The sequence below is a fragment of the Streptomyces sp. NPDC048566 genome (assembly GCF_043199735.1).
Classification (GTDB): Bacteria; Actinomycetota; Actinomycetes; order Streptomycetales; family Streptomycetaceae; genus Streptomyces.
Genome location: NZ_JBICWL010000001.1, coordinates 654,738 through 707,083, shown reverse-complemented (window position 1 = coordinate 707,083; position 52,346 = coordinate 654,738). Strand labels below are relative to the sequence as shown.

At 71.6% G+C, this 52,346-nt stretch carries 72 protein-coding genes, 1 tRNA gene and 1 pseudogene (1 of these 74 only partly in view); 12 read left to right on the top strand and 62 right to left on the bottom strand.

The window, feature by feature from the left end; all coding sequences use genetic code 11:
- Window positions 1-663, top strand: the 3' portion of a protein-coding gene (locus tag ACGFS9_RS03210; protein ID WP_393250238.1) for a helix-turn-helix transcriptional regulator. It extends 312 nt beyond the left edge of the window; 663 of the gene's 975 nt are visible here — the last part of the coding sequence; the start codon falls outside the window, past its left edge; its stop codon occupies window positions 661-663.
- A gap of 96 nt (window positions 664-759) precedes the next feature.
- Here the strand turns inward: ACGFS9_RS03210 and ACGFS9_RS03205 are convergent, their stop codons facing one another.
- From ACGFS9_RS03205 to ACGFS9_RS03195, 3 genes are all read right to left on the bottom strand, one after another.
- Window positions 760-1,497, bottom strand: a complete 738-nt coding sequence (locus tag ACGFS9_RS03205; RefSeq protein ID WP_393250519.1) for a TetR/AcrR family transcriptional regulator — start codon at window positions 1,495-1,497, stop codon at window positions 760-762.
- A 702-nt stretch (window positions 1,498-2,199) separates the two neighbouring features.
- Window positions 2,200-3,198 (bottom strand): RNA polymerase sigma factor RpoD/SigA, encoded by a 999-nt coding sequence (locus ACGFS9_RS03200; RefSeq protein WP_393250236.1) that lies wholly within the window; start codon window positions 3,196-3,198, stop codon window positions 2,200-2,202.
- 775 nt (window positions 3,199-3,973) lie between these two features.
- Window positions 3,974-4,798 (bottom strand): dioxygenase, encoded by an 825-nt coding sequence (locus tag ACGFS9_RS03195; RefSeq protein WP_393250234.1) that lies wholly within the window; start codon window positions 4,796-4,798, stop codon window positions 3,974-3,976.
- A gap of 141 nt (window positions 4,799-4,939) precedes the next feature.
- Between ACGFS9_RS03195 and ACGFS9_RS03190 the strand changes: the two genes are divergently transcribed.
- Window positions 4,940-5,449 (top strand): MarR family winged helix-turn-helix transcriptional regulator, encoded by a 510-nt coding sequence (locus ACGFS9_RS03190; protein WP_393250232.1) that lies wholly within the window; start codon window positions 4,940-4,942, stop codon window positions 5,447-5,449.
- Window positions 5,450-5,848: 399 nt separating this feature from the next.
- Here ACGFS9_RS03190 and ACGFS9_RS03185 read toward each other — a convergent pair whose 3' ends face one another.
- Window positions 5,849-7,390 carry an MFS transporter gene (locus ACGFS9_RS03185; protein ID WP_393250230.1) on the bottom strand — a complete coding sequence of 514 codons (1,542 nt, stop codon included), beginning with the start codon at window positions 7,388-7,390 and terminating at the stop codon, window positions 5,849-5,851.
- 292 nt (window positions 7,391-7,682) lie between these two features.
- A complete protein-coding gene (locus ACGFS9_RS03180; protein ID WP_393250228.1) occupies window positions 7,683-8,330 on the bottom strand; it encodes a TetR/AcrR family transcriptional regulator in 648 nt (215 codons plus the stop codon).
- Between the two features lie 387 nt (window positions 8,331-8,717).
- On the opposite strand from ACGFS9_RS03180, the gene ACGFS9_RS03175 reads away from it, so the two are divergent.
- From ACGFS9_RS03175 to ACGFS9_RS03160, 4 genes are all read left to right on the top strand, one after another.
- Window positions 8,718-9,992: a M6 family metalloprotease domain-containing protein gene (locus ACGFS9_RS03175; RefSeq protein WP_393250226.1), complete on the top strand. Its 1,275-nt coding sequence runs from the start codon at window positions 8,718-8,720 to the stop codon at window positions 9,990-9,992.
- A gap of 1,022 nt (window positions 9,993-11,014) precedes the next feature.
- Window positions 11,015-12,034 carry a TetR family transcriptional regulator gene (locus ACGFS9_RS03170; protein ID WP_393250224.1) on the top strand — a complete coding sequence of 340 codons (1,020 nt, stop codon included), beginning with the start codon at window positions 11,015-11,017 and terminating at the stop codon, window positions 12,032-12,034.
- 124 nt (window positions 12,035-12,158) lie between these two features.
- Window positions 12,159-12,231 (top strand) — tRNA-Arg (locus tag ACGFS9_RS03165).
- A 547-nt stretch (window positions 12,232-12,778) separates the two neighbouring features.
- Entirely contained in the window at window positions 12,779-13,021 is a 243-nt protein-coding gene (locus tag ACGFS9_RS03160) for a helix-turn-helix domain-containing protein (protein WP_393250222.1), read from the top strand.
- 4 nt (window positions 13,022-13,025) lie between these two features.
- Here the strand turns inward: ACGFS9_RS03160 and ACGFS9_RS03155 are convergent, their stop codons facing one another.
- Window positions 13,026-13,331 carry a DUF6415 family natural product biosynthesis protein gene (locus tag ACGFS9_RS03155; protein WP_393250517.1) on the bottom strand — a complete coding sequence of 102 codons (306 nt, stop codon included), beginning with the start codon at window positions 13,329-13,331 and terminating at the stop codon, window positions 13,026-13,028.
- A 243-nt stretch (window positions 13,332-13,574) separates the two neighbouring features.
- Here ACGFS9_RS03155 and ACGFS9_RS03150 point away from each other — a divergent pair, with 243 nt between their 5' ends.
- Both ACGFS9_RS03150 and ACGFS9_RS03145 read left to right on the top strand, forming a co-directional pair.
- Entirely contained in the window at window positions 13,575-14,327 is a 753-nt protein-coding gene (locus ACGFS9_RS03150; RefSeq protein WP_393250220.1) for a DUF5919 domain-containing protein, read from the top strand.
- Window positions 14,314-14,781, top strand: a complete 468-nt coding sequence (locus tag ACGFS9_RS03145; RefSeq protein WP_393250515.1) for an NUDIX hydrolase — start codon at window positions 14,314-14,316, stop codon at window positions 14,779-14,781. The genes ACGFS9_RS03150 and ACGFS9_RS03145 overlap by 14 nt, the downstream gene beginning before the upstream one ends.
- 54 nt (window positions 14,782-14,835) lie before the next feature.
- On the opposite strand, the gene ACGFS9_RS03140 is transcribed toward ACGFS9_RS03145, so the two are convergent.
- From ACGFS9_RS03140 to ACGFS9_RS02875, 54 genes are all read right to left on the bottom strand, one after another.
- Window positions 14,836-15,090 carry a hypothetical protein gene (locus ACGFS9_RS03140; protein WP_393250218.1) on the bottom strand — a complete coding sequence of 85 codons (255 nt, stop codon included), beginning with the start codon at window positions 15,088-15,090 and terminating at the stop codon, window positions 14,836-14,838.
- A complete protein-coding gene (locus tag ACGFS9_RS03135) occupies window positions 15,087-15,377 on the bottom strand; it encodes a hypothetical protein (protein ID WP_393250216.1) in 291 nt (96 codons plus the stop codon). Before ACGFS9_RS03135 ends, ACGFS9_RS03140 begins: the two co-directional genes overlap by 4 nt.
- A gap of 5 nt (window positions 15,378-15,382) precedes the next feature.
- Window positions 15,383-16,327 (bottom strand): N-acetylmuramoyl-L-alanine amidase, encoded by a 945-nt coding sequence (locus ACGFS9_RS03130; RefSeq protein WP_393250214.1) that lies wholly within the window; start codon window positions 16,325-16,327, stop codon window positions 15,383-15,385.
- Window positions 16,328-16,392: 65 nt separating this feature from the next.
- Window positions 16,393-16,881, bottom strand: coding sequence for a hypothetical protein (locus tag ACGFS9_RS03125; RefSeq protein WP_393250212.1), 489 nt, complete (start codon window positions 16,879-16,881; stop codon window positions 16,393-16,395).
- Window positions 16,882-16,893: 12 nt separating this feature from the next.
- Window positions 16,894-20,157, bottom strand: a complete 3,264-nt coding sequence (locus tag ACGFS9_RS03120; protein WP_393250210.1) for a hypothetical protein — start codon at window positions 20,155-20,157, stop codon at window positions 16,894-16,896.
- Entirely contained in the window at window positions 20,158-22,053 is a 1,896-nt protein-coding gene (locus ACGFS9_RS03115; RefSeq protein WP_393250208.1) for a hypothetical protein, read from the bottom strand.
- 1 nt (window position 22,054) lies between these two features.
- Window positions 22,055-22,492 (bottom strand): hypothetical protein, encoded by a 438-nt coding sequence (locus ACGFS9_RS03110; RefSeq protein WP_393250206.1) that lies wholly within the window; start codon window positions 22,490-22,492, stop codon window positions 22,055-22,057.
- Window positions 22,408-22,815, bottom strand: coding sequence for a hypothetical protein (locus tag ACGFS9_RS03105; RefSeq protein WP_393250204.1), 408 nt, complete (start codon window positions 22,813-22,815; stop codon window positions 22,408-22,410). The genes ACGFS9_RS03110 and ACGFS9_RS03105 overlap by 85 nt, the downstream gene beginning before the upstream one ends.
- A 26-nt stretch (window positions 22,816-22,841) precedes the next feature.
- A complete protein-coding gene (locus ACGFS9_RS03100; protein ID WP_393250202.1) occupies window positions 22,842-23,273 on the bottom strand; it encodes a phage tail tube protein in 432 nt (143 codons plus the stop codon).
- 32 nt (window positions 23,274-23,305) lie between these two features.
- Complete coding sequence (locus ACGFS9_RS03095) at window positions 23,306-23,725, bottom strand: DUF3168 domain-containing protein (protein WP_393250513.1); 420 nt, start codon at window positions 23,723-23,725, stop codon at window positions 23,306-23,308.
- A gap of 2 nt (window positions 23,726-23,727) precedes the next feature.
- The gene (locus tag ACGFS9_RS03090; RefSeq protein ID WP_393250200.1) at window positions 23,728-24,102 is read right to left on the bottom strand and encodes an HK97 gp10 family phage protein; all 375 of its coding nucleotides are present in this window, start codon (window positions 24,100-24,102) and stop codon (window positions 23,728-23,730) included.
- 4 nt (window positions 24,103-24,106) lie between these two features.
- A complete protein-coding gene (locus ACGFS9_RS03085) occupies window positions 24,107-24,274 on the bottom strand; it encodes a hypothetical protein (RefSeq protein WP_393250198.1) in 168 nt (55 codons plus the stop codon).
- Window positions 24,271-24,609, bottom strand: coding sequence for a hypothetical protein (locus tag ACGFS9_RS03080; protein ID WP_393250196.1), 339 nt, complete (start codon window positions 24,607-24,609; stop codon window positions 24,271-24,273). Before ACGFS9_RS03080 ends, ACGFS9_RS03085 begins: the two co-directional genes overlap by 4 nt.
- Entirely contained in the window at window positions 24,602-24,967 is a 366-nt protein-coding gene (locus ACGFS9_RS03075) for a head-tail adaptor protein (protein ID WP_393250194.1), read from the bottom strand. The genes ACGFS9_RS03080 and ACGFS9_RS03075 overlap by 8 nt, the downstream gene beginning before the upstream one ends.
- The gene (locus ACGFS9_RS03070; RefSeq protein ID WP_393250192.1) at window positions 24,964-25,557 is read right to left on the bottom strand and encodes a hypothetical protein; all 594 of its coding nucleotides are present in this window, start codon (window positions 25,555-25,557) and stop codon (window positions 24,964-24,966) included. Before ACGFS9_RS03070 ends, ACGFS9_RS03075 begins: the two co-directional genes overlap by 4 nt.
- Before the next feature lie 19 nt (window positions 25,558-25,576).
- Window positions 25,577-26,038 carry a hypothetical protein gene (locus tag ACGFS9_RS03065; protein ID WP_393250190.1) on the bottom strand — a complete coding sequence of 154 codons (462 nt, stop codon included), beginning with the start codon at window positions 26,036-26,038 and terminating at the stop codon, window positions 25,577-25,579.
- On the bottom strand, window positions 26,038-26,409 hold the full coding sequence (locus ACGFS9_RS03060) for a hypothetical protein (protein WP_393250188.1): 372 nt from the start codon (window positions 26,407-26,409) through the stop codon (window positions 26,038-26,040). The genes ACGFS9_RS03065 and ACGFS9_RS03060 overlap by 1 nt, the downstream gene beginning before the upstream one ends.
- Before the next feature lie 15 nt (window positions 26,410-26,424).
- Entirely contained in the window at window positions 26,425-27,288 is an 864-nt protein-coding gene (locus tag ACGFS9_RS03055) for a P22 coat protein - protein 5 domain protein (RefSeq protein WP_393250186.1), read from the bottom strand.
- A gap of 15 nt (window positions 27,289-27,303) precedes the next feature.
- Window positions 27,304-28,053 (bottom strand): hypothetical protein, encoded by a 750-nt coding sequence (locus ACGFS9_RS03050; protein ID WP_393250184.1) that lies wholly within the window; start codon window positions 28,051-28,053, stop codon window positions 27,304-27,306.
- A gap of 43 nt (window positions 28,054-28,096) precedes the next feature.
- Complete coding sequence (locus ACGFS9_RS03045) at window positions 28,097-29,080, bottom strand: hypothetical protein (protein WP_393250182.1); 984 nt, start codon at window positions 29,078-29,080, stop codon at window positions 28,097-28,099.
- A complete protein-coding gene (locus tag ACGFS9_RS03040) occupies window positions 29,077-30,573 on the bottom strand; it encodes a phage portal protein (protein WP_393250180.1) in 1,497 nt (498 codons plus the stop codon). Before ACGFS9_RS03040 ends, ACGFS9_RS03045 begins: the two co-directional genes overlap by 4 nt.
- A 10-nt stretch (window positions 30,574-30,583) precedes the next feature.
- Window positions 30,584-32,218, bottom strand: coding sequence for a hypothetical protein (locus ACGFS9_RS03035; RefSeq protein WP_393250178.1), 1,635 nt, complete (start codon window positions 32,216-32,218; stop codon window positions 30,584-30,586).
- On the bottom strand, window positions 32,202-32,678 hold the full coding sequence (locus ACGFS9_RS03030) for a hypothetical protein (RefSeq protein WP_393250176.1): 477 nt from the start codon (window positions 32,676-32,678) through the stop codon (window positions 32,202-32,204). The genes ACGFS9_RS03035 and ACGFS9_RS03030 overlap by 17 nt, the downstream gene beginning before the upstream one ends.
- Window positions 32,679-32,837: 159 nt before the next feature.
- Window positions 32,838-33,191: an HNH endonuclease signature motif containing protein gene (locus ACGFS9_RS03025; protein ID WP_393250174.1), complete on the bottom strand. Its 354-nt coding sequence runs from the start codon at window positions 33,189-33,191 to the stop codon at window positions 32,838-32,840.
- Between the two features lie 85 nt (window positions 33,192-33,276).
- Window positions 33,277-33,711, bottom strand: coding sequence for a hypothetical protein (locus ACGFS9_RS03020; protein ID WP_393250172.1), 435 nt, complete (start codon window positions 33,709-33,711; stop codon window positions 33,277-33,279).
- A gap of 197 nt (window positions 33,712-33,908) precedes the next feature.
- Entirely contained in the window at window positions 33,909-34,109 is a 201-nt protein-coding gene (locus ACGFS9_RS03015; RefSeq protein WP_393250170.1) for a hypothetical protein, read from the bottom strand.
- A gap of 188 nt (window positions 34,110-34,297) precedes the next feature.
- Window positions 34,298-36,388, bottom strand: a complete 2,091-nt coding sequence (locus ACGFS9_RS03010; protein WP_393250168.1) for a cell division protein FtsK — start codon at window positions 36,386-36,388, stop codon at window positions 34,298-34,300.
- 85 nt (window positions 36,389-36,473) lie between these two features.
- Window positions 36,474-36,659 carry a hypothetical protein gene (locus ACGFS9_RS03005; RefSeq protein WP_393250166.1) on the bottom strand — a complete coding sequence of 62 codons (186 nt, stop codon included), beginning with the start codon at window positions 36,657-36,659 and terminating at the stop codon, window positions 36,474-36,476.
- A gap of 1 nt (window position 36,660) precedes the next feature.
- Window positions 36,661-36,963, bottom strand: coding sequence for a hypothetical protein (locus tag ACGFS9_RS03000; RefSeq protein ID WP_393250164.1), 303 nt, complete (start codon window positions 36,961-36,963; stop codon window positions 36,661-36,663).
- A complete protein-coding gene (locus tag ACGFS9_RS02995) occupies window positions 36,960-37,124 on the bottom strand; it encodes a hypothetical protein (protein ID WP_393250162.1) in 165 nt (54 codons plus the stop codon). The genes ACGFS9_RS03000 and ACGFS9_RS02995 overlap by 4 nt, the downstream gene beginning before the upstream one ends.
- The gene (locus ACGFS9_RS02990; RefSeq protein ID WP_393250160.1) at window positions 37,121-38,242 is read right to left on the bottom strand and encodes a conjugal transfer protein; all 1,122 of its coding nucleotides are present in this window, start codon (window positions 38,240-38,242) and stop codon (window positions 37,121-37,123) included. Before ACGFS9_RS02990 ends, ACGFS9_RS02995 begins: the two co-directional genes overlap by 4 nt.
- Window positions 38,239-38,385: a hypothetical protein gene (locus ACGFS9_RS02985; protein ID WP_393250158.1), complete on the bottom strand. Its 147-nt coding sequence runs from the start codon at window positions 38,383-38,385 to the stop codon at window positions 38,239-38,241. The genes ACGFS9_RS02990 and ACGFS9_RS02985 overlap by 4 nt, the downstream gene beginning before the upstream one ends.
- Complete coding sequence (locus ACGFS9_RS02980; protein WP_393250156.1) at window positions 38,382-38,849, bottom strand: hypothetical protein; 468 nt, start codon at window positions 38,847-38,849, stop codon at window positions 38,382-38,384. Before ACGFS9_RS02980 ends, ACGFS9_RS02985 begins: the two co-directional genes overlap by 4 nt.
- A gap of 104 nt (window positions 38,850-38,953) precedes the next feature.
- A complete protein-coding gene (locus ACGFS9_RS02975; protein ID WP_393250154.1) occupies window positions 38,954-39,190 on the bottom strand; it encodes a hypothetical protein in 237 nt (78 codons plus the stop codon).
- A 41-nt stretch (window positions 39,191-39,231) separates the two neighbouring features.
- A complete protein-coding gene (locus tag ACGFS9_RS02970; RefSeq protein WP_393250152.1) occupies window positions 39,232-39,855 on the bottom strand; it encodes a hypothetical protein in 624 nt (207 codons plus the stop codon).
- Entirely contained in the window at window positions 39,852-40,133 is a 282-nt protein-coding gene (locus ACGFS9_RS02965) for a DUF6011 domain-containing protein (protein WP_393250150.1), read from the bottom strand. Before ACGFS9_RS02965 ends, ACGFS9_RS02970 begins: the two co-directional genes overlap by 4 nt.
- Window positions 40,134-40,147: 14 nt before the next feature.
- Window positions 40,148-40,357 carry a hypothetical protein gene (locus tag ACGFS9_RS02960; protein ID WP_393250148.1) on the bottom strand — a complete coding sequence of 70 codons (210 nt, stop codon included), beginning with the start codon at window positions 40,355-40,357 and terminating at the stop codon, window positions 40,148-40,150.
- Entirely contained in the window at window positions 40,354-40,665 is a 312-nt protein-coding gene (locus ACGFS9_RS02955; RefSeq protein WP_393250146.1) for a hypothetical protein, read from the bottom strand. Before ACGFS9_RS02955 ends, ACGFS9_RS02960 begins: the two co-directional genes overlap by 4 nt.
- A gap of 108 nt (window positions 40,666-40,773) precedes the next feature.
- Window positions 40,774-41,148 (bottom strand): hypothetical protein, encoded by a 375-nt coding sequence (locus tag ACGFS9_RS02950; protein WP_393250144.1) that lies wholly within the window; start codon window positions 41,146-41,148, stop codon window positions 40,774-40,776.
- Window positions 41,149-41,236: 88 nt separating this feature from the next.
- Window positions 41,237-41,443, bottom strand: a complete 207-nt coding sequence (locus ACGFS9_RS02945) for a hypothetical protein (RefSeq protein WP_393250142.1) — start codon at window positions 41,441-41,443, stop codon at window positions 41,237-41,239.
- Complete coding sequence (locus ACGFS9_RS02940; RefSeq protein WP_393250140.1) at window positions 41,440-41,853, bottom strand: hypothetical protein; 414 nt, start codon at window positions 41,851-41,853, stop codon at window positions 41,440-41,442. Before ACGFS9_RS02940 ends, ACGFS9_RS02945 begins: the two co-directional genes overlap by 4 nt.
- 84 nt (window positions 41,854-41,937) lie before the next feature.
- Window positions 41,938-42,258 carry a hypothetical protein gene (locus ACGFS9_RS02935; protein ID WP_393250138.1) on the bottom strand — a complete coding sequence of 107 codons (321 nt, stop codon included), beginning with the start codon at window positions 42,256-42,258 and terminating at the stop codon, window positions 41,938-41,940.
- Window positions 42,255-43,145 carry a helix-turn-helix domain-containing protein gene (locus ACGFS9_RS02930; RefSeq protein WP_393250136.1) on the bottom strand — a complete coding sequence of 297 codons (891 nt, stop codon included), beginning with the start codon at window positions 43,143-43,145 and terminating at the stop codon, window positions 42,255-42,257. Before ACGFS9_RS02930 ends, ACGFS9_RS02935 begins: the two co-directional genes overlap by 4 nt.
- 20 nt (window positions 43,146-43,165) lie before the next feature.
- Window positions 43,166-43,654 (bottom strand): hypothetical protein, encoded by a 489-nt coding sequence (locus tag ACGFS9_RS02925; protein ID WP_393250134.1) that lies wholly within the window; start codon window positions 43,652-43,654, stop codon window positions 43,166-43,168.
- A complete protein-coding gene (locus tag ACGFS9_RS02920; protein WP_393250132.1) occupies window positions 43,651-43,926 on the bottom strand; it encodes a hypothetical protein in 276 nt (91 codons plus the stop codon). The genes ACGFS9_RS02925 and ACGFS9_RS02920 overlap by 4 nt, the downstream gene beginning before the upstream one ends.
- Window positions 43,923-44,294: a hypothetical protein gene (locus tag ACGFS9_RS02915; RefSeq protein WP_393250130.1), complete on the bottom strand. Its 372-nt coding sequence runs from the start codon at window positions 44,292-44,294 to the stop codon at window positions 43,923-43,925. The genes ACGFS9_RS02920 and ACGFS9_RS02915 overlap by 4 nt, the downstream gene beginning before the upstream one ends.
- Complete coding sequence (locus tag ACGFS9_RS02910; RefSeq protein WP_393250128.1) at window positions 44,291-44,878, bottom strand: hypothetical protein; 588 nt, start codon at window positions 44,876-44,878, stop codon at window positions 44,291-44,293. The genes ACGFS9_RS02915 and ACGFS9_RS02910 overlap by 4 nt, the downstream gene beginning before the upstream one ends.
- Window positions 44,875-45,564 (bottom strand): exonuclease domain-containing protein, encoded by a 690-nt coding sequence (locus ACGFS9_RS02905; RefSeq protein ID WP_393250126.1) that lies wholly within the window; start codon window positions 45,562-45,564, stop codon window positions 44,875-44,877. Before ACGFS9_RS02905 ends, ACGFS9_RS02910 begins: the two co-directional genes overlap by 4 nt.
- A gap of 114 nt (window positions 45,565-45,678) precedes the next feature.
- The gene (locus ACGFS9_RS02900; protein ID WP_393250124.1) at window positions 45,679-45,840 is read right to left on the bottom strand and encodes a hypothetical protein; all 162 of its coding nucleotides are present in this window, start codon (window positions 45,838-45,840) and stop codon (window positions 45,679-45,681) included.
- The gene (locus ACGFS9_RS02895) at window positions 45,837-46,037 is read right to left on the bottom strand and encodes a hypothetical protein (RefSeq protein ID WP_393250122.1); all 201 of its coding nucleotides are present in this window, start codon (window positions 46,035-46,037) and stop codon (window positions 45,837-45,839) included. The genes ACGFS9_RS02900 and ACGFS9_RS02895 overlap by 4 nt, the downstream gene beginning before the upstream one ends.
- 5 nt (window positions 46,038-46,042) lie before the next feature.
- Window positions 46,043-46,519 (bottom strand): hypothetical protein, encoded by a 477-nt coding sequence (locus ACGFS9_RS02890; RefSeq protein ID WP_393250120.1) that lies wholly within the window; start codon window positions 46,517-46,519, stop codon window positions 46,043-46,045.
- The gene (locus ACGFS9_RS02885) at window positions 46,516-46,878 is read right to left on the bottom strand and encodes a hypothetical protein (RefSeq protein ID WP_393250118.1); all 363 of its coding nucleotides are present in this window, start codon (window positions 46,876-46,878) and stop codon (window positions 46,516-46,518) included. Before ACGFS9_RS02885 ends, ACGFS9_RS02890 begins: the two co-directional genes overlap by 4 nt.
- 85 nt (window positions 46,879-46,963) lie before the next feature.
- Window positions 46,964-47,224, bottom strand: coding sequence for a hypothetical protein (locus ACGFS9_RS02880; RefSeq protein WP_393250116.1), 261 nt, complete (start codon window positions 47,222-47,224; stop codon window positions 46,964-46,966).
- Window positions 47,221-47,433 carry a helix-turn-helix domain-containing protein gene (locus tag ACGFS9_RS02875; protein ID WP_393250114.1) on the bottom strand — a complete coding sequence of 71 codons (213 nt, stop codon included), beginning with the start codon at window positions 47,431-47,433 and terminating at the stop codon, window positions 47,221-47,223. The genes ACGFS9_RS02880 and ACGFS9_RS02875 overlap by 4 nt, the downstream gene beginning before the upstream one ends.
- A gap of 214 nt (window positions 47,434-47,647) precedes the next feature.
- Between ACGFS9_RS02875 and ACGFS9_RS02870 the strand changes: the two genes are divergently transcribed.
- The 3 genes from ACGFS9_RS02870 to ACGFS9_RS02860 all read left to right on the top strand — a co-directional run bounded on the left by ACGFS9_RS02870 (window position 47,648) and on the right by ACGFS9_RS02860 (window position 50,008).
- Complete coding sequence (locus ACGFS9_RS02870) at window positions 47,648-48,154, top strand: helix-turn-helix transcriptional regulator (RefSeq protein WP_393250112.1); 507 nt, start codon at window positions 47,648-47,650, stop codon at window positions 48,152-48,154.
- Between the two features lie 98 nt (window positions 48,155-48,252).
- Window positions 48,253-48,666 carry a hypothetical protein gene (locus ACGFS9_RS02865; protein ID WP_393250110.1) on the top strand — a complete coding sequence of 138 codons (414 nt, stop codon included), beginning with the start codon at window positions 48,253-48,255 and terminating at the stop codon, window positions 48,664-48,666.
- A gap of 28 nt (window positions 48,667-48,694) precedes the next feature.
- Complete coding sequence (locus tag ACGFS9_RS02860) at window positions 48,695-50,008, top strand: hypothetical protein (RefSeq protein ID WP_393250108.1); 1,314 nt, start codon at window positions 48,695-48,697, stop codon at window positions 50,006-50,008.
- Between the two features lie 177 nt (window positions 50,009-50,185).
- Here the strand turns inward: ACGFS9_RS02860 and ACGFS9_RS02855 are convergent, their stop codons facing one another.
- Entirely contained in the window at window positions 50,186-51,154 is a 969-nt protein-coding gene (locus ACGFS9_RS02855; RefSeq protein WP_393250106.1) for a tyrosine-type recombinase/integrase, read from the bottom strand.
- Here ACGFS9_RS02855 and ACGFS9_RS02850 point away from each other — a divergent pair.
- Window positions 51,141-51,387: pseudogene (locus ACGFS9_RS02850) on the top strand (hypothetical protein); the annotation flags it as partial. The gene ACGFS9_RS02855 and the pseudogene ACGFS9_RS02850 overlap by 14 nt on opposite strands.
- 2 nt (window positions 51,388-51,389) lie before the next feature.
- Here ACGFS9_RS02850 and ACGFS9_RS02845 read toward each other — a convergent pair.
- The gene (locus ACGFS9_RS02845; RefSeq protein ID WP_393250104.1) at window positions 51,390-51,788 is read right to left on the bottom strand and encodes a hypothetical protein; all 399 of its coding nucleotides are present in this window, start codon (window positions 51,786-51,788) and stop codon (window positions 51,390-51,392) included.
- Window positions 51,789-52,346: the final 558 nt, after the last annotated feature.

Genomic DNA, 52,346 nt, shown 5'->3' with positions numbered 1-52,346 from the left:
GCGCTCGCCAAGCTGGAGCAGGTGCTGCCGGCCCGGCTGCGCCACCGCGTGTCCACCCTCCAGGCCGCCACCACTCCGCTGACCAGCGGGGACGGCGCGAGCATCGCACCCGAGACGCTGACCGTGATGGCGTCGAGCGTGGCGGGGCGGGAACGGCTGCGCTTCGCCTACCGCTCCGGCGACGGGACCCCGTCGCGGCGGCTGACCGAGCCCTACCGCCTGGTGTCCACGGGCCGCCGCTGGTACCTCGTCGCGTACGACCTCGGCCGCGAGGACTGGCGGACGTTCCGCGTCGACCGGGTCTCCGAGCCCGTGGCGACCGGCGCCCGGTTCGCCCCGCGCCCGCTGCCGACCGGCAGCGCGGCGGAGTACCTGCGGCAGTCGGTGTACCGGCGCCAGGAGACGTACGCCGTCGACGTCGCCTTCGCCGCCCCGGCCGCGTTCGTGACGGCCCGCCTGCCCGGCTGGCTCGGCGTTCCCGAGCCGGTCGACGACGGCAGCTGCCGGCTCCGCGCCACCTCCGGCGACTCCGTGGAGTGGCTGGCGGTGCGGATCGCGATGGTCGGCTGCGAGTTCACGGTCCACGAGCCCACCGAACTGGCCCGCTACGTGAGCGAGCTGGGCGCCCGCCTGAGCCGCGCGGCGGGCGGCACCGGGGACTGACCCGGCACGCCGTGCCGGCTCCACCACCCGCGGTTCCGACCCGTGGCGTGGTCCGGCGGGGCGATCGCGGTGCCCTGCTCGCCCCGCGTCACCGCCTCACGGCGTTCCGGCGGGCCAGGGGAAGCCGTCCAGGGCCCCGAGGTTGCGCAGGGCGAGGGCGCAGGGGCCGCCCGGGCCGTCGGCGGCGGCGTCGCCGGCCGCCCAGGACTCCACGGCCACGCGGACGGCCGCAGTGGCGACGGCGGCGGTGAACCGGAGCCGGGGGTCGAGACCGGCGACGCCGGCAGGGTCCGTGTCCCGGGGGTCCGCGGAAGCCGCCGGGGCGTCGGGCTCCTCCCCGGGACCGGGGCGCGTCACCGCCCCCGGTCCGCCGACGGCATCGGTCCCGTCCGCCCCGGCCTCCGGCGGCGCCGCGTCGGCCGCACCCGCCGCCTCGGCCGCGCGGTCCGCCAGGACCACCGCGAGCGTGCGTTCCGCCGTCTGGCACGCCTCTCCCCACACCCGCAGCAGGGCCGGGTTCGCCTCGGCCAGCCGCAGCAGGGCGCGGACCCAGTCGAGGGATTCGTAGCGGACGCCCGCGCCCGGGGTGAGGGTGGCGACGAGCGCCTGCCGCAGCGCCTCCGGCACCGAGAGGTGGGCCGGTGCGGACCGGACCGCTTCGGCCCAGCGCTGCGCACCGGCGGCGAAGAGGGGCCCCAGTGCCTCCTCCTTGCCGGCGAAGTACCGGTAGAAGGTGCGGGGTGCGACGCCGGCCGCGCGGGCGATGTCCTCGGCACGGGTGGCCCGCAGGCCGTCACGCAGGAAGAGTCCCGCGGCGGCCCGGGCGATCTCCATCCGGGTGGCCGCCTTGCGGCGCTCGACGAGCGAGGGACCTTCGCCGACCGTCCGCGCGCCGCGGACAGGGGTCGCTCCGGGGTTCGCCCGGCCGGCCGAGGTGTCCAGGTCGTGTTCACTACCGCTCACGGTCGGCAGGCTATGCCGCTGTGGCACAATCTGCCATCCGGGTCACCCCGGGGTTCAGGTCCGGGGTGCTCCGGCCCCCTTCCCGCCCCGGCCTCCGGCCGGCAGCCCGCCCGGTCCGCCGCACGGTGCCCGCCCGTTCCGCACGGCCCGCGGCGCCCCACGCCACTTGTGCCCCGCCGCACGGCGGCACGGCACAAAGGGAGCCGGGCCCCGGCGCCAGGGGGGGGAAGGCGCCGGAGCCCGGCTCTGGAAGAGTCCCGGCGCGGGGGGGTGTGCGTCGGGACTCGGCTCTCGGGGGCGTCTCACGCGCGCCCGGACGGGGGCCGAACGCCGAGCCCTGAGGTCTTGTTCCCTGAGCCCGACGAGTTGAAGCGACCTTACATGGCCATGTCTGGTCGACTTGTGGCCAACGTGGCACGGGGATCCGTGCGAGGACGCGGCGAACGGGGCCTCGCGGCCCGCCGGCGCGTGGACCCGTTCGGCCCACCCGCCTCGGCCGCCCTGCCCGTCGCGCCGGTCCCGTCCGTCGCGGTCGCCGCGGCCGTCACGCGGCCGGCCGCGGTCCCGCTCCGGTCACGCCGCCGCGTCGAACCCGGTGTCCCGTGCCAGCTTCTTCAGTTCGAGCAGGGCGTGCTTCTCGATCTGCCGGATGCGCTCACGGGTCAGCCCGTGCTCTTTGCCGACCTCCGTCAGCGTGCGCTCCCGGCCGTCCTCTATGCCGTAGCGCATCTTGATGATGGAGGCCGTGCGCTGGTCGAGCCGGCCGATCAGGTCGTCCAGCTCCTCGCTGCGCAGCAGGGTGAGCACGGACTGCTCGGGGGACACCGCCGAGGTGTCCTCCAGGAGGTCGCCGAACTGGGTCTCGCCCTCGTCGTCCACCGACATGTTCAGCGAGACCGGGTCACGCGCCCAGTCCAGCACGTCCCCGACGCGCTCCGGCGTCGAGCCGAGCTCGGCGGCGATCTCCGCGTGCTCCGGCTCCCGGCCGTTCTCCCGGTTGAACTCGCGCTGGACGCGGCGGATGCGGCCCAGCTCCTCGACCAGGTGGACGGGGAGGCGGATCGTGCGCGACTGGTCGGCGATGGACCGGGTGATGGCCTGGCGGATCCACCAGGTGGCGTACGTGGAGAACTTGAAGCCCTTGCGGTAGTCGAACTTCTCGACCGCGCGCACCAGGCCGGCGTTCCCCTCCTGGATGAGGTCGAGCAGCGGCAGGCCGCTGCGCGGGTAGCGCCGCGCGACGGCCACGACCAGCCGCAGGTTCGAGCGGATGAACACGTCCTTCGCGCGCTCGCTGTCGGCGACCAGCGCCTCCAGCTCCTCGCGGGAGGCGTCCGCCTTCGCCTCGGTCTCACCGTCGAGGATCTGCTGCGCGAACACACCCGCTTCGATGACCTGGGACAGCTCGACTTCCTTGGCGGCGTCGAGCAGCGGCGTACGCGCGATCTCGTCGAGGTACATGCCGACCAGGTCGCGGTCGGCGATCTCGCCGCCTACGGCGCGAACACTGCGTGCCGCGTCGGCGGTCTCGCCGGTGGCGGACTGACGACGGGCGACGGCACGGGTTGCCATGCGTGCTCCCTTGCGATGGTGGGCTAGCGGGTGGTCCAGGACGTCCGTTCACCCTCCCGGGTGCCCGGCATCCGATGGAAACAACGACTGGAATCAGGACAGAATTCCCAGCGGGCCCCTCGATTTTTCTGATCATGCAGTACCCTGTCGCACCACACGGGCGGACGCATGCCGCCGCGGCGCACGGATGCGCAGGTCAGGTACGCAGTCGCCGTCGGCCCGGCCGCCCTGACGACACTCGACGACCCCAGCACGGGGGAGACGCCCGTCACCTTCGATACGGCCGTTTTCCCGCGGGGCGAACGCCGGCCCCGACCGCTCTCCCACCCTGAAGACGGACGGCACCGCCCGATGGTTGCCACCGGCGCTGACTCACAGGCGATTCCCAGGTACGCAGCATCGGGCCCGCTCCCCCCGGAGGCCGCCCCCGGGACCTCCTCGGGGCGATCGGCCGGGCGCCCCGGACAGCGGGAACGGGGCGGCCCGGTCTCCGCGGCCCCCTCCCCCGCAGCGCGCCCCTTCACGACACCGGGCGCCCGGGGAGGCGCCCCGGCCACCCGCGGGCGGGGATCGTGCCGCCCCGCGCCGCGTCGGCGCGAAGCACGGACCCCTCGGCTCCCGCCCCGCCCGCGTCCACGTCCGTCGCGAGGCGGGCCGCGCGCCCGGTCGCCACCGGGCCGTCACCCGGCACGAGGAGGCCCTCACCCCGCGAGGGCGCGACCCACACGGCACCGGGCGCACTTCACGCCCGGAAGACGCTGCCCCGGGTCGGACCTCACTCCGTGGCCGCGGGACCGCCGAACTGGACCGACCGCTTCGCCATACCCATCCAGAACCCGTCGATCACGGACCGCTGCCCGTCCAGCTCGCCCGTGGCGTCCGCGGCGCCCATGGCCACGAAGAGGGGGGCGAAGTGCTCGGTGCGCGGGTGGGCGAGCCGGCCCGCCGGGGACTTGCGCTCGAAGTCGAGCAGCGCGTCGACGTCGCCGGCCTCCAGCGCCCGGTGCCCCCAGTCGTCGAACTCGCTCGACCAGGCCGGCACGCCCGCACCGGTGTGCCTGAGGGCCGCGAGATTGTGGGTGAAGAATCCGGACCCGACGATCAGGACACCCTCGTCGCGGAGCGGCGCCAGCCTGCGGCCGATCTCCAGGAGCCGGACCGGGTCGAGCGTCGGCAGGGAGACCTGGAGGACCGGGATGTCGGCCCCGGGGTACATCTCCACCAGCGGGACGTACGCGCCGTGGTCGAGCCCGCGATCGGGCATGTCCTGCACGGGTGTGCCGGGCGCGCGCAGCAGTTTGCGGACGGACTCGGCCAGGCGCGGGGCGCCGGGGGCCGCGTAGGAGACCCGGTAGTAGTGCTCGGGAAAGCCCCAGAAGTCGTAGACGAGCGGGACCGTCTCGGTCGCGCCGAGGGCGAGCGGGGCCTCCTCCCAGTGGGCGGAGACCATGAGGATCGCCCGGGGCCGGGGCAGGTCGGCGGACCAGGCGGCGAGCTGGCCGGGCCAGACGGGGTCGTCGGCGAGGGGCGGGGCGCCGTGGCTCAGATAGAGGGCGGGCATGCGCTCCGGGGCGGGGCGCTCCTCGGTGTCGGCGGTCATGGCGGCTCCCTCCGGCGGACGCGCGGTCGGCTCGACGGCGCGGCGAACGATTCCCGAGCAGTTGCTTAAACTCTCAAGTTCTTGCATCGACGCTACGCCCGGTTTGTTTAATTTTCAAGGATGGGCTCGTACAGTGGAGCCATGAACACGGCACCCCCTCCCGCTGACGAGCCGCGCTGGCTCACCGACGAGGAACAGCGCATCTGGCGCGCGTACATGCACGCCACGACCCTCCTCGAGGACCATCTCGACCGCCAGCTCCAGCGCGACGCGGGCATGCCGCACATCTACTACGGCCTGCTCGTCCAGCTCGCCGAGGCCCCGCGCCGCCGGCTGCGGATGACCGAGCTGGCCAGGCACGCGAAGATCACCCGCTCCCGGCTCTCGCACGCGATCGCGCGCCTGGAGAAGAGCGGCTGGGTGCGCCGCGAGGACTGCCCGTCCGACAAGCGGGGGCAGTTCGCGGTCCTCACCGACGAGGGTTTCGAGGTACTGCGGCGGACCGCGCCGGGCCATGTGGCCGCCGTACGCCAGGCCCTGTTCGACCGGCTCGGGCCGGAGCGGCAGAAGGCCTTCGGCGAGGCCATGCGGATCATCGCGGAGGGCCTCCAGCCGCAGGAGGCCGGCGCCGACCTCCCCTGGCTGCGCTGACCCGAGCGACCGGTTGCGCCGACGAGCGAGGGGCGGGCGGGTCGGCGGAACGAGGCCGGGCGACGGCCAGGGCCGGACCGTCGACGGTAGACCGGGCGACGACCGGAGCCGGAGTGACGGCGGGAGACCGGAGACAGTGGGGGGATCGGGCGACGGCGGCACCGCCGCGGCTCCCCGCCCGGGGAGCAGGCAGGACATGACACCGCCCCGGCTCCCCGGGAAGGGAGCCGGGGCGGTGCCCGGAAGCGTGCGGACGAGGCGTCCCCACCCCGCGTCCGTACGCGAAGCGTGCGAGGGGGGCCGGGCACCCGGGCACCTGACGTACCCGGACGCCCGCCCGACCCGGAGGGCCCGGAGTGAGCCCGGCGCGTGGCGTCGCCCTCGGCGGGCGACGGCACGTCAGTGGGCGATGACCGGCACCTTCAGCTCGTCCTCGGCCTCCTCGTCCGCGCCGGCGACGACGCCCGCGTCGGGGCGGCCGGTGTTGACGAGGGTGAGGGCGATGGCCGCGGACAGCGTGAGGATGCCGACCGCGAGCCAGATCGCGACGCTGTAGCCGTGCACCATGCCCTGCGCCTGCACGAGCCGCTGCTGGGCGGCGGAGCCGGCGCCGGCGATGTGGTCCGTGATGTACGCGGTCGTCGCCGAGGCGGCGATCGTGTTCAGCAGGGCCGTGCCGATCGCGCCGCCGACCTGCTGCGAGGTGTTGACCATCGCGGAGGCGACACCGGCGTCACGCGGCTCGATGCCGTACGTGGCCAGCGACATGGCGGGCATGAACGCCGTACCCATGCCGAGGCCGAGCAGGAGCAGACCCGGCAGCACCACGGTGGAGTACGAGGAACCGATCTCCAGCTGGGTGAGCAGCAGCATGCCGACGGCGGCGACCAGGAAGCCGGGGCCCATCAGCAGCCGCGGCGCGACCCGCGTCATCAGCCGGGCGCCGATCTGCGTCGAGCCCGTGATCATGCCCGCGACCATCGGCAGGAAGGCGAAGCCGGTGGAGATGGGCGAGAAGCCCTTCACGATCTGCAGGTAGTAGGTCAGGAAGAGGAACGTGCCGAACATCGCGATGATCGCGAGACCGAGCGAGAGGTAGACGCCGCCGCGGTTGCGGTCGGTGACCACGCGCAGGGGCAGCAGCGGGGCCTTGACCTTGGACTCGGTGTAGACGAACGCGGCCAGCAGCACGGCGGAGGCCACGAACAGGGCGAGGGTCACGGAGTCGGTCCAGCCGTCGGACTCGGCGCGGGTGAACCCGTAGACCAGGGAGACCAGTCCGAGGGTGGACAGGACGACGCCCGGGATGTCGAGCGGCGAACGGTTGCGGCCGCCCTCCGGCTCGCGGATGACGAAGTACGCGCCCGCGGCCGCGATGATCGCGAAGGGGATGTTGACGAAGAAGGTCCAGCGCCAGTTCATGTACTCGGTGAGGACACCGCCGAGGATGAAGCCGACGGCGCCGCCGCCGCCGGCGATCGCGCCGTAGATGCCGAACGCCTTGGCGCGCTCCTTGGCGTCGGTGAACATGACGGCGAGCAGCGAGAGCGCGGCGGGCGCGAGCAGCGCGCCGAACACGCCCTGGAGGGCGCGGGCGCCGAACATCATGGCGCCGCTCTGGGCCGCGCCGCCGAGGGCGGAGGCCAGGGCGAAGCCCACGAGACCGACGACGAAGGCGCGCTTGCGGCCCCACAGGTCGGCGATCCGGCCGCCGAAGAGCAGCAGACCGCCGAAGGCGAGGGCGTAGGCCGTCACGACCCACTGCCGGTTGCCGTCGCTGATGCCCAGGTCCTGCTGGGCGGAGGGCAGCGCGATGTTCACGATCGTCGCGTCGAGGACGACCATCAGCTGGGCGAGCGCGATGAAGACGAGCGCTTTCCAGCGGTTGTTGTGCGCGTCGGACGCGGCGTCCGGTACGGCGCTGGTTGCTGATGCAGACATGGGGATACCCACTCCGGGACTTCGTAGCGAAAAAAATCGAGGCGGACCGGCGCGAACCGGCGAAGGGACGGCTCGTCGTCGGTGACGGCCGGACGTGCGACCGGCGCGGCTCTCGGGCATGCCGAGGGCGGCCGGTTGCCGAGCGACCCGCGCGTCGGGCGCGGGACGACGCGCCGGTGCGGGCGTCGCGGTCGGTCGGCTGGGCGAGGTCGTTGGACGGTGTCGGGTTCAGGTTCGGGTCACGAGGGCCGAGGACGGAGGCGGTCGCGGATCGCGCGCCGCCCCCCGGCGGTCAGCAGCCTCGTCGCAGTTCCTCCACGGTGGCGGCCACCCCGGGCAGTTCGGAGCGGGCCGGAGCCCGCATACCGTCCAGGAACAGCTGCAGATGACGGTGCACGAAGCGGTCGATGCCCTGGCACGCGGTGCCCGGCAGCGGCCTGGTGAGCTGGCTGACGGCGATCATGAGATCGCCCAGCTCGACATCGGGGCGGAGCTGCCCGGCCTCACGGGCGCGGGCCATCAGCCGCTCGATCAGATCGGTGATCCGGTCGCGCGCGGCGACCAGATCGGGGTGGTCCTGGTCGAAGCCCTCGGAGAGCATCGGGCACAGGGCGCCGATCCGCTCGTCGGCGGCGAAGTGCACGAAGCCGCTCAGCGACGCGAAGGCGTCACCGCCCCGGGCCAGGGCCTCCTCCACCCACTCCGAGGTGCGGTCCATCACCGAGCAGACGACCTCTCGGGCGAGGGAGTCGCGATCGGGGAAGTTCCGGTACACCGTGGCGTTGCCGACGCCGGCCCGGCGGGCGATCTCGTCGAAGGGCACCTCGGCCCCGAACTCGACGAACATCTCGCTGGCGGCGGCGACGATCCGCTCCCGGTTGCGCAGGGCGTCGGCGCGGGGCCGGGTCGCTTTGCGCTGCACGGGGGTTGCGGTCTGCACGGCGTCCTCCTCGGACGGGTCGGTGTCGGCGGTTCCGACGGTGAAGCGCGATCCGGGGATTCGTTCCCCGTTTCGCTCGGACACCTGGCTAAACGGGGAAACGATCCCCGGTTATTTCCCGGCCCGCCGAAAAGATGATGTGACCTGGCTCACACATGCGCGCGGGTGATCGCGGCCCGCGCACCGGGCGCCCCGCGTCCACCCCCCGAACCCCCTCGGACCTGGCACGAGACCACTCGGCCGGCCCCTTCCCGCCCCGCCCCCGGAGCCGGTCCGACAGAAGAACCCGATCGGACTCATCCAGCGCGCGCCCGGCGCGTCGGCGACACAGGGTGATCGCAAGGGTGCAGTCGGAGACGGGCGGCTGCCGTGGAGCGAGGGGCCCGCATGCAGCCGTCCAGCCGCCGGATACGCCCGCGCCGCGTGGCCGCACTCGCCACGGTGAGCGTCCTGACGCTCGCCGTCAGCACCGCGGCCGGCAGCGGGCACCTGACGGCGGGCTCGGCGACGGCCGGCTCGGCCCCCCTGGCCCGCACCACGGCCCTGGGCTCCTGCGCGATCAGCGGTCCGGCGGGCGTCCAGATGGGCGAAGGCATCCCCACCGTCCCCGGCTACGCCCGCTCCACCGGCACGATCCGGGCGCTGACCCTGATGGTCGACTTCTCCGACGCCCCCGGCAAGGGCAGCGCGCTCGACCGGTACGCCGAGTTCTTCCCGCAGACGCAGGAATGGTTCCGCACGGGCTCCTACGGGCGCCTCGACTACCGCCCCGACGCCCCGATCCGGCACTGGCTGCGCATGCCCAAGTCGTTCAAGCAGTACGGCATCGAACGCGGCGCGCCCTTCGACCCCGGCTACCGCGAACTGGTGCAGGACATCGTGGCGGCGGCCGACCCCGAGGTCGACTTCCGCTCCTACGACATCCTCAACGTGCTGGTCACCCCCAACGCCGGGCCCTCGGCGCTGGACACCGTGCTGTCGGTGACGTTCGCCGGCAACGCCGAGGCGCCGGTCGCGGACGGCGTCCCCGTCTCCAACGCGTCGTTCGTCTACAGCCGCCAGGACGACGGCTCCGGCTCGTACGCCGACACCGGCTACCGCGTCCTTCCCCACGAGAACGGCCACACCTTCGGCCTGCCCGACCTGTACACCCAGGAGGGCGGCGGCGCCGTCGGCCACTGGGACATCATGAGCGAGGACTGGGGGGCCGACAACGACCTCCTCGGCTGGCACAAGTGGAAGCTCGGCTGGCTCGACGACTCCCAGGTCCACTGCGCGGCGACGTCCGGGACCACCGAGTACACGCTGACCCCGCTGGAGAGCTGGGGCGGCGCCAAGCTCGTCGTCATCCCGCTCGGCCCGAAGAGCACCTACGTCCTCGAACTGCGCACCAACGGGGGCAACGACTCCGCCGTCTGCAGCCCCGGCATCCTCGTCTACAAGGTCGACACGGACGTGGACACCGGGAACGGCCCGGTCAAGGTGTACGACGCGCACCGCGACAGCGGCGGCTGCACCCGCTCCCCGAACGTCCACGCCGAACTCTCCGACGCCCCCTTCTCCCCCGGCGAGACGTTCAAGGACCCGAGGGCGGGCATCACCGTCCAGATCGCGGACGGAGACCCGGAGGGGACGTACCGGGTGTACGTCACCCGCCGCTGACCCCGAACCGGCCGGCCGGGGCCCATCGCGGGGACAGCCCGCGGCCGTCCGGCGTCGGCCGCGTCATTCCGGCCGATTTTCCGGAGGGAAAGACTCCGCTGCCACGGGAACGACCCGGCCGACCCGGTGCACCACCAGGGCGCGGACGACGGAGCCCTGGCATGGACCGGCAGTCGGGAACGTCACCGCCCCCGAACGGCGAACGCGAGCTGATCGAGGCCGAGTTACGGCTGCACCCGGCGGGGTCGCCGTTGCGGCACGGGGGGTTGGACGGGGCGAGGTGAGGTGAGGTGAGGTGAGGTGGTTCGGGACGAGTCCGGGCGGGGCTGGGCGGGGCGAGGTGGGCTGGGGGGGTGCTGCGGGGCAAGGGCCGGGGGGCGGGGAGGGAGAGAGCCGCGGGCACGGCGAACGTCTCCCTGCGCACCGCGTAGCGCACCGTGCACCGCGTGGCGTGCGGCGTGCGGCGTGCGGCGTGCGGCGTGCGGCGTGCGGCGTGCGGCGTGCGGCGTGCGGCGTGCGGCGTGCGGCGTGCGGCGTGCGGCGCACCGTGCACCGCGTGGAGCACGCACGTCCGCGTTCCCCCAACCCGCCGTCCAGAGCCCAACTGCGTTGACAGCGGCCCGCGTCAGGAAGTCCCGCGCACGGCGGATCGCGGCCACTCGACACCGGCCCCCACCAGGTGACGGAAACCGCTCCGGCCCCCCATCCGTATCCGTGGCGAGAAGATGATCTGTGGCCCTCGTCTGCTTTGACAGACCCGAAACGCCCTTCTTAGCGTCGCCCACGGACAGGACAAAACCGTCTGAACGACAAGGAGCCCGGGTGATCGCGGCAGGTGGGGCCGAGGTCGTGGCACAACAAGAGCCGCTTCCGGGCTCGTTGAACAGAGAAGGGTCGCGCGGCAGACGTCGCTCGGAGGGAGCGGCGAGGCGGGCGGCGGAGCGGGGCGCGAGGCAGGGCAGGGAGCAGGGCGCGCGCCACGCCGCGGCAGGGATCACCGCGAGTGTGTCGGAGCAGAGGACGTGGTGAGGCAGGAGCGGTCCGAACGCACCCGGCACACCCTCGTCATGGCGGCGTCGGCGGTGTTCGACCAGTACGGCTACGAGCGGGCCACCCTGTCGGCGATCAGCGAGCGCGCGAAGGTCACCAAGGGCGCGCTGTCCTTCCACTTCGCGGCCAAGGCCGACCTCGCGCGGGCGGTTCAGGGGGGAGCGTGCGCGGTGTCGGGGTCGACGCTCGCGAACGTCGCGCGGCGCGACGCCCCGGGGTTCGACGTCGCCGCCTCGATGGCCCACGCCCTCGTGCGGCTCATCGAGACCGACGCCCTCGTACGCGCCGGCGCCCGCCTCACGCAGGAGATACGCACCCCGGACGACCCCGCGCTGCACGTCCACCTGAACTGGCTGAGCGCGCTGCACGGGGCGCTGCGGCGAGCGAAGGAGGACGGTTCCCTGCGCCCCGACGTGGACGTACCGGTGGCGGCGTCGCTCCTGCTGTCCCTGGTGACCGGCACGACGACCCTCCCGTACGAGGTTCCGCGCCCGACGGCACCCTCGTCCCGCATCACGGGCGCGACAACGATGCCGTACCCGGACACGGACGCGACGTCGATGCCGGTGCCGCCTCAGACCACGGGTGGGAACCGGTCGGCGCGTCAGGGCGAGGGGAGGGCGTCGGGCGCGGATCGACCCGCGGACGGGACCGCGCACGCGCGTGGGAGTGCTGAGGGGTGGCACACGCTTCGGGCCGCGGACGCGGACGCGCAGGCACGAGGGGGCACGGGCGGGACCTCGCACGCGTATCGGGACGCGGACGGGACCTCGCACGCACGGCGTAACGCGGACGGGACCTCGCACGCGCATGGGCACGCGGGCGCGGCACCCGTGCCACGCCGTGCGACCGGCGCTCGGGATCTTCCACGCCCCTCCGGCGACGTCCGCCCGCGGCCCGGCTACGGCACCTCCCCCGCCGCCCACGCATCGGCAGCCGAAAGACTGACCAGCGCCCTCCACCTGATCCGCCCGGCCCTCCGCACTCCCTGACCGGCCCCCGCACTCCCCCTGACGACGGCCCGCACACTCCCCGGCCCACCTGCGGAAACGAGAACCCTCCCAGCCCCCAGCCCACATCCGCTAGGCTAGCCACCGGATCACTCACGATCCGCACGCCTTCGTAGCTCAGGGGATAGAGCACCGCTCTCCTAAAGCGGGTGTCGCAGGTTCGAATCCTGCCGGGGGCACAGCGTTGATCAGGGCATAGGCCCCGGTCCTCCCAGGTCAGGGAGGGTCCGGGGCCTTTGTCTTGCCCGGTCTCCCCGTTTACCTACGGTCTGCCTACGCCCTCGGTACAGGGTCACTACGGTGCGCGGTCTCCTAAATATCGCCTAAACGATCTAGCAGAAAGCGCAGGTCACTGCCCCAACGCGCAACCCCCGCACTCCGGGTGAGAGTGCGGGGGTGCGTGTGCCGGGCGCCACGGGAGGGGCCACCTCGTATGACGCCCGGCACGCATGGGGGGTGTGTGGTCTGTGCACTCACCCGCCCCACATGTCTATCAGGGCAGGTCAGAATACGTAATCACCCGTTCGTGTGAACATGTATTCGATTCCTGGACACTACATGGAGCCCTGCGGCATATGCCATAGCTGCAGGGCTGCGGGGCGCCTCCGGGGGGCGGTGGGCCCGTGGGGAGTTCCGTGGGTATGCCCTCGCCGAACCGATCTCACGCCCTCATGATCAGGGAATTTGCCCGGCCGGGCAAAGACAGAACGCCATGATCGTTAAAGCGTGGGACGGGTGCCGCTCGACCCGATGCCCGACTGGGTACCCGCCCGCCGCCGGGAGATCGGCGCACGCATCCGCACCGCGCGACTGCACGCGAACCTGACGCAGGTTCAACTCGGCGAGCGCATCGGCAGGGACCACCGGACGGTGCATCGCTGGGAGTACGCGGAGCGCATCCCGACCCTCGAGGATCTCCTGCTTCTCGCCCACGTTCTCGGGGTCGACTTGGCCGACCTCGTGCGCTGACGCGTCACTTCCCGCCCAGGCCCTCATGGTGGTCGCACAGCGCGTTCAGCACGCGAGCGAGTCGGCGCGCGTGGGCGAGCTGGCTGGAAATCTCGGGGCGCGCCTCGATCGTGGCTTTGCGGCGAGCCTCGCCGAGGCAGGCGAGGGCGCAATACCGGGGGATGTCTTCCTCGGGCATCTCGTCCGCCAGGGCCTGGATCTCCGGGATCATCAGGTCGATGTGCCCGCGCAGCAGCGAGAGAGAGTTGTCCAACCAGGCGGGGTCCGGCGGAGCACTCACGGCGAGGACGTCGCGCGCCGTGGTCCGCATGGTGCGGAGGTCCACGGGGGGCGTGCTTGGCCCTGCCGCGACGGCGGTAGGGGCGGTACGGTGCGCCATGTCGACTCCAACCAGTCGGCCACAACCCCGGGACCGGTCGCACGGTCGCCGGGGTCCTTACGTGACGTCACGTTCTCTCCCCGCGCGGGCCGTTGCTACCGCGTTCCGGGACCGTTAGGTACGTAGCGGCGCTACCGTTTGAAGCGTGCCGAACGTCCCAGGGGGTACTCACCCGTGAACGAAGCACTGCGCCGGGCCATGGTCGCGGCGAACCTGACCGACAGAGAACTGGCCGAGCGCTGCGACGTCGACACCAAGACGGTCGGCCGCTGGATCACCCAGCCTGGTCGGGTCCCCCATGCCAGGCACCGCTGGGCGGTGGCCGAGGCGGTGAGGGAGGACGAGGGCGTGTTGTGGCCAGCAGCAGCGAAGACGGCCATCAAAGTGGGTCCCGACCGCGAGGTCGTCGAGGTCTTCCCGTACCGCTCGGCGGTGCCGGCCGCCCTGTGGCGGACGCTCATCACCCGGGCCGAGCGTGAGCTGACCTTCGCCGGATACACCAACTACTTCCTGTGGCTCGAACAAGCCCGGTTCGGCACGGCACTGCGGCGCAAGGCGTCCGCCGGCTGCCGGGTCCGATTCCTCGTCGGCGACCCGGACAGTGCGATGACCCGGGCGCGTGAGCAGGACGAGGGCGTTCCGCTCACGCTGTCGACCCGGATCCGCGTCACACTCGCCGAGCTGGCGAAGCTCGACGGCGTGGTCGACGCCCGATACTCCGACGGGCACGCCTACCTGTCGGTGTTCCGGTTCGACGACGACATGATCGTCACCCCCCTGCTGCCCCACAGCGTCGGGCACGATGCACCCACGCTGCACCTGCGGCGCCACCAGAACGACGGCATGTTCGACCGCTTCGCCTCACACGTCGAGGAATTGTGGACCCGTGGCCGACCGGTACGAGAGGGCTCCGATGGGCAGGCGTGACTACGAGGACGACCCGGACGCACCGGCCGCGAACAGCTTGGTCCCTGCGGCCTCGGTGGTCGTAGTCGGTAATGATGGGCGCGTGCTGCTCCAGCGCCGTGCGGACAACGGCCGGTGGGCCCTGCCCGGCGGGCGTATGGAGATCGGCGAGACCCTGCCCGGGTGCGCTGTCCGGGAGACGCGCGAAGAGACTGGGCTCGACGTCGAGGTAGTCGGCCTGGTCGGCACATACACGGACCCAGGACACGTCTTTGCCTACGACGACGGTGAGGTCCGCCAAGAGTTCTCGATCTGCTTCCTGGCCCGCCCGACGGGCGGTGAGCTGGCGGTGTCGGACGAGTCGACGGACGTCCGGTGGTTCACCCCGGATGAGACGGACGACCTCCCCATGGTGGCCAGCATCCGTAAGCGCCTGACTGACTGGCGGTCGGGTGCCGCTCCGGTATTCCGCTGAGCCCGGACGCACGAAGGCGGCCCCGCCCTCCCGGAGGAGAGCGGGGCCGCGTGTTCAGCGCATGAGGTACTGGGCGAGGACTCCGGCGCCGGCGCCGAGGACGGCCGCGCCACCGGCCGCCCGCCACACGGTCTGTTCGAGGGTCCGGATGCGGGACTCGTGGTCGGTGACGTCGTCGGTGATCGTCTTCACCGTGCCGTTGAACCCGTCGATCTTCGTCTCTACCCGGGTGAGCGCGTCGTGCAGGGATCTCATCTCCTGGTACATCTGCGAGGAGCTGATGTAGACGCCCGGGTCCTGCGGCGTCACTGGCGGCTCGCACGGATCAGGGCGCCCACGTCGTCGGTGGGCTCGTAGCGGGGCGGGCGGGCGTAGCCGAGGAGCAGGCCGGCGAGGGTGGCCAGCCACGGCACGCTGATCTTCTCGCCGATCCGCTCCAAGATGCGGAAGGCGAGGTAGTAGGCGGCGGCCACGGCGATGGTGACACCGCCGGCGACCGCGGTGGAGTCGGCGTGCAGGCCGAGCCCGGTCAGCACGGTCAGCGCCCACCCGGCCAGCAGGGGCACGACGGTGCGCAGGATGGAAGGCAGCAGCATGGGGGTTACTCCTTGACGTCGAAGCCGTGGCCCGCGCCGAGGCGGCGGAGGCTGGCGATTCCGGGGATGCCGTCGGCGGCCGGACCGCTGTAGCCGAGGCGGCGCTGCCACGCGGCGTAGGCGGTGACGGTCTTGGTGCCGAAGCTGCCGTCGACCCAGCGGGTGGCGAGGAGACCTTCGGACTTGAGGGCCTTCTCGACGAGCAGGACTTCGGCCTTGTGCGTGGTGTGGCCCTGCGCGGCGGCCGGGTCGTGGCGGGCCGCGTAGACCACGTGCGCGAGGGACACCGTCGGGCGCGCGGGGACCGGGGCCGGGGCCGGGGTGGCGGTCGTGGGGTGGCCGAGGCGGCCGGCGATCCGCTCACGCATCCCGGTCATCGACCAGCCGCGCGGGTCGGACTTCCAGTCGGACCACTCCAGGTGGCCGATCACACTGCGGGCCGTCCAGCCATGGTGCCGGCAGATCGCGGCCGACACCCTCTCGATGGCCTCGGTCTGGGCATCGGGCCACGGGTCCTTGCCGTCACCGAGGTTGACGCACTCGAAGCCGTAGAAGTGCGGGTTGCCGTCCACGGCGCCCGCGCTGCCCTGGTGCTCGTGGGTGGCCGGCGGGCGGTCGCCGTAGTCCTCGGCGACGACGGCGGCCAGGACGTGGCTGTCGCCGCCCCCGGCGTGGTTGGCGCGGCCGTAGCCGACGAGGTGGACGACTCCCTGCTTGTCGATGACGCCGTGGCACAGCGGGCCGGGCAGGGCGCTGTCGCCGTCGCGGCAGTACGCGACGGTGTTGCCGGTGCCCTCGCTGACGGTGTGGTGGATCATCACGCCGTTGACCGGTCCCCAGGAGCCCTTGTGGTTGCGGTTGTGGTCTGCCCAGTTGCCGACCTCGACGACGGTCACGCCCTCGGCGCGCAGGGCCGCGGCGAACTGGGCAGCGGTCATGGGTGTGGCCATGAGCCCTCCAGACATGGGAAACGCCCCGGCCAGATGGCTCGGGGCGGACGGTGTGGGGGGGTGGATCAGGCGGCGGCCTCGTACTGGAGGATGCCGCGGATGGCGTCACCGGACGCCCAGGTCTCGGGCGACTGGGCGTCCGCCAGACCGTTGTTCGTGACGGCGGTGCCGTCGGGCCGGCCGGAGGACAGCTCCAGCTCGAAGGCAGCCGTGGACGTCAGCCGGCATCGCGCGACGCCGCGGACGCTGGTCGAGAAGTTCAGCTCCATGAACCCGATGGCCTGAGTGGTCGCGGCGGCGACAACGGGCAAGCCGAAGCGCCAGTTGTCCGAGGTGGTACCGCTGTTGAAGTTGGTACCTGCTCCGAAGAGGATCTCGAAGTTCGCGACGACGAGATCCCCGCACCGCGCGTACCGGCAGTTGACGGTGGCGTCGCCGAGCGAGGGGGTGTGGGCGCCGGTGCTCGTCGTCCACGTGGGGGTCCAGTCGACGAAGGCCGGTGTGATCGCGTTGAGGCGGTCGTCGGTGATCCGCATGCCTGGCTGCCACAGCATCGGGGGGTCTCCTCACAGTGAGGTGTAGGCGGGCTCCGCGAGTGCGACGGGCGTGTCCGCGGTCTGGTCCTTGACGATCCGGTTGACGGAGCGGATCACGGTGAACGTCTGCGGGGATGACGTGCCGCTGATGCCGGTGACGGTCATGACTTCCCCGCCCACCCGGATGCCGAAGGGGAACTCGGCCGGGTGGCTGGTGCTGGTGATCCACGGCTCGCCGGTGGTGATGGCCACGGACAGGCTCGTCGCGGTCGCGGTGGCGTCCGCGGCGAGCTGGCTGCCGCTGCTGTCCACGTAGCACGGGGCCTGCCCGGTGAACGACAGGTCGTCGATGTGAGCGGCGTCCTCGCCCGAGCTGGCCGAGTTGTCCTTGGTGTAGCGGAAGATCACCGCGGCGGCGCCGGTCACATCGACGATGGCCTGCGTCCAGCCGGTGGTGCCCTGCGCACGGAGGACCTGGACGTCGTCGACCAGAACGAGCAGCCGGTCACCCTCGTATCCGGGGCCGGATGCCTCGCTCGATGTCCAGTACCAGAACCGCATCTCGGTCGAGCCGGCCGGGATCGCCACGGTCCAGTCGGAGGTCTGGTTGTTGGTGATCGCCCCGGAGCGCAGCGACCACGCCCCGGTGTTGTAGTGCAGCTGGCTGCGCGCCCAGGGCAGGGTGCCTCCGTCGGTCGCGGTGACCGCGTAGGCGGTGTCCTCGAAGTCCTCCACAGTCGCGACCTCGGCGACCTGGAAGGGCCGGTAGGGGGTGCAGTTGAAGGTGATGTCGAAGACGCCCTCGGCGTGGACCTCCTTGCTGCCGCGGACCAGCAGGTCGAAGCCGTCCGGCCCGTACCGCTTGGGGGTGTTGACGACCTGGATGCGGGAGCCTTCCTTGAGGCTCAGCACGGTGTCGATCAGGTCCCGCATGCGCGGGTTGGCCATCTTCAGGGTGAGGCTGGCCACCCGCATCTCGTCCCAGGTCGCCAGGTGCAGCCGCCATGCAGCTTGCCCGGGCAGCTGCGCGTCCTGGTAGACGATGGTGTCGGCGGTGCTCTCGTTGACGCCGATGCCGTCGGGAGGCGGCTGCGTCGACAGCGAGCCCTCGCTCAGCTCGGCGGTGGCCTCCGACCCGCCGCGGCGCCGGGCGGTGATGCGGTTGGTGAGGCCCTTGTCGTCGTCCTTGGGCTGGAAGGGGTCGAAGACCTGCCCGCTGCTGTAGTCCAGGACGAGGTCCACGGGCGCGTTGTACAGACGCGCGCGGCTGACGTACTTCAGCGCCACCCGGTCGCGCTGCTCGACGAGCAGGCCCATATCGGTCTCTGCCGCGTAGCCGACCAGCGAGACGTAGGAGTCCTCCGAGTAGGGGCCCAGAGCAGTCTCGGCGGGGCCGTAGATGTCCAGGGCGGCGGCCTGGTCACAGGACAGCACCGACAGCCAGTCCCGGGCGGGCATGCCCGGAGCGCCGAGTTCGTAGGCGTAGCGCAGGGTGTCACTGAGCACGCTGGTGTAGGCGCTGACGAACGCGGAGCCCCACACGCTGAGGTGGCCGATTCCCATGCCCTTCACGCCCGATCCGAACGTGGTGCGAATCGAGCGAGGGTGGTCGGCGTCCAGCGCGGCGGCGGCCAGATTGGCCGTCAGCCCGCGCAGGTCCGGATCGAGCAGGGCCAGCGTGAACGTCGTGTTCGCACCGGACTGCTGCGCGTACACCTTGACCTGCTGCCAGCGATCGAGGAGGCCGAGCCGTCCCGCGGCGAGGAGGTTCTCGTGGCTGATGGATGCCGACCCCAGGCTCGTTCCGTCGGCGTCGGTGCCGGTCAGAACGATGGTGTGGGAGCCGCCGGACAGCTGGGCGAGGACGCGCAGGGTGGCGGTCGCGGTGGAGAAGGTGAGGATCTCGTGCTGGGCGCCGTCGGTGGGGAAGCCGTCCGAGGTGAACTTGGCCATGAAGTAGAGCGACCAGTAGCCGGTGTTGTCGCCGGGGATGTCCGTCATCCGCAGCGTTCCGCCGGCCTGGACCAGCGGCAGGGCCGAGCTGCCCACCAGGGTGCTGTCGCGGGCGAAGTCCAGGCCGGTGACGGCGAGCGGCCCCACTGTGGACTGCTCGCCGTACTCGGCGACGTAGGCGTCTCCCTGCGCGCCCTCCTCGAACGTCCAGTAAGCGAGGGGGCCGTAGATGCTGATGTGGCGGCGCAGCGCGGACCGGACGGGCTTCTGAGGGCCGTCGTAGCGGCGCAGGACTCCGGCGACGTCGAGGTCCACATACGCGTCGCGGCCGGACTCGTCCTGGTAGGGCGTGATGCCGGCGGTCTCCCCGGTCATCCGGACGGTGTCGGCCGCCTCGGCCAGGGGCCGGATCTCCAGGTCGGCGAACGAGGCGGTGACGGGAGTGGGGGTGTCGATGGCGCGGACGATGGCGCGGAACCCGAACTCGCCGGAGGCGTAGGTGTCGTCGTATGCCTGGAAGTGCCAGTGGTCGGGCTCGGTGGTGCCCTCGCTCCACACCCGCATCCGCATGTCGCCGCCCTCGCAGCGGACCCGGACCCGCAGCGGTGCGTCGGTGGCGTACACCAGGTTGGGGATCTGCCGGAACGGGGCGAGGATCGCGTAGTCGGTGCCGGTGTAGAAGCGCAGGCCCACGATGGAGACGCGCAGGCCGGCGCTGTCGGGCAGTCCGGTGTTGGTCAGCAGGTTGATGTCGATGGTGTAGAACTCGGTGGCCGCCGCGTTGGCGCGCACCACCGCGGTGAAGGTCAGGCCCGACTCGGCGTTGGGCGACTGCGGCAGGGTGTCGGTGGCGATGGTGAACGTGGCCTCGTAGTCGTCCAGGTCGAGGCCGTCGGTGACGATGTAGCGCGAGGAGCCCACGGCCAGGGTCATGGTGCCCGCGCCGGCGGCCACCGCGTAGTCCGATGCGGGCGGCGATGTCCCAGCCGGGTCGTAGATGACCCAGTCGGTGCCGGAGGTGGAGGTTCCCCAGCCGTTGGACGTCGTCCGGTCGAAGGCGTCGGTCATGACCGGGTCGGGGGTTTCGGGCACGTCGCCGACACGGAACCGGAAGGACGTGTTGCGGCCGATCTTCCCGTACAGACGGCTCTCGGGGTTGCGCGGGCTGTACAGGGCGTCGGGGTCGTTGACTCGCACGGACATGCTGCCCGGGCGGGCCTTGACCGCTTCGGAGCTGATGCCGCGGGAGATGGTGACGCGGGTCGACTCGCGCAGCGGGACGGGCACCCATGTGCCGTCGATGAGCATTTCCCCGATCCGCTTCAGCGGCCACCGGGCCATCTATGCCTCCCCTGCGAGTTGGGTGACGGAGCCGCCGCCCTTGGTGCGGGTGATCTCCTGGAGGAAGGTGACGAAGGCGTCGTCGGCGCCCTCGAAGGCGAGGGTCACGCGGGTCTCGACCGGCTGGACGCTGCCCGTCATGCGCGAGGTGGTGTTCAGCATCTGGTCCAGTCGTGACAGTGGCAGGACCACCTCGTCCTCCCGGCCCTCGCCGATCATCGCCAGGGTCGGGCCGGTGGTGATGCCGCCGTCGGCGAGGTAGGGGATGTCGGGGGTGTTGAGGGTGACCGAGGGGATGCTCACGCCCATGATCGAGCCGCCGCCGATGGTGAAGTGCAGGCGGTTCCACCAGCCGATCACGGAGTTGATCGCGCCGCGGAAGGCCCGGGGGATGCCGTCGAACATGCCGCCCACCGCCCGGCCCACCCGGCCGGGCAGCCCGGCCAGCCACAGCACCAGTTCCAGGGCCTTGCGCACGGCCCACTCCTTGGCGTCGCCGAACCATCCGGCGACCCTGCCGGGGATGGCCGCGAGCCAGCCCACGGCGGCCAGAACGCCCTTGACGGCGGATTCCACCCCGCCGCGCACCGCAGCCCAGACGGCCATCACCACGGCGCGGAAGGTCTCGTTCTTCCGCCACAGCAGCACGATGATCGCGATGACGGCGAGGATCGCGGCGATGATCCACGTGCCGGGCCAGGCCAGCCACGCGGCGTTCATCGCCCACTGGGCGGCGGCGGCGATGGCCAGGCCGACGGCCAGGGCGAGCACGATCGGGATGGCGATCTGCATCAGCCCGGAGTGCTCCTTGAACAGGTCCGACACCAGGGTCAGGACGGGCAGCAGCATCTGCCCGAGGGTGATCGACAGCCCGTTCATGACCTGGTCCCACTGCTGGGCGGGGCTGTTCTGCATGTTCTCGGTGATCTTCTGCGCGGCCCCGGCGGCATCGTCCATGCCCGCACCCGCGGCGCCGCCCGCCTGGGCGACGGCCTGCAGTGTGTTGCCGAGGTCCTCGCCCGGCCCGCCGAACAGGGCGCCCTGCAGGGCGGTGCGCTTGGTCTGGTCCTCGACCTTGAGCAGCGCCTCGTTGACCTCGTCGAACGCCTTGGTGCCCTTGCCGGTGTTGATCAGCTTCTGGATGTGGGCGACGTCCAGGCCGAGATCCTTCAGCGGGCCCTCGACGGCACTGGTGTTCGCCATCTGCAGGGTGAACTCCTTGACGGCGTCGGCCAGCTTGTCGATCTCGAACAGCGGGTTCTTCGCGGCCTCGGTGAGCAGGCCGAACATCTGCGGCCCGGTGAACCCGAGCTGGTCGAAGAAGTCCGCGTACTCGGTGGTTAGGACGGGCAGTTCCTCGCGCATCGCCTTGGGCAGCTTCTGCGCGGACGCGGCCAGCAGGTCCATCGCCTCGCTGCCGTCCTTGGCCAGGCCCGACTTGATCAGCGCGCCCGCCGCGTTCGTCGACTCGGCGACGTCGAACTCGAACGTCTTCGCCAGCGCCAGGGCGTCCTTGGTGAGCTGCTCCATCTCGCCGTCGGAGATGGAGCCGAACTTGTGCATCGAGGACGCGACCCCGTCCAGGGCCTCGCCGACCTCGTCGAGGGAGCCGCCGAATCCGGCGGAGAACACGTCACCGGCGACGGTGCCGGCGCGGGCGGCCTCGTCGTCGGTGAGGTTGAGCTGGTTCTGCAGCTGGTTGGTGACCTCGGAGATGTCCATGGCGGACTCCAGGCCCATCACGAACGCTGCGCCCAGGCCCGCGGCGGCCAGACCGCCGGCCTTGCTCAGCCCGCCCAGCCGGTCGGTGATGCCCGCCGAGCCGCGGTCGACCTCGTCCTCGGCCTCGGACATGTCGACGCCCAGGCGCACCAGCAGCTCGTCCAGGACCGCCATCTCACACCTCCGGGTTCTCGCGCTTGGCCCCTCGGGAGCGCCGCTTGTCGTCGACCTCGAAGTGCCGTTGCAGGTCCCGGACGATGCCGAGGATCTCCCGGCCGGTGCGCGCCGGGCGGTCCGCCCGCGACCACGTCATCAGGTGGTCCCGCAGCCGGGGCCGGCGGCCCTTCTTCAGGTGGGGGACCATCACGTCCATGGCGTGCCGGGCCAGGACGATGTCCAGGCGCCGCGGGGTGATCGGCCCGTACAGGCTCTGGTAGGCGACCAGGTGGACGATCTCGTCGTCGGTGAAGCGGTCCAGGACCTCGCCCGGCGGGATGTGGTAGGCGACGGAGAGGTCGTAGAGCAGCCTCAGCTCTGGTCGCCGCCGGAGTTTCCCTCCGCGTCCTTGGCCTTCTGCTCGAAGTCCCGGTCCTCGCCGGAGAGGTGACGGCACAGCTTGAACAGGCCGTCGACGGTGCCCTGCGCCTTCTTCGACAGGATCGCGATGCCCTCGGTGAGATCGGGGAAGACCCGCGTGTCGGTGCCCGGTTCGTACAGGCACTTGGCGACGATCTCGGCCCGGTTGGACTTCACCGCCATCTCGGCGCCGCTCTTGCCCTCCTGGAAGCGAATCCGGTTGAGCTTGTTCTGGTAGCTCTCCCAGTCACCGGACGGCAGGCCCCGCACGTCGACGGACACCCCCCATTCGGGAATGTCCACGTCGGGCTGGGTCTTGATGTCGCGCGCGGCGCGGATGGCTTCCTTGATGCTGCCCACAGGGCTGCTCCTCTCCGGCGGGGGTATCAGGCGGTCGCGGTCAGGGTGGGCTTGCCGGAGATCTTGAAGGTGACGTCCCGGCCCATCTTGTCGTCCAGCGGGAAGCTGTCGCTCAGGTCGCTGATGCCGGCGGTGAAGTCCCAGGTGTGCTCGTCCGGGTCGCCGGGGAGCATGACCAGCTGGTAGTCCCGCAGATCGTCCTCTTCGAAGTCGGCGTCCAGCGCCTGGTGGGTGGTCTCCCCGGGCCGGTAGTTGATCGTGGCGGTGACCTCGCCGCCGTCCTTCATGCCCTTGACGAACTCCCGGTACTTGTCCGGGCTGTCGTGCGCGGACACGTCGATCATGTTGCGGGAGCGGGAGGGCCCCGACAGGTCCTCCACACTCGCGATCGTCACGAACACGCCGCCGCCTGTGGAGTCCCGCTTGAGCAGGGTCCCCGTTGCGTCTTCACCGGCCATCGGTGGTCTCCTTCCGTGCAGGGGTCCGGGACTTACGCGCTGACCTCGGTCAGCACCCGGAACGAGATGGGTACGTGCCGGATGTCGCCCGGCGGTTCGGGATCGGTGAGGGTCTGCTGGGACACGTAGTAGGTCGCCACGTGCCGGTGTCCGGCGATCGTCAGCGGCCGGTGTTCCAGCAGGGCCCGCAGCCGTGCGGCGATCGTCAGGGCCTGCGCGTAGCCGCGGTACTTCGACCAGACGTGCAGCGTGATGACGGTGTTCGAGCCGTGGCTGTCGTGGCTGTTGTCGGGCGTTTCGACGGCCTCGCCGATGACGATGTACGGGTAGGGGCGGCCTTCCTCGACCCAGTCGACGACGCCCGTGGCGAGCGACATCAGCTCCTCGTCGCCGGTCAGACGGGCCAGGACCGCATCCCACAGAGGCAGCAGCACGGAGTCGGACACGGGCATCGTCACCGCAGCGCCCCTCTCACCTCGGCCCGCAGGCGGGCCACCAGTTCGCTGCCCTCGCGCTCCAGGGCGGGCACGAGCGTGGGGTTCGCGGGCACGTGCCGGGTGCCGCGCTCGTGGAAGACGGCGTACAGGTCGTCCTGGTCCCGCCAGCCCACCGAGGTGCGCATCCCGCCGCGGTCGGCGACCGCCTTCACGCTCTGCGCCAGGTTGCCGGTGTCGCGGCGCACGCGGCGCTGGACGTCACCGACCATGGCCTGCCCGGACTCCTCGACCGCGGCCCGTGCCGCCTCCTGCAGCTGCGGCACCAGACGGGCCAGTCGCCGCTCCAGGGCGGGCAGGCCGATGACCTCGACGCGTGCTCTCCTGCGCGCCATCGCGTCACCGCTTGCGCAGGAGCCGACGGATCTCGTGCAGTTCGCCGGCCACGGCCAGCAGTCCCCACGCGATGGCGCGCGGCACATCGGCGTCGATGTCGCCTGCGCCGAGGTGGTCCTCGGCGAGGCGGCGGCATTCCTGAGGCTCCTGCGGCAGCTCGGCCATGCTCACGACTCCAGCTCGAACGCGGCGACGCTCACCGAGGTGACGCCGTCGTAGGTGATCGCGGCCCGGCCGTTGGCGCCGCGGTAGACGTTGTGCAGCGGGATGATCGCGTGCTCCCCGGCGGCGACGGTCACCGTGGCGTCGCTGATCGCCAGGCCCTTCACGGTGCCCGGTGTGGCGAGGGTGACGGTGTGGCTGGAGCTGTCGCCGTTGGCGACGTACAGGAACCGGTGCGGGCCCACGGGCGCGGTGTCGCCGCCCGCTCCCGCCGCGGCGGCCTCGCCGGCGACGTCGGCGACCCCGGCGTCCACCGGCACGGGCACGAGACTGAGATCAGCCATCGGGTTCTCCTTCGTTCTGGACCAGCTCCACGAGAGCCTTCGAGTAGACGGGGGTGGAGGGCTGCACCACGGCCTGGACCCGGAAGGTCTGGGCGTGGCCGAGCACATCGCTGCCGCGCAGCTCGTCGCCGCGCCGCACGTCCGCACCGGGCAGCAGGTAGACGTTGTGGGAGTGCCGGGTCTGCGCCTGCTGGGCGATCAGCCGCTCGGTGGGGGAGGGCTGGTCGACCTTGGCCCGCACGCTGCCTTGCAGGACCATCTCTGTGCTCTGCCCGCCGTGCCCGTCGTCGGTCGTCTGCAGGCGGTGTACCTGCAGTTGGCGGTTGAGGTGGCGGCCGATGCTTCCGCGGCCCCTCACCGCGACGTCACCAGGTCTGCGCCGCCGCCGAAGCGAGCGGCGAGACGCTCGCGCTCGTAGTCCGGCAGCTCCATCACCGTGATCAGACCGTGGCTGCCGTAGGTCACGGCGTAGTCCCCGATCCGCTCGGCGCGGATGTCGCCCGCAGCCAGGCCCGCCCCGTCGGTGTCGGCCCGGTAGTCGGCCAGCGCGGCGGCCGCGATCCGGCACACCAGGTCCACGATGTCGACGGGCGTCTCGGCCAGGCCGTGCGTGTAGGTGGCCTCGACCTCGGACGGCCCGCAGCCGGGCGACCAGCCGGCCGCCCGCCACAGGCGGCCCGAGCGAAAACGCCAGTCGGTGACCGCCTCCCCGTCGATCGACACCGACGCCACCGACACGACGGGCGGGCCCGGCAGCGACAGCCACGCCGTGACCGGGCCCTCGACCGTCACGGTCGACGTGGTCTGCGAGATGGGCGCCCCGGCAGCCTCACGGACGGCCGCTGAGGCCACGGACAGATACGTCTGGGCGACCGTGGTCTCCTCGGCCGTCACGCTCAGGCCGCGCGCGGCCAGATCGGATGTGCTCGCCAGTGAGGTAAGCGCCACCACAGGCCCCCTTTCCGGCTCAGCTGACCAGGGCGATCAGGTCGGCCTTGGTATACGCCTCGGCGTCCTCCATGGACATCCGTCCCTGGCGGACCACGTAGGCGATCCAGTCCGCCTTCGGCGCGTCCTCGGAGGGGCGCGCGCCGGCCGCAGGCTCGGGCTGCTCGCCCAGCTCCTGCAGCTGAGCCTTGGTCATGCCCTCGGCGTTTTCCTGAGGCAGGGCGTGTGTGGCCATGGCCCACAGGACCCAGTCGTCCTTGCCCGCCCGCGCGCCCGGGCGCGGAACGGCGCCATCGGTCAGGGCGCTGCCCCGCGCGGGCGCGGGCGCGGTCCGCGCGGGGGCGGAGGTGTACGGGCTGCCGTCGGAGTGGACGCGCCGTAGCTGGCCGCGGTCGAGGCGCTCCTGGATGCTCTCGGGCAGGGGCAGGTCCATCGCGATGACCATGCCGCCTTCACCGAGCACGTAGATCGTCTCGGCCATCAGGTGTTCCTCGGGACGCGCAGGGCGGTGATCGTGCCGGTGTTCGTCGTGGACTCGATCATCAGCGAGCCGTCGGACTGCACGAACCGGCCCGACTCGAACGGGCCGATCAGCTGGACCGTGCCGAACGCCACGGTGACGTCGAGGTCGCCCTGCCCCGCGGCGAGCGCCGGCGGGTTGTCGCCCGCCTTCACCGTGAGGGTCAGGTCGGTGTCGTCGTCGGTGTTCGACACCCGCAGAACGGTCAGCTCCGGGAACGCGTCCGCAAGCTGCATGTCGTTCGTGGGCGCCGCCACCAGGGCGGTGCCCGCGGGCTGCGCCACACCGCCGTTGGGCACGAGGTCGGTGTAGCTGAGCTGTGTGGTCGCCATGAGTGCTGTCTCCGATCAGGCGGCGGGGTTGATGAACGCGGCGGCCAGGTGGTCCGGGCGGATCACCTTGGCCCCGTACAGGGCCAGGCCCTTGACGGCGTCCTCGAAGGAGTTCTCCGGGCGGTACGCCTCGGTCTTGTTGATCTGCTCGGCGAACGTCACGGCCTCCTTGACGCCGGCCTGGACGACCGTGGTGTCCCCGGTCGGGACAGGGCAGTTGTTCGACTCGTAGATGTCGAAGTTCGCGGCCCGGCCCACGAAGCCGTTGCGCAGGCCCGCGTCCGTCGCGGCCTTGTCGGCGCTGACGAACCGGTCGTCGAGGAGCAGCGAGGCGTAGAACTCGGGCGGCACGATGACGTAGCGGCCCATCTTCGGGACGTTCGCCTTGGTCAGCCGGGTACGCAGCGGCACCAGCACCTTGTCGTAGGCGTCGGTGGGCGTGGTGTACGTGTCGATCGGGGAGCCCACCGCGTTCAGGAAGTTGCCCGACGCGATCTGCGTGTAGAGGCCGGCCACGTACTGGTCGACGGTGTCGGCCAGCGCGTAGGCCGCCTCGCTCATGGCCTGCGGGATCAGGTTCGACTTGGCCTGCCGCTTGTCGACGTCGTCGATGGAGAACGCCCAGTACTTCGACTGGTCGACGGTCAGCGTGCGCTGCCCGGTGGTGAGGTTCTCGGGGGTGATGGTCGTCGAGCCGGGCACGTAGGTGCCGACGGCGGGCCGGGAAACCGAGGTGATGCGGACGGTGTCGCCCGCCTCGGCGATCTCGCCCTCGTAGTCGCGGTTGACGACGGTGGGGCTGGCGTAGATGAGTTCCTTGCGGGTCGCGACGAGCAGTCGCGAACTCCAGATCTCGGGAACGAAGTTCCGCACGGTCATGAGGGTTCCTCCTGGCTACTTGCCGCCCATGAGGTCATCGAGACGCCCGTCGATGCGGGCTTTTTCGATGGCCTCGGGGCTCATGGATTTCAGGTCTGCTCGGGTGAGCTGCTTGGGCCGGGACGCCTTGCGCGCCGCTCCGCCGTCGCCGGTGCCCTGGAACCTCTTCGCCGTTGCGGCTGCCAGGTAGGGCTTGGTCTTGAGGAGATCGTCGATGGCGTCCTCGATCTCCTCGGGGTCGATCTCTCCGTCCTCGTCCACCTCGAACTGGTCGAGGTCGAGGAAGGTCAGCGCATCCTTGGGGTCGCTCAGGCGGCCCTTGGCCGCGGCCCGGATCTCGGCCTTGAGGATGCGCGTGTTGGCCTTGGCGACCGCCTCGGTCTCCGCCTTGCGGCGGGCGGCCTCTGCGTCGTCTGAGCCGTCCTTGCCCGCCAGCTGCTGCTCCAGCTCGCGGCGTCGGGCTCGCTCGGTGCGCCACTTGCCCTTCATCGACGCCAGGGCCCGCTTGCCCTTGTCGCCGAGGTCGTCGGCGCCGTCCGGGTCCGCGTCGTCGTCCCCGTCGTCCCCATCACCGCTGTCACCGTCGTCGGCGCCGTCGGCGTCCTGGCCATCGCTCCCGGCGCCGTCACCGTCATCGCCGGTGTCGCCGTCGTCGGTGCCGTCGCCGTCGGCGTAGAAGAACGGCGACCAGGGGCCGGCCGCGTAGGGGTGGGACCAGCCCGCAGCGTGGCGGCGGGCACGGCGGGGCAGGGTGAACAGATCCATCAGGTGCTCCCGTTGCGGGTGGGTGACCGCGCCGTGCGCGCGGTCAGGTCAGATAGCCGTGCAGGCGCAGCAGCCGCACCGCGTGCGCGCGGTCCTCGGCCTGCCGGAAGATCTCCTCCGGCATCAGCCGGGCCCGCTCGGGGCGGAATCCGCGGATCGACTGCGAGCGCGGGATGGCGCCCTCGGCCTGCAGACGGCGGAACTCGCGGCGGCGGAACTCACCGCGCACCGTGCCCTCGGACGTCGCTGCGATGCTGCGGCCGAAGGCGGTCGCGGTGGCCATGCCGCGGCGGGCGTTGACGACCTGCGCGACATCCGCGCCCTGCGCGATCGCGCGCGCGCCGGCCGCGCCGAACACCTTCCGCCGCTGCTCCTCGGACATCGCCTCGACCACACGGCCGGGGCTGGACGGGGCGGGCTTGTGCTCGCGGGTGACGGGCTCCATGCCGCAGTGACAGCGCGGATGGCGCAGGAACCCGGTACTCACCGCGTACTCGCGGCCCGCCAGCACGATGCACCGCGAGCACGCGCCGCTCTCCACCACCCGCACATACGACGTCACCGCAGGACGCGCGGCCATGCCCACGGTGTCCGCGGCCCGGCCCGCGTCGGCGACCGCCGTGCGGACCATCACATCGAGCAGGATCTGCCCGCGCGCCATCGCCTGCACCAGCGGGGCACCGCCGGTCAGAGCGCGCAGCGCGGTCAGCATCGGGATGCGCAGTGCTTCCGCGAGGAGCGTTCCGTCACCGGTGACGCCGGCCAGCGCCGCCGGGTTCAGCCGGTCGGACTCCGCGCGGTCCGGATCGTCGCCGAGCAGGCCGTGCAGCCACGGCTCGGTGCCCTGCGCCGCGAGCAGCTGCGCGCCGGAGACGACGGCCAGGACACTGCCCAGGCTCTGCAGCCACGACGCCTGGATGCCGGACCGGTCGATGGCCAGCCAGGCCCGTCGGGCCGCCAGCGACGCGGCAGCGGCCAGCCTGCGCCGCGCCTCGGTGTGCGCCTCGGCGACAGCCGACGGGCTCATTGCGGCGGCCCCTGCCCGTCCTCCCCGCCCGCGGGCACGACCTCGGCGGGTACGTCTTCGGCCGGGGCGCCGGCGTCCGGGTTCTGGGTCATCTGCCGGGTCAGCTCGGCGACCGGGTCCATCGCCATCTCCCGCTCCCGCAGCGCCACCACCTCGGCGACCTCGGTCGGGGTGAGGCCGTAGCGCAGGGCCAGCCACTGGAAGGGGAAGCCCAGTTGCTTCAGCTTCAGCAGAGCGTCGGCCATCTGCGCGTGGCTGCGCGACTCCGTCTCCGCCCACAGCACCCGACCCGAGCGCAGCGCCTGCGCCTTCGCATCCTCGCCCTTGGCCAGCGCGATCAGCCGGGACACCTCCCGCAGGCCCTGCCCGTACCACAGCGTCTTCTCGTCGCAGCGCTTGACCAGACCGGTCTCAGCGGCCAGCAGCGCACCCTCGGCCAGGTTGGCCATCTTCCCGATCAGGTAGTGCTGCGGGGTGCGGGTCTGCGCGGCCAGATGCCCGACCGCGACCTCCATCGTGCCGGTGTACATGGCGAGGTTCGCGGCCTGCCACTCGGCGATCCGCGCGTCCTTGCCGGTGATCCACGCGACCCGGTCCACCTGGAACTTGTCCAGGTCCACCGGCTGCTTGCCCACGACCTCCCCGGCGCTGTTCAGCTTGGGGATCATCGGCCGTTCCGCGCCGAGGACGACTCGCTGCGGAAAGGACGCGTAGTCGGAGGCGGTGAACAGCTGCGCCCACAGCAGGTTGATCGCGTCCTGCATGGCCACCACGCCGGCCACATCGCTGATCGGGTCCTCGACCAGCATGGGCTTGTTCGGCAGCTCCACCATCGGTACGACGCCCATCGGGTTGGGCTGCGGGTTCGGCTCGTCGGCGATCTCCCGCGGCGTCCAGGTGCGCAGCTCCTCGTCGACGTCGGCCAGCTGCGGGCTCTTGTCCTGCCGGGCCAGCGGCCGGGAGAACTTCCACACCTCGCCCTTCAGGTAGAGGGTGGCGAAGTCCTGGTTGCCGTCCTGCCACCGCTTCAGCGCGGCCCGCCGGTTGCGGCGCGAGCCGGGCTCGTAGGCGACGATGCACTGCGAGGCGTCCTCGAAGGTGACGACCGGCATGTCCGGCTCGTCGGGGTCACCCCACACCAGGACGAAGCAGCGGGCGCCGGTGACCGCGCCGAGGAACCCCAGCTGCGAGTCGGCATCCAGACCGTTGACCTGCCACACCTTCCACAGATCCTTGTCCGCGGAGGTGTCGCCGTCGGCGACGAACCCCGTGACCGTCAGCCGCTCCACCGGGCTGTCGGCCACCACCTGCACCCAGTTGTCGGAGAAGTCCCGGTAGCGGTCGCCGTGGAACTTCGCGAACTCGTCCGAGGCGAACTTCAGCGGATGCTTGCCCCGGTAGTAGGCGTTGTGCCGGTCGATCGGCCCGCGCCGGCGGACCAGCTCCGACTCCAGCAGCGCCACCAGCTGGAGGGCCTGCGCCTCCGTGGCCATCGGACCCTCCTCAACTGCCGTAGTAGTAGGACGTCTCCGGCTCGGCGAGCCCGGCCGCGATCACATCGCCGAGCGCCTCATGTGCCAGGACGCTCGGAATGACCGCGTCGATCTTCTGCGCCTGGCTCGCCTTGCGGAGCACGTACCGGTCGGGCGGACGAGCGGCAGCGCGCGCGTTGCCGATGTGCGCCGCCGTGATCTCGCAGCCGTCGTGCGTGAACGCGGCCCCGGCGCTGTTGCGCTTGACCACGTCCGTCTTCAGCCGCTCGCACGCCGCGTGCATCTGCACGATGCGCCGGGTGTGCCAGCGGATCACCCGCTCCTCGCCGTACCCGTCGACCCACTCGTCGATCTCGGTCTCCCAGTACGGCGGGTCCGCGTACAGCCGGACCACGTCGTAGCGGCGCATCAGCTGGTCCATGGCCGCGCGGACCTCGGCGCGCGGCACCTGCCCGCCGTGGTCGGCCGGGTTCCAGATGGTCGGCTCGTCGTTCGGCCCGTACAGCGGCGTGAACTGGTAGCCGTCCATCGTCTCGCCGCGGATGGCCGTCCAGTCGTCGACGTCCGAGCCGTCGAAGCCCAGGACGATCCGCGTCATCGGCCGCACCCGCCGCGGCTTGGCCTTGGCCGCCCACTTCGCCACGTCCAGCCAGGCCGCCGAGCCCGCCACGCACCGGTTGCCGAAGAACCGCTCGGCCTGCGCCTCGTCCTTCTCCATGATCTCGGCGGCTTCCGCCTCGATCGCGTCCAGGTCGACATGCGAGGAACCCGCGTAGACGACCGCGTGAATCCGCCGGCGCTGCCGCTTGTCCTTGTACGACAGCGACTTCGGCGCCTGCGGGTGGTAGCGGAAGATGTCCCTGGCCTTCGCCTCGGACGTCGTCTGCGCCACGCTGTTCTCCGACGGGTCCCAGCCGTTGGTGGTCTCCATCGACCGGCCGCCCATGCCCGCCGCGCCACGCCGCTGTGTCTCCGCGACCCGCCGCAGCTTGTTCTGCGCGGTGTACAGGCCGGTCTCGTCCTGCATCGCGAAGATGATCGGGTTGCCGAGCCGGGACAGCGCCGACGACGTCACCACATCGATGCGGCCGTCGTCACCGACCCGCGTGAACTCCTCGCCCGACTGCATCATCTCGGCGAGCGGGCCCCGCTTGACCATCGACTTCAGCGGCCGGTAGACGTTGGCGACCTGGTCCTCCGAGGTGGCGGTCAACTGGATCAACGGGGTAGGCCACGGAACGCCCATCGGCTCGCCGGCCCGGTACTCGTACCACCAGCCGCAGCCGCAGCCGTGATCCGAACACCGGTACCGCTCCCCGCCGCGCGCCCACCCGTCGAACACCACGGGCCCGGCCGCCTCGGCCAGGACCACCGTCGCCGACCACGGGCCCTTGCCCGTCTTTTGTGGCGCGACCACCTGAGAGCGCCGGTATCGGAACGCAGGCGCCAGCTGCCCGACCCGCGCGTCCGGGCGGACCCGGTAGTGGTTGACCGTGCACCACAGCTGCCACGGATACAGCTCCATGCGCTCACCGACGCGGAACCCGTCCGGGACCGGGCAGTGCTCCTCGATCCAGTCGGGCACGATCCACAGGGTGGGGAAGTCGACGACGAACTCGGCGCCGGCGTCAGGCCCCGTCGCCATCGGGTACGACCTTCAGCCGGTCGCGCGCGGAGGGCCGCCGGGCCGCCGGCGCCGCTGGGCTGCCCGCGTGCGGCTCCTCCACCTCCGGGGCGATCTTCCACCGGTTGCGGTTCATGCCGGTCACGCTCAGGCCGAGCGAGTCGAGGTAGCCGCGGACCATCTTCTTCACGTCGACCCGGCCGTCCGCACGCTCCGCCTCGGCGAGCGTCCGCACGAACAGCGCGACCTCGAACTCCTGGCCCATGTCCTCCCAAGCCACGGCCTGCGGCTTGGCCCACAGCTCGTCCCACAGATCGAGTTCACGCTCGGCCGCCGTCGTGAGCGGCCACCCAGGCGCCGGCGCCTGTCGGCCCTCGGCGGGCAGCGTCCGCCACCCGCCCTTGTCCATGGCCTTGGCGCTGCGCAGCGACCGGGGGTCCGGTGCCGGCCCGGACACTGCGCGGGCTCCTCCACGGGGCATGTCGATCACTCCTTCAACGCGCTGCATTGCGCAGCACCGGGCCGTCACCTTGCGTGACGGCGGGGACCCTTTGAACCCGACGCACCTCTCAGCGCCCTCCCCCGCGCTGCTCCACCCCCAGCCGATTGGGGTTACCCCCCTGGGTCAGGTCACGATCCGTCACGTCCCGAATGTCTCGGCCGCCGTCTTGCGGGAGTGGTGACGCTTGCTCATGGCCTGCCAGTTGGCCGGGTCGTAGCCGCGCGGGCCGAGCGGGCCGAGGCCGTCGATGTGGTCGACCTCGGTGGCCTGGTCGCGTTGCAGCAGGGGCAGCGCAGCGCACTGCGTGCACTCGCACCACGGGTGGTCGCGGAGGTAGGCGGCGCTGGCCTTGCGCCAGGCGCTGCCGTATCCGCGTGTGCTCGGGGTGGGGCGCTGGGCTCTGGCGGTGGCCTGGCAGGACGGGCACCGGCCGTGGGGGGTGAGGGTCGGGCATCCGGGGGTGGGGCAGACCTGCATGGCCTTGCGTGCCACGGCTACCTCCACGTGGGTGTGGGTGCGGCCCCGTACCTGGTGGGTACGGGGCCGCGTGGGTGGGCGCTCGGCCCGATGGGGTAGCTCAGAAGTCGGGGCAGAGGTGCTTGTGCACGGCCTCAACGATCTTCGTGCCGGTCGCGGGGTTGCTGATGTCGGGCAGCCGCGTGGTGACGGTGAACCGGTCGAGGGCGAGTTGGGCGAGCTTGTCGGTGTCGTCCGGTGTGGCCTTGATGGAGCTGCACTGGTTGATCCCGCGGTCCACGGCCTGGTCTTCCTTGCCCGGCTTGATGATGCGGGAGTCGATGGCGTTCAGCGCGTCGAGGAAGGCGGCCCGCGTTGCGGCGGTCGGCTCGGGCGGGAGGCCGGCGGCCTCGCGGGCCTTGGCCTTGTCGCTGGCGCTGATGCTGGGCGGCTGGCTCTTGCTGTCCACGGCGTTCTTCTCTTCGCTTTCGCACGCGGTCAGCGACGCGAGCGCGAGGGACGCGAGGGTGACGGCGGTGATCGTGCGGGTGTTCATGGTCCCCCCAGGGAGTGCAGATGGCGAAGGGGCCATCTTCTTCGGTGCGAGGGGCCTGAGGGTGGGGCAGTGACGGGGCTGTGACACAACGAAACCCCCGGGGCTCTGGGCCTCGCGGGGGTTTCGTCGTGCGTCTGTGGCGCCCCGTTTCGGGGCACAGCTGTTCACCGAGATCGTGACACGGCCCTGACCTGCGGTCAAGCGACCTTGCGTGTCTGCCGTTCGGCGACGAGTGCGGCGACGTCCGGGACGGCGTACCAGGGCTGGCGGGGGGTGCCGCCGGAGCGGGTGAGTCGGCCGCGGCGGACGAGCTGGCGGACGCCGTCGAGGCTGATGCCGAGCTGTCTCGCGGTCTGGTGGGCGGTGAGGTGGCCGGGCCGGATGATCTGCGACTCCATGCGTCCATGATGCCGCCTGGGCGGGGTGTTGGGGGTGTGATCCGTCCCCCCTCTATCCCCTCTACGTCGCTGGTCAGCGGCCACTACAGGGGGGTCTACGACGGTAGAGACCCCCCTCTAGATCCACTCGCCGGGTAGGGGTGGCTTAGAGGGGAGTCTCGTAGTGGGGGCGGTAGTGCCCTCCCCCTCTACCGGGCGTTGAGGAGTTCGGCTGGCATGGCGGCTTCGAGGTCCTCGCGGCGGTATCCGGCGAGGTTCTTGCCGCCGATGTTGACCTGCTTGGTGGTGCGCTTCACGCCGGCGGCTTCGAGGGCCTTGGCGAGGCGTTCTGCGTCCCAGTCGCCGTAGTCCTCGTCGAGGTTCTCCAGGCGGGCGAGGATGTCGACGGTGTGCATCTTGGGGCTGTGCCGCATGACGGCGAGGCAGTCGGACAGGACGGGGCTGATGGTGACGCCGGATGCCTCGGCGAGCGCGGCCGGGTCGCTGGCGGCGTCGCCGGTGAGTTGTCCGGCCTGCTCGCGCAGGGTCCGGCCCTTGGCGCACATCGAGTTGAACGCGGCGGTCTCCAGCATGTCGGCCTTCACGGTGACGAAGGAGGCCGGGCCGGTGACGAGGACGCCGACGCCCTTGTGCTCCTCGGACAGCACGGACGCGTCCGCGCCTTGGGCAGCCTTGCCCTTGCCGAGGACCATGTCGGAGCTGGTCTGGTCGGTGACCTGCGTCGAGTATCTGATGGTGATGATCTCGCGGAGCTTGGTCGGCACGGACTTCGCGTCGGGGCGCTGGGAGGCGTAGTTGGAGATGAACCCGGCGGCCGGGCCGCGGCGGGCGATGCGCGCCATGTCGTTGATGATCTCCTCGCGCTCCTGGTCGTCGACGGCGAGGAACGCTTCCTGCAGCTCGTCGACGGTGAACAGGATGAACGGCATGTTGTAGCGCTTGACGATCTCGGGGGTGAGCTTGCCTTCGGGGCAGATCGAGGTGGGCAGGCTGCGCAGGATGGAGAAGCGGCGCTCCATCTCGGCGAGCAGCTCCTTGAGCAGGGCTCGGAAGGCGGTGATCGCGTCTTCCTCGGCGCCGAGGACCAGGCGGTGGGCGACCTGCCGCATCTGGATCCAGTCCTGGCCGCCCTTGAAGTCGCAGACGTAGTGGCGCACGTAGGCGTCGAGGAGGCCGGCGGCCGTGAGGAGGCGCTGCGAGAACGTCTTGCCGCGCCGGGGCAGGCCGCCGAAGAACATCGACTGCCACACGATCGGCAAGGTGACGTGGTTGCCGCGGGCGTCCTTGCCGAACGGAATCGGCTCCCAGATCGAGAACGAGTCCAGCGCCTCCAGCGGCGAGGTGGTGGGCGGCGCGAGGTAGGGGTCGTCGTCGGCGACCCACATGGACACGCGGCCCGCGTTGCCGCCGTGAGCTGCGCGGACGCGGGACATGATGACCTGGATCTCGTCCACGCCGAGTTCAGCGGCGATGGCTGTCCGCTTGGTGAGGACGTCGGCCGCGGTCTTCCCGCCGCCCTTGGGCAGGTCGAAGATGACGGCCCATCCGTTGCCGTCGCGCAGCGGGCCCATAACGCAGTTGACCTTGGGCCCGTCGTCGTCGCCCTTGCCGGGCTTGAGCAGGCCGGTGGCGCGCAGGGCGTCGTTCAGCTGCTGGGAGTCCATGGCGATGCGCAGGGGCGGCGTGCCGTGGTCGAGGATCTGCGCCTCGTCGGACCAGCCGATCGCGGTGAGACCGCCGCACATCATGCAGCCGGCGGCGAGTTGGAGGCCCAGGGAGGCGTAGTTGAGGGCCACGGTCGCGGCGGAGGCGAGGGCGAGGGCCGTACCCCAGCGCCAGCGGCGGGCGACGGTGCGCTCCCGGTGAGCGAGGACGGCTTGTGCGGCGAGGACGGTGTCCTCGGGCTTGGCCTTGGCCTGGACGCGCAGTGCCTTGATGGCGCGGCTGTGGTCCTGGGCTGCGAGGACGGGCCACAGGCGGCGTCCTCCCCGGAAGGCGCCGCGGGCGGAGTAGCCGACGACCTTCACGGCGTACTTGGGGCTGCGGATGGCGTGGTAGCGGCCGTGCCACCAGGTGACCTTGGCGAACGCTGCGCTGTTGGCGCGGACGGACGCCCAGTTGCGTGCCCACGCGGGGAGGATCGGCGCGTCGGGGACGGTGAGCCAGTCGGCGAGGGGGTTGTCAGGACGGTCGACGGCCTCGGTGTCCGGGGCGTCTTGCCACGCGTCCTCGGCGTCCTGGGGTGCGTCCTGTAGCGGCTTGATCAGGATGTCGGTCATGCTGTGTTCTCCGGTCGCCGTGAGGTGGATCGGGGGCCCGGGACGGCCGTGCCCGGCTAGGTACATCGGCCGTCCCGGGGTGTGGCTACTTGCGGCGGGCAGCGTTCTTGGCGTCCTCGCGGGCCTGCGCCTTCTCGCGGATGCGGTCGACTTCCCGCTCGATGGCCTTGGTGGACTGGCCGCGGGCCTGTCGGCGGGTGGCCTTGAAGCCGAGGTAGACCACGCGGGCCATCTCTCGGGCGTTGTGCGGGTCCTTGTCGGTGAGCGCCATGTCAGCGGCCCTTCTGGAAGTCGCGCCACAGGCCGCGCAGGACCAGGGCGAGGATGGCGACGGACACGGCGCCGATGGCGACCGCGATGGCGAAGAGGCTGGCGACCAGGCCGCCGGCGATGCCGAGGCCGCCGATGGTCGCCCACTTGCGGGTGTCGAACGGGGCGCGGGCGGGCGGTGGCGGGGTGGCCGGCTGCTGCTGGATCTGTTGGGCGGCGAGGATGGCCGCGATGGTGCGGGCCAGCTCGGTGTTGTCGGCGGCGGCGACGGCCTCGCGGGCCGCCTGGTCCACGGGGTCGTTCACGCGGTCCACCTCTGCACGGTGCGGGCGATCCGCGGCCAGGCGGCGACGCCGAGCACGGAGGCCAGCACGACCGGGTGCAGGGCGACGGCGGCGAGCAGGGCGAGGAGCGCGGGGAACGCGGCGAGCAGGCCGAGGAGCGCTCCGAACGCGAGGCGCATCATGCGTATCCGCCTTCCATCGGGTCGGGCTTCTGGTCGGGTGCGGGCTTCTTCGCGGCCCGTGAGAGGGCGGTGCGGATGTAGGGCTCGGTGACGACCAGGCGCCGGTGCTCGGCGATGTGGTCGGCGATGGCCCGGGGTGATGCGCTCTCGCCGAGTGCGGATGCGGCCTCGGCGACGGCCCCGGCCATGTCGAGGGGTTCCAGCTCTTTGACCTGCGGCGCATCAGGCGTATCAGGGCGATGCGCCGCGTACTCGGGGGGCTGCTCGCCGAGAACCAGGGCGACCGCTACGGCATCGACGGTGACGCCGTAGCTGCCGAGGATGTGGGCGAGTTCCGCCGGCGGCGCATCAGGTCGCGCGTCCGCGGCGAGGCGGATCGCGTCCGCGGGGTCCATCTCGGCGAACCGGGCCCGCAGGACGTCCGTCGCGGACGTGGTGCGTACCGGCTCGGCGGGCGGGCCGAGGCTGGCGGCGGCGGGCGCCCGGTACATGGAGGCGAGGGCCGCATCAGCGCCTTCCTGGACGCGGGTCCGCTGGACGTCGACCAGGCCGGCGCCGAGTTCGGCGTCACCGACGCCGACGTGCTTTGCGAGGCGCCAGTAGCGGCGGACCGCCCACTTGCGGCGGCGGTCCCCGGGGTGTCCCTCGGCGACGGCCCGGTGGAAGGCGAGTTGCCGGGCCACGTCGGCGTTGCGGCGCATCGTCTCGGCGTCGATGCCGGTGCGGTAGACGACGATCGAGCGGGCGACGAACCCGAGGCCCTCGGCGGCCCCGGACATGGCCAGCGGGGTGACCGCGTACACGGCGGCCTCGCGCGGGCTTCCGGCGATGGAGACGCCGACAGAGCTGGCGGATACCGGGGCGGCCCACATGCCGGCGCGGACGATGCCGGGGGAGGCCATGCCGAGCATGGTCCGGCCGAGCATGACCAGGGCGAGGATCAGGGTGAGGCCCTCGCCGGCGGCGACGACACCGGCGGCGGTCGCCTGCCGGTGGAACTCGGCGACGGTGTTGCTGTAGGTGCCGGAGGCGCCGAAGACGCCGACGACGACCATGGCGACGGCCGCGACACCGAGGACGAGAACTTGGCCCCAGGTGAGTTCCCGACGCGCGGTCACCGGCCCTCACCTCGCGCCGTCTTCGGGTCCTGCTTGGGGAACGGGTTCTTGGCCAGGTGCTTGGTGAGGGCGCGGCCTTGGGCGGCGAGGCGGGGGTGGCGCAGCGTGGCGCATGCCTGGCAGGTGCGGGGGTTGTGCTTCATCGGGCACCGCCCGTCGATGCCTGGAAGACGCGGGTCGCGGCGCCGTGCGGGGCGTCGGGCAGGGCGTAGACGCGGCCTCCGTCGAGGGAGGCGAGGAGGATGCCGGCGTGGTACTCGCAGCCGTCCGCGCCGTGGTTCGCGGAGTCGAGGACGGTGACGGCGACCTCGCCCCGGCAGGGGGTGGGGTCGGTGGGGAAGCTGGCGGGGCAGCGGCGGCCGGAGGGTTCGGCGGCGAGCAGCTGGCCGGGCGTGGTGCGGCGGGGCGCGGCGGCGGCGTAGTCCTCGGCGCAGCGGCGGTGCAGTTCGGCGAGGCTGGCCGTCTTGGTGATGCTGCCGGTGACGCCGGCCGGGGTGGCGCGCAGGGTGAGCACGCGGCCGGGCAGGCGGCGGATGAGTCCGGCGGCGATGAGGCGCCGAGTCGTGGTGGTGGTGCCCGTGGTCGCGGGCATGGAAAGATCGGTCATGCCGACTCCTGCTGTGATCAGGATGTTCGGAAGAGGGTCGGGCGGCGCGCGCGCCCCCTCGGTGCTCCAACACCGTGGGAGAGCTGCTGTCCGGCCCTCGCTGTCTATTCGGTTGTGGCGCTGTTCTTGGACGTCTTGTTGGCGTCGCGTTTCAGCGCCTGGTCGACCGCCTGCCAGCTGCGGCCGAGGTCCCGGGCTACGGCAGCGACGTTCCCCAGTTCCGCTACGCCATCGCGTAGGGCCTGGGCTCGTCGTGCGGCGGACTCGGAGGTGAGGTCGCGCAGCTGCTCCAACAGCCGCTCTTCCTCGATGATCCGTTCCCGCCAGGGCTTCGGTTCCATCCCCACGACAGTATCCAACACCGGTATTGGACACAAGGGGATCAGGCTACTCCCTTCGGTTGAAAGTGCAGGAGCAGCAGGAGGCTCTGCTGCCCCTCGTACACGGTGCGGCAGGCCCGGCACGTCAGCCGTGACTCGCCGGCCTTGTGCGTGATGTCGGCCCCGCACACCGTGCCGTGGTCGTCGACCAGGGCGATGCACTGGCCGACGACCTTCCGCTGCGGGACCGGGTCACCGACGACTCTGCGCGCCTGCGCCTCCAGCGTCCGCACTTCTCGGGCCAGGTCGCCGGCCTCCGGGTAGTGCTCGGCGATCCAGTCCAGCTCCATGGCCAGCCAGCGGGCGTCAGCGGCCAGCCCGGATGCCGGCGGCGCGGAGTGGTGCGGCCAGCGGACGCGTTGGACACTGACGCGGTGGGCGTGGACGACGGCGGCCATGCGTCCGGTGCTCATCTCGTCGAGCACGTCCTCGTCCAGCGGGGACCGGGGGCCGGCGGCCCCCTTCGTGGAGACGATCTCGCCCCAGCCTGCGCGGCGCGGCACGAGGCACTCGACGAGTTCCGCGTAGAGGGTGGGCAGGTCGGCGAGGCGTGCGCCGAGCTTGGCCGCGTCCCGACCGCACAGGTACCGGTCGCCGGTGGGGACATCGCAGAGGCCGCAGTTCAAAGGTAGCTCCCGGTCAGGGGTACGTCATGGATCGTGTAGCCGCCGTCGGCGCCCTCGTCCTCCTCGTCGTCGTCCCAGAGTTCGAGGGCGACGGGGCCGGCGGTCGCGGGCGGCGGTACCGCTCGCGGGTGGGTCGGTGTGTACGGGAGGCGGCGGGGCCGGGGCGCCAGGAGGCCCGCCAGGCGCCTGCGGCACCGCGGGCCGAGGCGGAGCCTCTTGGACTCGTCATCGGACAGCAGGCGCCCGCACGCCATGCACGGGATGGCCTCGCTGGTCACCCCGTCCCCGCCCGTCACGCTGCCGCCCGTCGCTGCGTGCTCGCCCGGCGGGGCGCACCGATGGCGTCGGCCAGCGCGTTGTAGTGGGCGAGCTGTTCGGCGGACGTCCACCGAGTGGGCCGGTCGACGTCGCGGGTGACGGTCTGACCCCTGCGCGGCCGGGCGCCGCCGAAGGTTCCGCTGGGCACGGTCTCGGCGAGGTCTGCATCTACGAGGATCTTCACGCGAGGGTCACCATCGCTTCCTGGATTCGGCGGGGGTGGGCGTCGGCCAGGCACCGGCCGCTGTCGTGGCACGGCGTGCCCTGCAAGACGACGCATTCGGGGCAGGGGGCGACGGTGACTGCCCACAGGCTGATGCGCGACGGGTGCGGCTTGCGCAGCGTGCGGCCGTTGACGCGGACGATGCAGGACTGGTGTGCGCGGGCCCCGCAGGTCTCGTGCGGGCAGGGGACGGACCGGGCGGGGTGGGCGCGGGCGCGGAAGGCGTGGCGGATGCTGGCGGGCATCGGGGCGCCCTGATGCTTGGTCATCGCTCACGCCTCCCTGCCGAGGCGCAACAGGGCGTCGGTCTGGTTCATGGTGTGGCTCCTGGGTGGTGGTGGGGGGCCGCAGAGGGGTGCGGCCCCGACAACGGACGATCAGGCAGACGGGGCGGTGTCGACGGCGTCCCACTTCACGAGGTCCCAGCAGTCGTCACACGAACCGGGCGCGACCGGCGTCGTGTGCGGGCAGCAGAGCGCGCCGTCGGACCGCCGGTACGGAGCGGGAGGCGTGTACGTGTCGGCCGACTGGACCGGGTCCACGTGCGACAGGGCGATGCACGCGCCGTGTCCGTCGACCCAGACGACAGCGGTGTGTCCGCCGAGGACTTGGGCTTCGCTGCGCGTCCGGGTGGCCAGGCGTTCCCCCTCGCCCTCCTCGGGCCGGACACCCGGGTAGGCGGTGACGGGGGTGCCGATGGGGTAGCGGGCGTTCCACAGCTGGACGGCGGCGGCGGGTGTGGTGTCGGTCATGTGCTGCTGCTCCTCGGGTGGTGCGTAGGGTTCGGGGTGCGGGCCACCCGCCGGATAGCTGCCGGCGGGTGGCCCGTGTCGCGTCTGGTCACGAGGCGAGGCGGCAGGCCAGGCACAGGTCGCGGATGTGGCCGTCCCGACGGCGGACGACCCACCCGTCCCGGCGGCCGTCGGCCCGCACCTGCGGGGCCGTCATCGACGTGAAGGCGGCGCGGACCGCAGCGCTGTCGGGGCAGTCGGTGTCCTCGTCCGGGCCGTCGCAGGAGACCTCGGTGCCGAGCGGGCGGGCGGTCATCGCTGCGCCCCCTCGGCGGCCGGCAGTTCCCCGACGGGCTGGTGGCCGGTGAGGCCGAACGCCTCGCAGCCGGGGCAGTCGTCGACGTGCTCCGGGTCGTCACTGTCGTCGGTCACGACATGCGACACCTCATCGGCCGACTGCTCGCGGAGCATCGCGGCGATCGCGTCCACGGTCGGGACGTGAACGCCGATCTGCTGCCCACTCCAGGCGACCACCTCGTCGGCGGCCTGGGTCCTGGTCACGCACTCGGCACCGAGCGCGGCGGCCAGGTGCTCGGCGAGGTACTGCCGCATCTGCGCGTGCTGAAGACTCGCGTACTGGGCGGTGAGCTGGAACGCGCAGATCGAGTCGTAGATGGTGCTGGCGAGCTGCTGCTCGGTGGGCGGGGTGGGCTTCGGGTCGGTCATGGGTTTCTCCTTGTTGACGGTGCTGTCAGGTAGTGGGTGTGGCCGGCCGTGTGCGCGGGACGCGCTGTAACCGAGGCAGCGCAGTCAGGCGGTGGGGGCGCAGCCGTGCGCGATGAGGGCGAAGCCGAAGCGTTCGACGTTGCCGCCGAGGGAGATCTCGTTAGCGGCCGTCATGATGCTGCGGGTCCAGTCGGTCATTGAGGCGACGGCGGCGGCGGCGCCGGTCGCGTCGTCGGCGGACTTGAACAGGCCGATGGTGCGCCCTTCGTGGTGGGCGAGGATCCACCGGTACTCGGGCGAGGGGGCGTGTTCGGTGGGGAGTTCGTAGATGCGGAGGCCGGGGGCGGGCTCGGTGGCTTCGATGGTGATGGGGCCGGTCTTGGTGGGGAGTTCGATGGTGGTCATGCGGTGTGCCTTTCGGCCGTGGCGAGGTAGTCGGCGCAGCCGGAGCAGAGGCCGGCCATGCCGTAGGGCAGCGGGATGCGGCAGTCGGGTTCGGTGCAGCGGGCGAGCGGCTCGCGGGAGCGGACGGCGGCCACGGCGATGTCCCGGGGCGCGCCCGCTCTGCCTGCCTGACCCGTCGATGACTCGTCTTTCACGGCCTCGCCCGCGCGCTGCTGTGGCTGAGGTGAAAGGCCAGCCATGTCTTTGTCGGGGAGGGGGTCCCTACCGGAGGTAGGGAGGGACTGGTAGACCCCCGCTGCGGACGCTGTCCGGACCGCGTCGGTGGACGCTGTCCGGGGGCGTCCATGGACGCTGTCCGGGGTCCGATTTGGGCTGTCGGAACCCCCGCTGCGGACGCTGTCCGGACCGCGTCGGTGGACGCTGTCCGGGCCTGTATCCCCAGGGTTTTCCACAGCGTCCGTGGACGCTGTCCGGGCTCCCAGGGCCTTCGCGATGTCCTGCTCCTTCTTCTTCGCGTAGGCCTTCCGCTGGCGGGTGTCGGTCATGTGATGCATGTGGGGCGCCCAGTCGATGCCGCCCCCGAGCGGCAGGAGCAGCTGGTACATGGACGACGCGTTGGGGCGGCGCCGGCGGGTCAGGAGACCGACCCCCATCAGCACCTTCACGGCACGGGTGACGGTCTCCTGCGAGCAGCCGGACAGGGTGGCCAGGGTGTCCCGGCCGGGGAAGGCATTCGAGCCGTCTGCGTCCGCGTAGGTGGCGATCCACATGCCCACGGTCGCGACGCGCGCCACCTCGGGGATGCGTCGGCCCACGCGGAGGACCTCGGCCCGTAGGGCGTTGATCCAGGCGTTGCGGGCGCTCTGCACGCGGTCGTCAGTGCTCACCGATCTGTCTTTCCGTTCGGTCAGGCGTGGGTGGTGGACGCGGCGCGGCGTTCGCGGGCCTCATTGCGGAGGCGGCGCCGGTAGAGGGCGTCCTGGCACGGCGGGCACAGCGGGATGGCGTGCCGCGCGTGGAGGTCGACTCCGCGGGCAGTGCCGCAGTGGCCGGTCCACTGCGGGATTGCGGCCGGGTCGTCGATCGTGTCGTCGTCCCACGCGCCGTGCGGGGCCCAGCCCTTGGCGGCGGCCCGTTCGCGGGCGGCGCGTGCCTGGATGTGCACGACTCCGCACAGGCCGGGGCTGGCCATGCTGTAGCGGGCGTACACGGCGGCGATCGAGCGGGCGACGGTGACGGGGACGGTGTCCGCCGTCATCAGCCGGGTCAGGGCCGTCGCGGATTGTCCGGTCTCGCGGGCCAGCCGGGCCAGGGGCCAGCCGGCCACGGCGAGGGCCTGAAGGCGGCGGATGCTTCCCGCGCTGTGCGTGACAGGGATCGTCGGCTGCTCGGTCATGATGCACCGCCCTTCTCCTGCTCGTCGCGGACGGCGTGCTGCTGGGTGCGGCCGGCATCCGGGAGGGACCAGAGGCGCTCGCACTCGGCCTGGAGGGCGAAGGCGCTGCCGGGCTCGGTCTCGCGGGCGGGCGGGTTGCTGCGGAGGATCGCGTTCGCGATGATGCGGTCCCGCTCCAGGGGCTGGCGCAGGGCGCGGCGCACCAGGAGGGCGCAGAGCGTGATGCCGACGACGAGTACGGCGGCGAGGACGGTCAGGCTGTCGGTGGTCACGCTGCAGCCCCCTTGCGGTAGGCGGCGGTGCCCGTCCAGGTGCGGCAGATCGAGGAGTGCACAGTGGCCCGCTTCGACTTCGCGTAGCCGCTGGCCTCGATCACCCCGGCCGCCGCGGCCCGCAGGAAGGCGGGCCCCCACCGGTTCGGGCTGTCGGGCTCGTCGACCAGGCCCTCGGCGATGAGGTCGGCGGCCTGGAACTCGACGCCCCGGCGGGCCATCAGTTCGATGGCGGCTGAACAGGCGTCGGCCCACTCGATGGGCGTGTGCGCCTCGGCGAGGGCCATGCCGTCCGCCTTCGCGGCCTCCCCGGCCTCCGCGTTGACGGTCCCCTCGACGGGCTCGGAGAACTGGAGCTGCTCGGTCACTGGTTCATCTCCCTTCCGCAGGTGCAGAGGACGCGGCCCTCGCGCACCGTGAGCTGGCGCCAGCGGTGGAACGGGCAGGGCTGGACGAGGGCCCGGCCGGTCGGGTGCTGGACGATGGCGTATCGGGGGTTGTAGGGCCCGCCCATGGCGCGCAGCGGCTGCATGTCACCGCAGGCGAGGCAGCGGCCTACGCGACCGCCGGGCAGCGCCTCGTATGCGTCGCTGCGGGACGCGGGGCAGGTCGCCGGCGGGGCAGCGTTGCGCGGGGAGAAGAGGAGGAGTCGGCCGGTCGGGCTGTCGTCCTGCCCGGCACCGGCGGCTCGGCCCTCGCACGTCCCGCACACGGGCTCCCCGGCGGGCGGCTCCTCGGCGCCGAGGTAGGCGCCAGCCCGCTCGCTTCCGCCGACGCCGTACCCGCACCAGCAGCTGAAGAGGACGCGGCCCTCGGGAAAGCGGGTGCCGGAACGGGGGCGGTGCCAGCGGCTCATGCCGCGCGTGCGGACGAACCGCGGCCCCTCGGCGAGGGCTTCGACGTCCAGGCTGACGGCGCTGTACGTGGTGGGCGGTAGGAGATCGACGCTCACGACTGCCCCCCGATCCGGCGCGACAGGGCGGCGCCGGCCATCGCCGACAGCTGCTCGTCCGAGGCGGCGAAGAACGCGTCCGGGACGGTGACCGCGTCGTACAGGTCGCGGGCCCAGCGGGCGTCACCGAGAGCGGTGTGCGCGACATCAGCCGCGGGCGGCTCGACCTCAAGGTGCCGGGAGACGGCGTGCGTCTTCCACGGCCAGCCGATCGCGCGGCCGACCTTGCCGTACCAGGTGGCGTCGCAGTCGCGGACGGTCCACTCGCTGGCCCGCCCGTACAGGGAGCCGGCCGCGAGGGTGACGACGTCCACCGGCCGGTAGTGCCACGGCCGGGAGCGATCGAAGTAGCGGCCGAGCAGCGTGGCCAGCATCTCGGCGTCAAAGCCTGGGTTCGAGCCGATGAGGACGGCGCCGTCGAGTAGCGACGAGATGCGCGTGGCCGCGGTGTGCGGGTCGTCCCACGTCCAGTCAGTGGCGGCGGTCCTCTGGTGGTAACGGTTGACGCGCAGCGCCTCGGGTGTCGCGGCCGTCAGGTCTGGTGCGATCCGGAAGACGTGCTCTTCGTCCTGGCCGTCCTGGCGCAGGATGACCGCGACCTCCCACGGGTCGTGCAGGAGAGGGTCCAGGCCGGTGGTCTCTGTGTCGACGAACGCAAGGAGCGTCGGCGGCTTCGTGGTGCGCATGGTGCTCCCTTTCGGGGTGTGGAGTGCCGGGCCCCGCCCGCCGGGGGGAAGACGCGGGCGGGGCCCGGCCGGCCGTGGCCCTCAATGGCGAGGAACACGACCGCGGCAGGGTGGTCAGGCGTCGGTGAGGCCGAGGGCGGCGAGCAGCTGCTCGCGGTCCTCGTCGTCCCGGGCGCTGCGGGTGATGAGTCGGACGGCGGCGGCCCGCTCGTCGGGGCTGGTCTTGCGGGCGGCTGTGAGCTGGGTATCGGAGCCCCGCTCGCGGCTGCTGCTCACCGGGCACTCACCTTGCGGATGTGACGGCCGCGCGGTGCCGGGTCGCTGGGCGGCGGTGCGTGCCCGTGCCGGGCCCAGTGCGGGATGTGCTGCTGCCGCAGGAGGTTGGCGGCCCGGCCGAGCAGGGTCGGGGCGTCAACGAAGACGAACATCAGCCATGCCGCCCACACGGACGACAGCCAGAGGAGCCACCCCATGCCGCTCATGAGGTTCTGCCGCCGAGGAGCTGGGCGCGCCGGACCAGCTCCTCGGCGTACTCACACGGGCAGTCCATCCAGACCTCGTCCGAGTCGCCATGCTCGGGGCACGGGGCCATCAGGTCCTCGGCTGCCTGCCGGAGTACGGCGCCGTCGCGCTGCGCCAGCACTCTGGTGGCGTCGTCGGGCTTCGCGTCGGGTGCCGCTGGCGTGGCCTGCGCGAGCAGGTGGAGAGCGCCGAGTGCGGCGCTGCCCGGGTCCTCCAGGTCGAAGCAGAGGGCGCCGAGCGCGGCCCGCGCCTCAACCGCTGCTGCCTCCAGCTGGGCGTTGCGTTCCCGCAGTGCCGCCAGATCGCTCACCGTCTCGGGCGTGAGGAGCAGCTGTGCGGACTCCAGCGCGAGGGCGATGCCGGCGGCCGTGCGGTCCTGCGTGAGCGCGGCGTTGATGACGCCCGCCGCGGAGTTGACCAGCTTTGCGTTCACGCCGGCACCTCTGTGATCTCGGTGCCGCGGGGAGCGGACAGCTGGTCTTCGGTGAGGAGGATGCCGTGGGCGGCGACGGTGACGCGGATGCCGTCGATCACCGTGCTGGCCTCGACCCAAGAGCCCCTGCCGCGGGGGTGCAGGCTGACGCGGGCGGGAGCGATGCCGAGGGCGGCGCGCCACTGCTCGAACTCGCTCGGCGTGTTCAGCTGGAGGTCGAGCATCGCGGGCCCGCCCCGGTACGGGCGGTTGACCGTGATGTAACCGGCGGGCAACTCCGGCTTCTGGGCGGCCCAGTCGAGGAGCAGTTGCAGCGAGGAGAGCTGGGCGGAGATCGGCCAGCTATTGTCAGTGGTCACGGTGACCTGCTTTCTCTGTGGTGGGGCGCCGGTCGGGGCTCGCCGGGCCGGGAAGTCGGGCGGGCCTTCGGCGCGTCATGGGGTGTCAGGCAGTCGCGCGGTCGAACGGGGACTGCGCCCCCAGCTCGTTGTTCCGGCGCAGGTCCTCGGCGGTGAAGGTGATGCGCCCGCCGTCTCGGTGACAGAACAGCTCGCGGCGGTAGCACTTCTCGCGGACGATGCGGGCGCTCCGGTACGGCAGCAGCTGACGGTCCACCACTTCCTGTGGGGTCCAGCGGCGGAATTCGGCCTCGTCCTGCGTGGGGCGGGCGGGGTGAGTGCGCGTCTTCGTGGCCTTCGCGGTCACGGCTTCGTCTCCTCGTCGAGGATCAGGCCCTCGGGTACTTCGAGGGCGTCGGCTACCCGACGGACCTGCTCAGAGCCGACGTCCCGGACCTGCTCACGTTCCAGGCGGGACAGGTATCCGCGGTTCAAGCCGGACTTGGCCTCAAGCTCACGAAGGCTCAGTTTCCGGCCCTCGCGGATGCCTCTGATCATGCGTCCGTTGGGCTTCACGACTACATTCTGAGCACAGGGTGCCTACGTATGCAAGCAGGCTGCCTACATTTACGCCTCAGAAGTTGAGCCGGGGGCGTATGCCCATCGGGTAGGCGGGGCGCAATGTGCAACCACGGAGCGCACGAGGGGCGCAAAGTGCTGAATAATGCCCAGGTCAACAAGCTCAAAGTGAGCTATCTGCCTGCAACCGCATGTGCCAAGATGTGGATTTATGGATGAGGACACCAAGCGACTGGGCGAAGCGCTCCAGGCTGCGCGCGAGGGGCGCCGGCCGAAGCTGACCCAGCCCGAGGCGGCCGAGCAGCTGGGCGTCAGCCGGACCACAGTCCAGAACATCGAGGCCGGGAGATTCTCCAAGGTCAACCGCACCATCCGGGACTACGCCAAGCTGCTCGGCTGGGCCGAGGGTGCCGTCGACCGCGTCGCCCGGGGAGGTCCCGTCGTGGCCTCCGTCGAGCCGGATGAGCGGGACGCTGCGGACGTCGACACGCTGCCGATTCCGCCGGCGGTGGAGTACGAACTGCGCTCGGCCGAGACGCTCGACGCGGCGGTCATCACCCTCGGCCCTGAGGAAGACGACGGGCACGTGATCGTCATCCTCCAGGGCAAGAAGGGCGCTACGCCGGAAGAGGTCGCGCGCATCGCCGAGAGGTACCGGAAGGCCCGCCGCTACCTGCAAGGCCTGTCCAGTGAGCCTGATGAGGTTGCAGACTCCTGATTGGTTCGTTCGAGGTACGTGCATTACTCCGAACGGTGTGGTTGCATACACGGACCGTCACGGGAGGGGCCACCGCACGGGCGGAACGGGGCAGATCCATGCTCACGATTGAGGTGAAGCGACACCCCCAGGGCGAGCGCTATTTCGAACCCTGGATCCAGGACTACGAAGACGGCACAGGCTGTCTGTTCCATTTCCACTGGGACGACATCAGCGACGAAGGCGTGCCGGTGTTCGCGGAGCTGTTCACGCAGCAGGCGCGGCGCTGGCACCCTCGCGCCGACGGGCTGCCGCTTGGCCCGCGCATCCCCATCACCATGGAACGCCGCACCGTGATGGACGAGGATGTAGACGTGGCCGTCGACGACCACGCCGAATACATCGCCTACACCGTGCGCGCGGATCTGATCAGCCAGCGGGCTGCCGATCACCTGACGCGCCACCAGTCCGAGCGGTCGCCGTACTGGGAGCGCACGCCCGGCTCCTACAGCATCAGCCGCCGCAGCGTGTAGCAGCACACCGCAGAATCAGGGGGGCCTGATGGCTCACGCGGGCAAGGTCTTCAAGGTCAAGAACGGCCAGAAGACAAAGCAGTTCACATGGCGGGTCAAGTACCGGGCGCCGGAAGGCCACGTCCCGGAGTGGCTGTCCGAGTCGGGCTTCCCCACCAAGAAGCTGGCCGAGGACTGGGGGAACGAACAGGAGCGGCTGATCCGGGAGGGGACCTGGATCGATCCACAGAAGGCCGGGGCGACGTTCGGGGAGTTCGCGCGCACCTTCATGGCGTCGAGGAAGAAGCGCGGCCGGACGGTGGGAACGCGGTGGGACAAGCTGGAGGGTCACGTCCTGCCGCGCTGGGACGGCGTCCCCATGCGGAAGATCTCCTGGTTCGACGTGGACACGTGGCAGCAGACGATCGACCTCGCGGACGTGAGCCGCGGGCACTGCGTCAGCCTGATGTCGACCGTGATGACGGCGGCCGTGGACGCCGGGTACCTGACGGTCAATCCGCTGTTCGGCCGGCGGCGCACGAAGGAGACCTCCGGCGACGCGGCCCGGCCGAAGCCGCCGAAGATTGCGCGCGACGGCGGGCCCCGACCGGAGGACGCCTTGCTCCTGGCCGAGCGTCTCGGCCCGGCCGTCGGCGTGCACGTGCTGACGACGGCGTTCACCGGGCTCCGGTGGGGCGAGGGTCTCGGCCTACACCGCGACAACGTCCTGCTCCCCCGGCGCCAGCCGTGGGGCGCGGGCGTCTTCGAGTGCCCCATCCTTCGCATCTCCGAGGAGTACGCCGAGTACCAGGAGCGCGACGAGCACGGGACGAAGAAGGGGTACGTCGTCCAGCTGGAGCCGACGAAGAACGACGGGAGCACCCGGGACGTCGACGTGCCGCCGTTCCTTGAGCAGCTGCTCCGCCGGCACCTCGCCGACTGGCAGCACCCGCGCGTCTTCTGCACTCCGTCCGGGAAGCCGTGGCGCCGGGGCAACTGGGCGCGCACGTTCCGTCCCGCGTGCGACGGACGTGAGGAACGGGAGAAGCGGCAGGGGGTGGCGTACCGCGCCGGGTGGGAGCCGATCCTGCCGGGCCTCGACATGCGGGCGCTGCGCGCACTCCACGACACCATGCAGTCCGAGATCGGGGTGAAGGAGCCGCTCGCCTTCGAGGCGGCCGGCCACCGGCGGCCGGGGATCAAGCGGCACTACCAGAAGCCCACCCCCGCGATGCGGGCCGAGCGCCTCGCCGGTCTGGAGGATGCGTTCTGGCGAGCGATGGGTAACCTGAAGATGAGCGCGCTGTGGGGCCGGGAACTCTCCCGACCGCCCAAGGGAGTTGATCTCCTAAAGATCGCCTAAACGATCTAGGCCAGCGCAACCGCACCACGACTCACCAGCCCGAATCCCGGCGCAGAGAATCATTCTCCTAAAGCGGGTGTCGCAGGTTCGAATCCTGCCGGGGGCACCAGGGAAAGGACCCCGGACCGATCATGGTCCGGGGCCTTTGACATCCACTTCTGACATCAACGCGGGCGGTCACTGGCGACCGGGACGCCTCCGCAGTAGCCGGTCCATGTGGCTCATGGCCTCGCGCTGCGTGTCCTGAACGACGTGCGTGTAGACGTCCATGGTGATGCTGATCTGCGAGTGGCCCAGGATCTCCATCACGACGCGAGGAGCGACCCCGGCCGCCGTGAGAAGCGTCGCCGTGCCGTGCCGGGCGTCGTGCAGCCGGATCACGCGAAGGCCGGCGGACTCGGCGACCCGGGTGAAGGAGCGGTAGACGTTCCTCGGCTCGACCGGCCGCCCCGTGCGGGTGGTGAACACGTACGCCGACTCCTGCCACCCCTCCCCCGCCTTGGCGCGAGCAGCCGCTTGCCGCAGACGGTGCCAGCGCAGGGGCGCGATGCAGAGCGCGGGCAGCGGAACCGCGCGGCGACGGCGGCTCTTGGGGTCGTCGTCGTAGAGGACGCCGCGGCGCCGCTGCGTCTGCTGGCGGACGTACAGGACCCGGTTCTCAAGGTCGAGGTCGGACCAGCGGAGGCCGATGATCTCACCACGGCGGAGGCCCATGGCGATGGCGAGCACGAAGGCCGCGTAGAGCGGGTCCTTGCGGGAGGCGGCCAGGAAGTCGAGCGTCTCGTCGAGGGTCCAAGGCTTCAGCTCACGGCTGTCGGTGCGCGGAGGCTCAACGAGCTTGGCTACGTTGCGCGTGATCAGTTCCTCGCGGCACGCGGAGGACAGCGCCGACCGCAGAACCCGGTGCGCTTCCTTGGCCGTTGCCGCAGTGGTCTGCTGCTCCAGGCGGACGAGGAAGCGACGGACGTCGGCCACGCCCAGGACGTCGAGCTGCTTACCGCCGAGCAGCGGCACGAGGTAGAGCCGCACGTGCGTTTCGTACTTGTCGTAGGTGCTGAGCTTGCGCCGGGGCTTGATGACGTTGTCCAGCCAGTACGGCAGCCACTCGGAGGGGTCTGCCGCACGATCTCCCCCGGCACTGGACACGGACGCGTCCTGCGAGGCATGGGGGGTGGCTGCAAGACGGTCGAATCGAGACGCGACGAGCCCTGTTGCAGGCCGAGCCGTGCACGGTGTCAGTGACCCACGCCGGTACTCGAATCACATGGACGGCCCGACCGGTGCTCTTCCTGTCGCTGGCCTATCGCCAGGCTGCTGAGCTTCCGCCGTGTGCATACGACTTCAAGCCCCTGTTGAGGGCAGATGAGTCCGCTACATGACGTCAACAAGGCACTCGCCCAACGGTGAAGCCCTCACCGTCCTGGAACTCGATCAACGCCCCACTATCCACGAGGTAGATCCAGCACTCAAAGCAACAAGCCACAACCGCGTCACCATGCGCCGCTACCAGGCCGGCCTCCAGGGCGATTGAGGGCACCGCGAGGTTGCCCCAGAACACAATTGCCAGATCATCCGGGCCGGCCAGTCCACCAAGCAGCTTCCGCAGCTCCCCACCGTCGAAGGCTGGGGAGTACTGAAGCACTTCAGCACCACGCCAGTCCAGCCGAGCTGAACCCACAGAGTCGAAGCGGCTCAGACTCAGAGCAGCGAAGGCCCGGTCCTCGTCGTAGGACAGAACCATGGCGGCATCGCCGAGAACACACAGAAGCTCCGCGATCACTTCAGGCTGTGTCCCGTAGCTGACCTCGGCGCCCAACACACCCCCTGCACTCACAGTCTCGCGATCACACCCACTAACGGTCGCATGGCACCTTGCAGCAACCGGCGGTGTCAAGCATCAGGTGAAGCCACAACGTCAAGCATCACCCGGGATCGGACACATACCCACGCCACTGCCTGAGTTACAACTTTCTCTACCGGTTCAAGCCCCGGCTGCGCTCCGCTCCGCCGGGCGGGCTTCCCGGCTCTGGCTGCGCCCGCGCTCCTGCCTTCGGCCCGCTCGGCGCTGCCGCCCCCGACGCGCGCCCACAACTGGATAGGCCCGGAGGGGCATGAGACGAGAACCGAGCCCGCGGCTTCAAGACGATGCCTCCGGCGGGGGCGCTCAGACTCCGGGATGGCAGGGGCGCCGTTCGCGAATGCCGGCCGGAGCGTGGCGAGCGTCGTGGGGCTCCCATCCCGACCACCTTCGACCCAGGCAGAGCCGAGCAGTCGTGGGGGGGGGGGGGGGGAGGCATCGCGGTCGGTATGGGAGCTGCAACCATCGGGCCAGAAACCG

Excerpts from the sequence above, each read along its gene's own strand:
- ACGFS9_RS03100 (WP_393250202.1), bottom strand. The coding sequence starts at position 23,273 with ATGGCCGGTGAAGACGCAACGGGGACCCTGCTCAAGCGGGACTCCACA.
- ACGFS9_RS02980 (WP_393250156.1), bottom strand. The coding sequence starts at position 38,849 with ATGACCGATCTTTCCATGCCCGCGACCACGGGCACCACCACCACGACT.
- ACGFS9_RS03195 (WP_393250234.1), bottom strand. The coding sequence starts at position 4,798 with ATGACCGCCGACACCGAGGAGCGCCCCGCCCCGGAGCGCATGCCCGCC.
- ACGFS9_RS03120 (WP_393250210.1), bottom strand. The coding sequence starts at position 20,157 with ATGGCCCGGTGGCCGCTGAAGCGGATCGGGGAAATGCTCATCGACGGC.
- ACGFS9_RS02895 (WP_393250122.1), bottom strand. The coding sequence starts at position 46,037 with ATGGGGTGGCTCCTCTGGCTGTCGTCCGTGTGGGCGGCATGGCTGATG.
- ACGFS9_RS03175 (WP_393250226.1), top strand. The coding sequence starts at position 8,718 with ATGCAGCCGTCCAGCCGCCGGATACGCCCGCGCCGCGTGGCCGCACTC.
- ACGFS9_RS03005 (WP_393250166.1), bottom strand. The coding sequence starts at position 36,659 with ATGGCGCTCACCGACAAGGACCCGCACAACGCCCGAGAGATGGCCCGC.
- ACGFS9_RS02925 (WP_393250134.1), bottom strand. The coding sequence starts at position 43,654 with ATGACCGAGCAGCCGACGATCCCTGTCACGCACAGCGCGGGAAGCATC.
- ACGFS9_RS03055 (WP_393250186.1), bottom strand. The coding sequence starts at position 27,288 with ATGACCGTGCGGAACTTCGTTCCCGAGATCTGGAGTTCGCGACTGCTC.
- ACGFS9_RS03020 (WP_393250172.1), bottom strand. The coding sequence starts at position 33,711 with ATGAACACCCGCACGATCACCGCCGTCACCCTCGCGTCCCTCGCGCTC.
- ACGFS9_RS03030 (WP_393250176.1), bottom strand. The coding sequence starts at position 32,678 with ATGCCCCGTGGAGGAGCCCGCGCAGTGTCCGGGCCGGCACCGGACCCC.
- ACGFS9_RS03115 (WP_393250208.1), bottom strand. The coding sequence starts at position 22,053 with ATGGCGGTCCTGGACGAGCTGCTGGTGCGCCTGGGCGTCGACATGTCC.
- ACGFS9_RS03060 (WP_393250188.1), bottom strand. The coding sequence starts at position 26,409 with ATGGCGACCACACAGCTCAGCTACACCGACCTCGTGCCCAACGGCGGT.
- ACGFS9_RS03095 (WP_393250513.1), bottom strand. The coding sequence starts at position 23,725 with ATGCCCGTGTCCGACTCCGTGCTGCTGCCTCTGTGGGATGCGGTCCTG.
- ACGFS9_RS02865 (WP_393250110.1), top strand. The coding sequence starts at position 48,253 with ATGCTCACGATTGAGGTGAAGCGACACCCCCAGGGCGAGCGCTATTTC.
- ACGFS9_RS03090 (WP_393250200.1), bottom strand. The coding sequence starts at position 24,102 with ATGGCGCGCAGGAGAGCACGCGTCGAGGTCATCGGCCTGCCCGCCCTG.
- ACGFS9_RS03045 (WP_393250182.1), bottom strand. The coding sequence starts at position 29,080 with ATGAGCCCGTCGGCTGTCGCCGAGGCGCACACCGAGGCGCGGCGCAGG.
- ACGFS9_RS03155 (WP_393250517.1), bottom strand. The coding sequence starts at position 13,331 with ATGCGGACCACGGCGCGCGACGTCCTCGCCGTGAGTGCTCCGCCGGAC.
- ACGFS9_RS02860 (WP_393250108.1), top strand. The coding sequence starts at position 48,695 with ATGGCTCACGCGGGCAAGGTCTTCAAGGTCAAGAACGGCCAGAAGACA.
- ACGFS9_RS02945 (WP_393250142.1), bottom strand. The coding sequence starts at position 41,443 with ATGACCGCCCGCCCGCTCGGCACCGAGGTCTCCTGCGACGGCCCGGAC.
- ACGFS9_RS03035 (WP_393250178.1), bottom strand. The coding sequence starts at position 32,218 with ATGGCGACGGGGCCTGACGCCGGCGCCGAGTTCGTCGTCGACTTCCCC.
- ACGFS9_RS03130 (WP_393250214.1), bottom strand. The coding sequence starts at position 16,327 with ATGGCCACACCCATGACCGCTGCCCAGTTCGCCGCGGCCCTGCGCGCC.
- ACGFS9_RS02985 (WP_393250158.1), bottom strand. The coding sequence starts at position 38,385 with ATGAAGCACAACCCCCGCACCTGCCAGGCATGCGCCACGCTGCGCCAC.
- ACGFS9_RS02935 (WP_393250138.1), bottom strand. The coding sequence starts at position 42,258 with ATGACCACCATCGAACTCCCCACCAAGACCGGCCCCATCACCATCGAA.
- ACGFS9_RS03145 (WP_393250515.1), top strand. The coding sequence starts at position 14,314 with ATGGGCAGGCGTGACTACGAGGACGACCCGGACGCACCGGCCGCGAAC.
- ACGFS9_RS03200 (WP_393250236.1), bottom strand. The coding sequence starts at position 3,198 with ATGGCAACCCGTGCCGTCGCCCGTCGTCAGTCCGCCACCGGCGAGACC.
- ACGFS9_RS02955 (WP_393250146.1), bottom strand. The coding sequence starts at position 40,665 with ATGACCAAGCATCAGGGCGCCCCGATGCCCGCCAGCATCCGCCACGCC.
- ACGFS9_RS02975 (WP_393250154.1), bottom strand. The coding sequence starts at position 39,190 with ATGGAACCGAAGCCCTGGCGGGAACGGATCATCGAGGAAGAGCGGCTG.
- ACGFS9_RS03080 (WP_393250196.1), bottom strand. The coding sequence starts at position 24,609 with ATGGCTGATCTCAGTCTCGTGCCCGTGCCGGTGGACGCCGGGGTCGCC.
- ACGFS9_RS03185 (WP_393250230.1), bottom strand. The coding sequence starts at position 7,390 with ATGTCTGCATCAGCAACCAGCGCCGTACCGGACGCCGCGTCCGACGCG.
- ACGFS9_RS02870 (WP_393250112.1), top strand. The coding sequence starts at position 47,648 with ATGGATGAGGACACCAAGCGACTGGGCGAAGCGCTCCAGGCTGCGCGC.
- ACGFS9_RS03125 (WP_393250212.1), bottom strand. The coding sequence starts at position 16,881 with ATGCTGTGGCAGCCAGGCATGCGGATCACCGACGACCGCCTCAACGCG.
- ACGFS9_RS02940 (WP_393250140.1), bottom strand. The coding sequence starts at position 41,853 with ATGACCGACCCGAAGCCCACCCCGCCCACCGAGCAGCAGCTCGCCAGC.
- ACGFS9_RS02995 (WP_393250162.1), bottom strand. The coding sequence starts at position 37,124 with ATGATGCGCCTCGCGTTCGGAGCGCTCCTCGGCCTGCTCGCCGCGTTC.
- ACGFS9_RS03015 (WP_393250170.1), bottom strand. The coding sequence starts at position 34,109 with ATGGAGTCGCAGATCATCCGGCCCGGCCACCTCACCGCCCACCAGACC.
- ACGFS9_RS03205 (WP_393250519.1), bottom strand. The coding sequence starts at position 1,497 with ATGGAGATCGCCCGGGCCGCCGCGGGACTCTTCCTGCGTGACGGCCTG.
- ACGFS9_RS03050 (WP_393250184.1), bottom strand. The coding sequence starts at position 28,053 with ATGGATCTGTTCACCCTGCCCCGCCGTGCCCGCCGCCACGCTGCGGGC.
- ACGFS9_RS03190 (WP_393250232.1), top strand. The coding sequence starts at position 4,940 with ATGAACACGGCACCCCCTCCCGCTGACGAGCCGCGCTGGCTCACCGAC.
- ACGFS9_RS02905 (WP_393250126.1), bottom strand. The coding sequence starts at position 45,564 with ATGCGCACCACGAAGCCGCCGACGCTCCTTGCGTTCGTCGACACAGAG.
- ACGFS9_RS02950 (WP_393250144.1), bottom strand. The coding sequence starts at position 41,148 with ATGACCGACACCACACCCGCCGCCGCCGTCCAGCTGTGGAACGCCCGC.
- ACGFS9_RS03065 (WP_393250190.1), bottom strand. The coding sequence starts at position 26,038 with ATGGCCGAGACGATCTACGTGCTCGGTGAAGGCGGCATGGTCATCGCG.
- ACGFS9_RS03010 (WP_393250168.1), bottom strand. The coding sequence starts at position 36,388 with ATGACCGACATCCTGATCAAGCCGCTACAGGACGCACCCCAGGACGCC.
- ACGFS9_RS03135 (WP_393250216.1), bottom strand. The coding sequence starts at position 15,377 with ATGCTGCTGCCTTCCATCCTGCGCACCGTCGTGCCCCTGCTGGCCGGG.
- ACGFS9_RS03040 (WP_393250180.1), bottom strand. The coding sequence starts at position 30,573 with ATGGCCACGGAGGCGCAGGCCCTCCAGCTGGTGGCGCTGCTGGAGTCG.